Raw genomic sequence first — 57,671 nt, 5'->3', positions numbered from 1 at the left:
TGCTGAGAAGCTTTGGACATCGCTTCATACAGAAGACTATATTAACGCACTTGGCGCATTAACAGGAAACCAAGCGATGCAACAAGTGAAAGCTGGGTTAAAAGCGATTTACTTAAGTGGTTGGCAAGTAGCAGCTGATGCAAACCTTTCTGGACATATGTATCCAGACCAAAGTTTATATCCAGCGAACAGCGTACCTGCTGTAGTGAAACGAATTAATCAAACACTTCAACGTGCGGATCAAATTCAGCATATGGAAGGAAGCGATGATACAGACTATTTCGTACCGATTGTAGCAGATGCAGAAGCTGGATTTGGTGGACAATTAAACGTATTCGAACTGATGAAAGGTATGATTGAAGCAGGTGCATCAGGTGTGCATTTTGAAGATCAATTATCTTCAGAGAAAAAATGTGGCCATTTAGGCGGAAAAGTACTACTACCAACGCAAACAGCAGTACGCAATTTAATTTCTGCACGCCTTGCAGCAGATGTAATGGGAGTGCCGACAATTATCGTTGCAAGAACAGATGCAGATGCAGCTGATTTAATTACGAGCGATATCGATCCTGTTGATAAAGCATTTATTACAGGAGAAAGAACACCAGAAGGATTTTACCGTACGAATGCAGGTCTTGATCAAGCAATTGCGCGCGGTTTAGCGTATGCACCGTATGCAGACCTCGTTTGGTGTGAAACGTCGGAACCAAATTTAGAAGATGCAAAACGATTTGCGGACGCAATTCATAAGGAGCATCCGGGAAAGCTACTTGCTTACAACTGCTCTCCATCATTTAACTGGAAACAAAAACTAGATGAAAAAACAATTGCGAGCTTCCAAAAGGAAATCGCATCTTACGGTTATAAGTTCCAATTCGTAACGCTTGCTGGATTCCATTCATTAAATTACGGTATGTTTGAACTAGCACGTGGCTATAAAGAGCGCGGCATGGCAGCATACTCTGAACTACAACAAGCAGAATTCGCAGCTGAAAAACATGGCTACTCTGCAACACGTCATCAACGCGAAGTAGGAACAGGTTACTTTGATGAAGTTGCACAAGTAATTACAGGCGGAACTTCATCAACGACAGCGTTAAAAGGATCTACAGAAGAAGCACAGTTTACGAAATAAAAGGAAGGGCACCTTTTTGAAGGGTGCCCCTTGTTATTTTGTAATTGATGCGAGAGTAAAGGAAATTATACTAACTTACCGACACGAAATGACAATATCGTCATATGTTTATCAGATCCAATCCCCTCTATGCTCGCGAATAAACTTTATATCTTTTTCATAATGCTCTAGATGTCCTTCATCAATCATTCTTTGGAAGTTAATATCGCCCTCTTGAGCTTTTCTTTTCATATATGTACATAACCCTTCTAAACGAAGCAACACCATTCCTAAGTAATCTTCACCCATATTTTTACCATAGGATTGAACAAACAACTTCACTTTTTCTTTAATACGATCTGCATGTTGCGATGATTCATAATGAATGGCTTCACCAGATTCTGTATAATACACTCTACTTAAAGGCACACAAGTATAAAGTGTATAAGCGATATCCCATAGTCTTGGACCAGGAGCAGCAACATCGAAATCAATAATCCCTACTGGTTTCTCATTATTGAAAATAATGTTATATATGGCAAAATCATTGTGACATAAAACCTCAATGTTATTTGGCGTGTGATTCATCGGTTTCCAATCATCTAATAACGGAAAATCACTTACAGCATCATGGTAAAGGCGGAGCATCTTTGCGATTTCTTTTAATACATCATTAGATCGCATATATTCTTTTAAAGGATAATTGCCAGCTTCTCCTTCAATAAAGGATAAAATCTCTCTATCTTTTTCATCTACACCTAAAAACTTTGGAGCATAATGAAATCCTTTGTTTTCTAAGTGTTGTAATAGCTTATGGATCTTTGCGCTATCTGGCTTTAATTCTCGACGAACAGTATTTTCAGAACGATATACGTTCGAAACGTTTCCGCCTGTTAGCTTTTCTTCGTTATCGTAGTTTGACATGTGAAAATTCCCCCTATAATTAAAAAATCCAATTCCAAATAGTGAATAGACCAACAATGGCAGAAAAGAGAAGGCAAGCAAGGAATGCTAGACAGCCAAAAGGAACTAGCTTATCTTGCCATGTTTCTTTATACTCATAAATTAACTCCTCTGCTACTTTCTTCTGCACTGAAGATAAAGGTTGATCTTTATACAAACCTTTTAAATGGTTAGAATCGCCTTTAAACTTTAAAGCACGTGCAATATGATGAGGATTATTTCCCATTGATTTTTCAAATAATAAACATGATTCATGCATAATGTCTGTTTTATGTTTCTCTAGATACCAGTAACGTCCAGCCATTTCTGGATATTGTAATGTATAATAAATATCTCCGAGTTGTTTTCGAAGATGTAATTCATTTGGGTATGTAAAGATGAGGCCATGCAATCTATCTCTTGCTTTTCCAAGATTATTATTTTCAATATCCTCTTCGATTCTTTTTAATGTTTTTCTAGGAATTTTGTTGTTCATAAATTCCTCCTTATTTGGAATAGAGATAATTATATTTTATAAGAAATACTAAAAATTAGAAATTCCATTTTAGAAAAAGATTGTACATTTTATTTTAATGTGCTATGATGATGTCAGTTGAATAGTTAAATTAAGCAATCCATATGTTATCAAGTGCTGAAAACGAACGAGAAAAAGTATGTGAGAACTAGTTTATGTTTCGTATTTGATAATGTGTGGATTCTTTTTTTAGACAGGAAGACTAAAAAAATTAAATTTGTATTTTCTTAGGAGGAAATAATCATGGCAGTAACAGGACAAGTAAAATGGTTTAACAACGAAAAAGGCTTCGGTTTCATCGAAGTTCCAGGCGAAAACGACGTATTCGTACACTTCTCTGCAATCGAAACTGAAGGTTTCAAATCTCTAGAAGAAGGCCAAAAAGTTAGCTTCGAAATCGAAGAAGGTAACCGTGGACCTCAAGCTAAAAACGTAATCAAACTATAATTTTATAGTTGATGATGGAAAAAAGGATGGCTTATGCCATCCTTTTTTTGTTGTCTAGATATATGAGTGATAAGGACAAGGGGAAGGAAGAGGGGACGGGAGTAGGTATGATTGAAAAATATACAAGTGAAGTTGTACTTGATATATACGATTGAAGAGATAAAAGCATACGCGAAAATATATGAATATGAAGAAGAATAAAAGGCTTTCCAAAAAGGAAAGCCTTTTATTCTTCTTTCGCCACTTTTTTCTTCTCACGTTTTTTGCATTCGGGACATTTTGATTTACGAAACGGTTTGGCAAAGAATAGCAGAATAAAAAATAAACCGAATATAATACTAGCTGAGTTTTTCACGATAATGACGCTACTATTTTTCATTTGAATCGATGGTTGAATCTCTTTTTCTTCCATAGTGGCCCTCCGTATATTGGATTTACATTTTAATTATAGCAAAGTTAATTGTTGTAATGATGTGAAATGAAGAAGTGATTTCAAATATTTATAGTAGTATAAATGCTTTTTTGTGCATAATATTATCTTTTTATTATTATATACTTATTTTTTAATTTAAAGAATGTTTGATAAATGATAAAATAATGTAAAATAGTGGAATGTACAGACCATTTCCTTTTCATAGGTGCTAAAATTATACATGCAGCTGCTAATATAAATGGAAAAAGGAGATAATAGAGTATGGAAAGTAAAGTGGAACGCTATGTTGAAAATTATGTTGTAACGAAAAATACGATGGCATTACTTCCTATTATTCTCAGTGAAAAGAAAATTGTTACGCGAGTCGTTGAAATGAATGATTCTTTTTTCGTATTTCAAAAACCTCTAGATATTATAGAAAGAAGTTGCCGAAAGCATGGCTCGAGTTTCTTAGGCAGAAAAGAAGGAACGAAAGAGTTAACTAATATCACACATAAAGCACCAATTGCGATTAGTCCTACAGATCAACTTTATTTTTTCCCTACCTATTCTTACTCTAGAAAAGAGTGCGCGTGGTTGTCTCATTTTTATATTGAAAGTAATAAAGAATTAAAAGATGGAAATCTTATTATTAGATTTATAAATGGCTTTGCTGTGAAATTAGAAATATCAAAAACTAGTTTTGAAAATCAACAAAATCGTACAGCGAAATTACGTACTGAATATGAAGATCGTAGGAAAAAACAAGGGAGCCCTTGTTTTAAAGAGATTGATAAAAAAGAGGAATCAACATTAAGACCCGCTTATGAGAGAGTGTATTTTGTTAAGGAAGGCGAAGTGTGAAAGGATGGGGGAATCCCCATTCTTTTTTTTATTTATCAGTCTTTGTCGATAAGGCGATATATTAGAAAAAACGAGTTGTAATTGATATGTTTAGAAAATCAACAGTGTAATTTCATGTGCCGATAAAAATATCGGAAAACCATCTAAATAACAAAACGAACGACACGTCCTGTCGAATATTGATAGATTATCATAGCTAAATAATGAAGGAATTCTTATGAAAGATATGGAAACTTTAATAAATACATCTCCATATGTCGTATCTACCATTTCCTCTTTCATATAAGCGATGATACAGTAGGGATAGTATTTAGAGTAAAGGGGTAAAGTGTAGAATGGATTTTCAGACAATCAAAGAGTATTTTTCACCAGAAAATATGGATCATATTGTTGAGAGTTATAAAGCGTTTGGACCACTTCTTGGTATTGGTTTACCGATGATAGAGGCGTTGATTCCAGCATTACCGCTTATCGTATTTGTACTGGCGAATGCTGTTGCATTTGGCTTTTGGCTCGGTTTTCTTTATTCATGGCTTGGATCAGTAATGGGTGCCTTACTTGTCTTTTTCATCATCCGCCATTTTGGCCGCAGTCGTTTCTTTTCGTTTGTAAATAAGCATGAGAGAGTACGAAAAGCAATGGGGTGGATTGAAAGGAAAGGATTCGCACCGATTTTTGTTATATTTTGTTTTCCGTTTACACCGTCAGCGCTAATAAATGTTGTCGCTGGTTTATCCCGAATTAGTGTAAAACAGTTTGGGCTAGCGTTAGCATTCGGAAAGCTTGTGATGATTTTTATTTTAACGTATATCGGTCATGATTTAATGTCATTTATTCATAATCCGGTGAAATCAGTCATTGTAGCGATTGGTATTTTTATTTTATGGTATGTCGGTAAGAAAATTGAAGTAAAGTTAGAATTACAGTAAGAATAGTCTTCTTTATAAGTGTAGGCTTCATTATTAAAGGATAAGGGGAGAAGCAGATGAAGAAAACTTTGAAAAAAGAAGGCATAGAGTGGATACGAACAATTTTAATTGGTGTATTATTAGCTGTATTTTTTCGAACGTTTTTCTTTTCAACGTATGTTGTAGAGGGGAAGTCAATGATGCCGACCTTGCAAGATGGCAATATGCTCGTTGTAAATAAGGTGAGTTATCAAGTTGGGGACTTGAACAGATTTGACGTTGTGGTGTTTCATGCGAATAAAAAAGAGGACTATGTAAAGCGAATTATCGGTTTACCTGGAGATCATATTGAATATAGGCATGATAAATTATATATAAACGGACAATTTATTGATGAGCCGTATTTAGAGAAGTATAAGAAAGAGATAAATGGAAGGCAACTAACAGGCGATTTTAAATTAGAAGAGTTAACGAAAGAAAAGCTGGTGCCACCCGGGTTTATTTTTGTAGTAGGTGATAACCGGCTCGGGAGCTGGGATAGTAGACACTTTGGCTTTGTAAAAGCTGATACAGTCGTCGGGAAAGTTGATTTGCGATATTGGCCAATTCAAGAGGTGCAAACGAATTTTTCAAAAGGTTGATATAATGAAGTAGAAGTATAGAAAAGACAAACAACTCAGTTTGTCTTTTTTCGTGTACTATAATACAATTATAGTAGCAAACTAACGTTCGTTATGTAAGTGAAAGGTGGGGTTACATGTCACTTCGATTTGTGATTGGTAGAGCGGGAAGTGGAAAAAGTACACTTTGTTTACGCGAAGTGCAAGAAGAGTTAAAACAGCGCCCGAGAGGGAAAACAATATTATATCTTGTGCCAGAACAGATGACATTCCAGACGCAGCAGGCGTTAATTGGAAGTGAGGATGTAAGAGGTTCTATTCGGGCACAAGTTTTTAGTTTTTCAAGATTAGCGTGGAAGGTGCTGCAAGAAGTTGGCGGAGCGAGTCGTCTTCATATTGATGAAGCTGGTGTACATATGTTACTCCGTAAAATTGTAGAGTCTCGTAAAGATGGATTATCGGTGTTCCAAAAAGCAGCGGAGCAAAACGGTTTCTTTGAACATCTTGGCAGTATGATTGCAGAGTTTAAACGTTACAATGTAACGCCATCTAACGTATATGAAATGTGGCAACAATTAGATGCGCATAGTAGCAGTGCCGAACAAAAGTTACTAGCGAATAAAGTGTATGATTTACAGTTACTATATGATGATTTTGAGCGTGCTTTAATTGGAAAATACTTAGATTCAGAAGACTACCTGCAATTGCTAGTGGAAAAGCTTCCGCAGTCTGAATATGTAAATGGTGCGGAAATTTATATAGATGGATTTCATTCATTCTCCCCGCAAGAGTTAGAGATTTTAAGGCAGCTTATGATTTGTGGAGCGAGAGTTACGATCACGTTAACGATAGATGAAAAAACGTTAGCGCAGCCAGTAAATGAACTCGATTTATTTTATGAAACGACGTTAACGTATGAAAAAATAAAACAAGTAGCGCGTGAAGAGAAAATAGAAATTGAAAAAACAATTCCACTTATAGAACAGCCGCGTTTTCATTCTCCGGCATTAGCGCATTTAGAAGCTCATTATGAAGCGCGTCCGAATGAGAAATTTAACGGTGAAGCGAGTGTAACGATTAGTACAGCTGCGAATTTACGAGCGGAGGTAGAAGGTGTTGCTCGTGAAATTCGTAAACTTGTCGCGGATGAAAAATATCGTTACCGAGATATTGCAGTGCTTCTTCGTAATGGGGAAAGTTATTACGATGTGATGCGAACGTTATTTACAGATTATAATATCCCGCACTTCATCGATGAAAAACGCCCGATGTCACACCACCCATTAGTAGAATGTATTCGTTCTGCACTCGAGATTATTAGTGGGAATTGGCGTTATGATGCGGTGTTCCGTTGCGTGAAAACAGAGCTTTTATATCCATTAGACGTAAGAAAAGAAGCGATGCGTGAAGAAATGGATGAATTTGAAAATTACTGTTTAGCGTACGGTGTACAAGGAAAGAGATGGACTGCTGAAGATCCATGGATGTATCGCCGTTATCGTTCTCTTGATGATACGAACGGGATGATTACAGACAGTGAACGTGAAATGGAAGAGAAAATAAATAGGCTACGTGACGTTGTAAGAACACCTGTTATTCGCATGCAAAAAAGGTTAAAGCGTGCAGGGACAGTTATGCAAATGTGTGAAGCAGTTTACTTGTTTTTAGAAGAACTGGATGTTCCGAAGAAACTAGAAGAATTACGTATACGTGCAGAAGAAAGTGGAGATTTCTTATTTGCGACAGATCATGAACAAGTATGGGAAGAAGTAATGAGCCTTCTTGATACATTTGTAGAGATGCTTGGGGAAGAGAAAATGTCTCTTTCTATGTTTACTGACGTTATGTCGACAGGTCTTGAGGCACTTCAATTTGCTAACATTCCGCCGTCATTAGACCAAGTGTTAATTGCTAATATTGATCACTCCAGGTTATCTGACGTGAAAGCAACGTTTATTATAGGTGTAAATGAGGGTGTCATTCCAGCAGCACCTATGGACGAAGGGATGCTTTCTGATGAGGAAAGAGAAGTTCTTGGTGCGGCAGGGATTGAATTAGCGCCAACGACAAGACAAACTTTGTTAGAAGAACAGTTCGTTATGTATCAAATGGTAACGAGAGCGTCTGAGAAGTTATACATTTCATGCCCGCTTGCAGATGAAGAAGGAAAGACGTTACTTGCGTCTAGCTTTATTAAGAAAATAAAAAGAATGTTCCCTAATGTGAAAGATTCATTTATTACGAATGACGTAAACGATTTATCACGTTCAGAACAAATTTCATATGTAGCAACGCCAGAAGTAACGTTATCTTACGTTATGCAGCAACTACAAACGTGGAAGCGATACGGATTTGAAGGGAATTTAGACTTTTGGTGGGACGTATATAATTTCTACGTAACTTCAGATGAATGGAAACAAAAAAGTAGCCGCGTCTTATCAAGTTTATTCTATCGAAATCGTGCGCAGAAACTAAGTACAGCAGTAAGTAGAGATTTATACGGAGATACAATTAAAGGAAGCGTCTCTCGTATGGAACTATTTAACCGTTGTGCATATGCTCATTTTGCGCAGCACGGTTTATCGCTTAGAGAGCGTGATATTTTCAAGCTTGATGCGCCAGACATAGGCGAATTATTCCATGCGGCATTAAAGAAAATTGCGGACAAGTTATTGCGTGAAAACCGCACTTGGGCGGATTTATCCATAAAAGAGTGTGAACATCTTTCTGTTTTAGTAATAGAAGAAATCGCACCGTTATTACAACGACAAATTTTATTAAGTTCAAACCGTCATTTCTATTTAAAACAAAAACTACAACAAATCATTTTCCGTACGTCAATCATTCTTCGTGAACATGCGAAGTCAAGCGGATTCGTACCAGTTGATTTAGAAGTGCCGTTCGGTATGGGTGGTACAGGATCGCTTCCGCCGATGGAATTCTCGTTACCAAATGGTGTGAAGATGGAAGTTGTCGGCCGTATTGACCGTGTTGATAAGGCAGAAGATGAAAACGGGACGTTCTTACGTATTATTGATTATAAATCAAGTTCAAAAGCGTTAGATTTAACGGAAGTGTATTACGGATTAGCACTTCAAATGTTAACGTATTTAGACGTTGTTACTTCAAATGCACAGACGTGGATGAAAAAAGGCCACGCAGCATCACCAGCTGGTGTACTGTACTTCCATATTCATAACCCAATTGTTGAGATGAAAGGTGACGCATCTGAAGCTGAGATTGAAAAGGAAATATTAAAGAAATTTAAAATGAAAGGACTCGTACTAGGAGATGCTGACGTTGTTCGTTTAATGGATAACAAACTTTCAACAGGAAGTTCAGATATTATTTCTGCTGGCCTGAAAAAAGACGGTAGCTTTAGTGCGCGTTCAAGTATTGCAAGCGAGCAAGAGTTTAACGTACTACAGAAATATGTACACCATACGTTTGAAAATATCGGAAAAGACATTACAGAAGGTGTTATTGATATTGCTCCTTATAAAATGGGAAATAAAGCAGCATGTACGTTCTGTAACTTTAAATCTGTTTGTCAGTTTGATGAGTCACTTGAAGATAATCGGTTCCGATCGTTAAAAGATATGAAAGATAGTGAAGCGATGGAGAAAATAAGAGAGGAGGTTGGCGGAGAATGATAGAAAATTGGCCTAAAAAACCAGAAGGTAGTCAATGGACGGATGACCAGTGGAAAGCTGTTGTAGCGAACGGACGTGATATTTTAGTTGCGGCTGCAGCTGGGTCAGGTAAAACAGCAGTATTAGTTGAACGTATTATCAAGAAGATTATTAATGAAGAAAATCCAGTCGATGTCGACCGCCTGCTCGTTGTAACCTTTACGAATGCAGCAGCGCAAGAGATGAAAAACCGAATTGGGGAAGCGTTAGAAAAGGTATTAATTGATGAACCAGGATCTCAGCACGTAAGAAAGCAGCTGAGCCTATTAAATAAAGCTTCCATTTCAACAATTCATTCATTTTGTTTACAAGTCATTAGAGGATATTACTACATGCTTGATGTTGATCCTCGTTTCCGTATCGCGAATCAAACAGAAAATGAATTGTTAAAAGAAGAAGTGCTAGATGACATATTAGAAGAAGAGTACGGAATCGAAGATAATACAATCTTCTTTGAACTTGTTGATCGTTATACGAGTGACCGTAGTGATGATGACTTACAACGTATGATTTTAGCGCTTCATACAGAGTCAAGAGCGCATCCAAATCCGGGAAAATGGCTTGATAAATTAGTAGAAGCATATGACGTAGAAGGAAAGACTATTGAAGATTTAGTATATGCTTCTTACTTATTAGAAGATGTGAAATTCCAGCTTGAAACAGCGGAACAGCATATTCGTAAGGCAACTGAACTCGCAATGCTTCCTGACGGTCCTGCTCCTCGCGTTGAAACCCTGCAAGCAGATGTAGCTTTACTTGGAACGCTATCATCAGCTGCTCGTGAGTCGTGGACAAGATTGTATGAAGCGATGCAAAACGTATCGTGGCAAACATTAAAGCGTATTAAGAAAAGTGATTACAATGAAGATGTTGTAAAACAAGTAGACTCTCTTCGTAATAAAGCGAAAGATGAAGTAAAGAAATTACAAGAAGAGTTATTTAGCCGCAAACCTGAAAGTTTCTTACGAGATTTTCAAGATATGCACCCTGTATTAGAAAAGCTTGTTCAACTTGTAAAAGTATTTACAGAGCGTTTCCAAGCGATGAAGCGAGATAAAGGAATGGTCGATTTCACAGATTTAGAGCATTTCTGTTTACAAATTTTAAGTGAACAAAGTGAAAATGGTGAAATGAATCCTTCAGCAGTAGCGCTTCAATATCGTAATAAATTTGCTGAAGTGTTAGTCGATGAATATCAAGATACGAACTTTGTACAGGAATCCATTATTAAATTCGTAACGAAAGATTCTGAGAGTGAAGGAAACTTGTTCATGGTTGGTGATGTAAAGCAGTCGATTTATCGTTTCCGACTAGCCGAACCAGGACTATTCCTAGGAAAGTATAAACGCTTCACACAAGAAGGGTCGGGCGGCGGAATGAAGATTGGCTTAGCGAAAAACTTCCGTAGTCGTCATGAAGTACTAGCAGGTACGAACTTTATTTTCAAACAAATTATGGGCGAAGAAGTTGGGGAGATTGACTACGATGCTGATGCTGAATTAAAGCTAGGTGCTAGCTATCCAGAAGGTGAAGATGTAGCGGCAGAGCTATTATGTATTCAGCAAACGGAAGAAGAAGTAATGGATGGAGAAGAAGGTGCAGAAGTCGAAAAAGCACAGCTAGAAGCTCGTCTTATGGCGCAGCGTATTAAAGCGATGGTTGATTCAGGTTATGAAGTGTATGATCGTAAAAATGATAGTATGCGCCCTGTACAATACCGTGATTTCGTTATTTTACTCCGCTCGATGCCGTGGGCGCCGCAAATTATGGAAGAGTTAAAATTGCAAGGAATTCCAGTATATGCTGACCTTGCGACTGGTTATTTTGAAGCGACAGAAGTAAATATTATGATGAACGTATTCCGCGTTATTGATAATCCGATGCAAGATATTCCGCTTGCAGCTGTACTTCGTTCACCGATTGTGGGACTAAATGATGAAGACCTTGCGACGCTTCGTGCTCATGGGAAGAAAGGGTCATTTTATGAAGTAATGAGCTCGTTCTTAAAAGGAGCACCGCTTGAAGAAGAGCAAGAACTTCATGATAAATTAGAGTGGTTTTATAATTTACTGCAAGGGTGGCGTGAATTTGCACGTCAACAATCACTTTCTGATTTAATTTGGAAAGTGTACGGTGAGACAGGTTATTACGACTTCGTTGGCGGTTTACCAGCAGGAAAGCAAAGACAGGCAAACTTACGCGTACTATATGACCGTGCAAGACAATATGAAGCAACATCATTTAGAGGGTTATTCCGCTTCTTGCGTTTTATTGAACGTATTTTAGAACGCGGTGATGATATGGGTACGGCGAGAGCCCTCGGTGAACAAGAAGACGTTGTTCGCATTATGACGATTCATAAAAGTAAAGGGCTAGAGTTCCCGGTCGTATTTGTAGCTGGACTCGGTCGTCGTTTTAATACACAAGACTTAATGAAGCGTTTCTTACTGCATAAAGATTTCGGTTTCGGTTCACAATTTATCGATCCGCGTAAACGAATTAAATATACGACATTATCGCAACTTGCAATTAAACGCAAAATGAAAATGGAATTAATCGCGGAAGAAATGCGTGTATTATATGTAGCGTTAACGCGTGCGAAAGAGAAGTTAATTTTAATCGGAACAGTTAAGGATGCAAATAAGGAAATGGAAAAATGGCTTGATGCGAGGGAACATAATGAATGGTTATTACCAGATCACATACGTGCCGGAGCGTCTTGTTATTTAGACTGGATTGCACCTTCATTATATAGACATCGTGATAGTGAAATGCTTCTTGAATTAGGACAAGGAAGTATTCCAAGTGAAATTTACGGGTATGACACTAGCTGGAAAGTAGAAGTTGTGGACGGTAATACGCTACTTGCACCAGAGCCAGTTCAAGAAGAGAAACAAGAATTGTTAGAAGCGCTTCGTGAGAAAAAGGCTGTTCCATTAGAAAGTGAACGGAAAGAAGAAGTGTATAACAGATTAATGTGGAAGTACGGATATGAGGATGCGACATCTCATCGTGCGAAGCAGTCTGTTACAGAAATAAAGAGAAATTATCAATCTGAAGAAGGTAGCGATAACGCCTTTATTAAAAAACTACGTGCACCAATTAAAACACGCCCGCGCTTTATGGAGAAAAAAGGGTTAACGTACGCAGAGCGTGGAACAGCAGTCCATGCCGTTATGCAGCATGTTGATTTGAAGAAGCCGATTACGGTTGAAGTTCTTCAAGAGCAAATTGCTGGAATGGTAAATAAGGAATTATTAACATTCGAGCAGGCGGAAGAAATAGCGATTGAAAAAGTAATTTCATTCTTTGACAGTGACTTAGGTAAAAGGGTATTAGCGGCAAAAAGTGTAGAGCGCGAAGTACCATTTACGATGATGCTTGCAGCAAAAGAAGCATATCAAGATTGGCAAGGGAAGAGTGAAGAAACGATTCTTGTCCAAGGGGTTATCGACTGCATGATTGAAGAGGAAGATGGCATTACGTTAATCGACTTCAAAACAGATACGATTGAAGGGAAATTCCCAGGCGGATTCGAACAAGCAAAACCAATTTTAGAAGATCGATATAAAGTGCAACTTTCGTTATATGCAAAAGCACTGGAGAAAAGCTTACAACATCCTGTGAAAGAGAAATGTTTATACTTCTTTGATGGGAATCACGTTGTAAATATTGAAGGATAGACAACAGAAAGGGGCTATAAAAAAATGACAACGTTAAGAACTTGTGAACAGGGACACGAGTACTATAAAAGTAGCGATTGTCCAACTTGCCCAACCTGTGAGAAAGAGAGAAAACCAAAAGAAGGTTTTCTCTCTCTTCTTTCAGCGCCAGCAAGAAGGGCATTAGAACACCGTGGAATTCAAACTGTAGAAGAACTCTCAAAATATAGTGAAAAAGAAATTTTAAAACTGCATGGTATGGGACCTGCGTCTTTGCCGAAGCTTAGACATGCTTTGGAGGAGAGCGGATTATCATTTAAATAAAATGAAATAGTGCCTCTTCACTACTTACTTGTTTATACTACTATTTGTGAACAGTAAAGCTCTTGATTATTAAAATTTCATTTTAATAATTTGAATTAGATAAAAGAAAAAAGTAGGAGAATATCTCCTACTTTTTTTACGCTGTTCCAATCTGATCTTGATCCGCCACATCAGAATCAAACGTATTTGTTGCACTAACACCGCTAAAAGTATTCACAACAAACCCAACATTGGAAGCTCCAGATCCGTTATAGGCTTTCGTGTTTTCTTTCGGAGACACGTTATAAAAATCTCCTAAGTTGAAAGAGCCGTTACTGTTTTGAACGACGAGATTTCCTACAACCGAAGGCATACCATCCACCTACTTTACTAAGCTTTTTAATTACTATATGAATTATTGTGCGGAAGGTTCATCCGTAATATATTGGCGGATTTGCATAATACGAGAGTTATTAAAAACATAATCAACATTTCCAATTTGAAAGCAACCAGAATTTAAAAGTGTCCGCAATTCAACATTATTAACTTCAATAAAAGGGCATTCATTTACAATGTTTAATTTTACATCTGTCGTTCGTTTTGGAATTGTAATGTGTTCATCTGTAAAGATTTCAAAAGCATCAAAGCGACCTTCTCCCCTTATATAACAAGGAATTTCACGGTGGACGGCAAGAGCTCTACTTTTTAATTCCATTTGGTTTGCATCTCCAACTTGAAATACGGCAGTAATCCCTAAAGAAATAATAGAAACATTTTGGACAATGGACACATGATGCAACATAATTTCTCAGTCTCCTTATTAACCTGGAGTAGGAGGGACATCTGTTACTAATGGTACAAATGGTCCCTCTGTAACAGTTTCGAATGGTGTATCGAGAATAGAAGATAGAATGAGGAGATTGGCATCTCCAATTAAAAAGAGTGCGGACGACGATACACCGTTCATTTTAATCTGTCCGACTTTTAACTCACGGTTTACAACGTTAAGGTTCATACATACTTACTCCTTTCGGAAATTTCCCGGTATGTGCTGAATAAAGGAGAGAAAGGCTTTGTCAATATCTTGTTTCATTGCCTGAATAATGATATCTCGTAAATAATCTGGATCTGTTGAAATACCTTCATATGATTGAACTTGTGATAAATAATAAGGGAGTCGATGCTCCATCTGTTTTTTTATGTCATCCACCATCATTTGTCGATACATTTCATCAAGCGGTGTTCTCTCTTCTTGTTCAAAATGTAGAATACGATTATATGCTTCTTCATCTAAGTATCGATGCATTTCTTGGAGGATACCTTGATAAAAGTCTGGATTTGTTTCGGTTTCAGGATTTACCTTCAATGTTTCTGTATCCACTTGAAAATCTTCAATTTGTTGTCCTTTTGCTGAAAATGGATTTAAGCCAATATTTAAAGTACCATTTAAATTTTCGACTTTTAATTGATCGAATTTGTATTCCACTTTTCCTACAGAAGAGGAGGGGCGATTTTTTAATTCGTTAAGCTCTTCTTGGAGTTGGCGTACTTGATCTTCTAAATTCAGGATGGCTGCTTGTTGTGTTTGAAGAGCTTGTTGAAGTTGGTGTAAGTAAGTATATATATCTTGATTCATTTGTGAAACCTCCTTTTCAATAGGGAGGGTAAAAATATTCCTGCTATATATTTATGACAAGGATGTCTTAAGAAGAACTAGTTGATGGTTTGATAGAAATAATTTGTCCTTTTGCCTGTAATGGGCGAAGTGGCTCCGTAAATCCGCCCGTATTTGAAAATTTAGATAGGGCTTTAATACTTCCAGCAGTACCAATTTGGAATACAGAAGAGGTTGTGATGCTATCAATTTTAATACTGTTGATGATGATACTTTGGTTTACATACAAATTCAATGCAATCGCCTCCTTTAAGTTGAGCCAATTATCGCTTGATCGATTACATCTGAATCGTTGACAGTCGTTGCACTTTGATAATTGTAGACAGAAACGTTATCTCCAACGTTGAAAGAGCCGGCCCCGGCGAAAGCGCGTGAGTAACTAATAGGCCTAATCGCAAATACATCTCCGATATGAAAAATACCACTTGATCCAATATTGACGATGCGGATATGTCCGACCATAGCTGGCATACAAAACACCTTTCGTTTTTAAAATTTTCTTTTCTACTATTGTATGGGCGTTTCTAATAAAATGTGTGTTTTTTTTGAAATAAAAGAAACACACGCGTTATTGCGTGTGTGTGTTGAACGTTTGAGTAGGGTGGAAATTCGTATGTACATGACAAATTACATTTAAGAGCCTGTCCAGTTCTTGGCTACAATCCACTGTTCTTTGAGAAGTCATTCCGTAGCGTTCAGCAAAATAGATCATTTTTTCACGTTTTTTTTCAATAGCTTGCTCAAACATTGAAATCGGCTCCATCTCTAAATGAAATTTTTAGTATATATGTAGTACATATTATACAAAAAAATCATAAAAAAGAAATGCCTTCGCTAAAAAAAGTAAAATTTCTACATTTTATGCTAAATAATGAATAAGTAACGAATAAGGTGCGAGAAGAATATTGTAAAAATTAGCGTGCATGAGAAGGTTTTTTTCTTGCGGATGCGAATACAATTAAAGGGCATGAGTTTTAGGATGGAGAGTGGAAATATTGCGTTTTGTAACGGCGAAGAAAGAAGAAAAGGTATTTGTAGGTATTGTGGATGAAGAAGAAGAAAAGGTATTACACTTAAGAGAAGCGCAAAGACAAAAAGGGGAAAAGGTTACAATCCCTATTACAATGTTAGAGTGTATTGAAAGAGGGACTGAATGCTTTGAGAAAGTATGTGAAATTGTAAATTGGGCAAAAGAGAACGGGGAAGCGACGTATTATCCGTTAACAGAGGTGAAAATATTAGCGCCGATTCCAAGGCCAAGAAAGAATATTTTGTGCGTTGGAAAAAACTATCGTGAGCATGCGGTAGAAATGGGCGGAGTAGAGTCTATTCCAGAAAATATAATGATCTTTACGAAAGCACCAACAACAGTTATTGGCATAAATGAGCAAATTAATGGTCATCCTCACGCAACGGACGAACTAGATTACGAAGGAGAACTAGCTATCATTATTGGTAAGCGAGGGAAGCAAATTAAAAAAGAAAAAGCGCTTGAGCATGTTTTTGGTTATACGATTATAAATGATGTAACAGCTCGAGACATTCAAAGAAAACATAAACAGTTTTTCCTTGGGAAAAGCTTCGATACATTTTGCCCGATGGGACCGTATTTAATTCATAAATCGGTGGTTAATGCGCCGAATGAATTACACATTGAAACGGTAGTAAATGGAGAAGTAAGGCAAACTTCCAACACAAATAAAATGATTTTTTCGATAGAAGAAATTATTTCAACGATAAGCAAAGGAATGACTTTAGAACCAGGCGATATTATCGCAACAGGAACCCCGGCTGGTGTCGGAAAAGGTTTTACACCACCGAAGTTTTTACATGCTGGTGATGAAGTGGTCATTACAGTAGAAGGAATTGGTACTTTGCGAAATGTAGTGAAATAAAGAAAAGAGCTATCTTGTATAAAGATAGCTCTTTTCTATGGTCTCGGATTATAGAGGTAATCGATAACGGCAAAAGTGTAAAGACCAATGAATGCAAGTGTACAAATGCCAAATAATATAACCGCGAGTGCGCTTTTTTCTCGTCCGAAACCAATGATAGTAAGAATAACAGCAGTCCAAAATGATGCTTTCAGTAGTGTGAATGTAGTAGGAGTTGAGTAATGAAGCCATGTTGTGGAAAGTAGGAAGCTAAAGAATGTAACTAAAATAAAAGATGTAGCTAAATAGTTAATCTGTTTACCATATCTTAATAGCATATCGCACCTCCTTTATAATTCAAAAATACAGAAAATTACAATTTCATCTTAATATAAATGAATATAAAAAGAAAGAGGTTGTCCCAACATGTTGGACAACCTCTCTATTATTACGATAATACAGCTTTAATTTTTTGGAATGCCCACTCTAAATCTTCTTCAGAGATTACTAGAGGTGGTGCGATACGAATTACGTTTTCGTGTGTTTCTTTACATAGTAGCCCAGCTGCTTTTAGTTGTTCACAGTAAGGACGAGCTGGCTCGTTTAATTCGATACCGATGAATAAACCTTTACCGCGAACTTCAGTGATCATTGGGTTATCAATTTCTTTTAATTGCCCAACTAATTTTTCTCCTAATTGAAGAGAACGCTCTGTTAATTTTTCTTCTTCTAACACTTCAAGGGCTGCGATAGACACAGCACATGCAAGTGGGTTACCACCGAATGTAGAACCGTGAGAACCTGGCTCAAATACACCTAAAATGTCGCGGTTTGCTGCAACGCAAGAAATCGGGAACACACCGCCACCAAGTGCTTTACCAAGTATGTACATGTCAGGAGTTACATCGTCCCAGTCACAAGCGAATACTTTACCAGTACGGCCTAAGCCTGTTTGAATTTCATCTGCTACGAATAAAACGTTTTCTTTTTTACATACTTCAAGAGCTTCTTTTAAGTAACCAGCTGGTGGGATGTTAATTCCTGCTTCACCTTGAATTGGCTCTAAAATGAATGCTGCTGTGTTTGGTGTAATTGCGGCTTTTAATGCTTCTAAATCACCGTAAGGAATTACAACGATGCCAGGAAGCATTGGACCAAATCCACGCTTGTACTCTTCATTTGAAGACATAGAAACAGAACCCATTGTACGTCCGTGGAAGTTATCTTCACAAACGATGATTTCAGCACGGTTTGCTTCTACTTTCTTCACATCATAAGCCCAGCGACGAACTGTTTTAATTGCAGTTTCAACAGCTTCAGCACCTGTGTTCATTGGAAGTACCATTTCTTTATTAGTTAGTTTCGCAACTTTTTCGTACCAAGGACCTAATTGATCGCTATGGAAAGCACGAGAAGTTAACGTAACACGATTAGCTTGGTCAATTAAAGCGTTAATAATTTTCGGGTGACGATGACCTTGGTTTACTGCAGAATATGCACTTAATAAGTCCATATAGCGGTTTCCTTCAGGATCTTCTACCCAAACACCTTCTGCTTTAGAAATAACGATTGGAAGTGGGTGATAGTTATTTGCTCCATATGTGTCTGTAAGTTCGATAATATCCTTAGTTTGAATCATGATTGTTCCCCCTTTTGTTATTACAAGAAGTTTGTAAATACTCTAAATATTATAGCATTTAAATGTAAAAAAGCGAAACATTTCCTGAAAATAAATGAACATGTTATCATATAGAGTGAAAAAGTGTGAAAAGAGGAGGTAAGGGATACGATGGTACATATGCATATTACAGCATGGGCGTTAGGTTTAATTTTATTCTTCGTTGCGTATTCACTTTATTCAGCAGGAAGAAAAGGGAAAGGTGTACATATGGGGCTTCGCCTAATGTATATCATTATTATTGTGACAGGCTTCATGTTGTACATGAGTATTGTGAAGACAGCAACAGGTAGCATGCACATGTGGTATGGCTTAAAAATGTTAGCTGGTATTTTAGTTATCGGTGGAATGGAAATGGTTCTTGTGAAAATGAGCAAAAACAAACCAACAGGGGCGGTTTGGGGCTTATTTATTGTTGCGCTAGTAGCAGTATTTTACCTTGGGCTGAAATTACCGATTGGCTGGAAAGTATTCTAATAAAAAATAAAGCCACCTTATAATCTCAAAGACTTGGGAGCTAAGGTGGTTTTTACTTTTTATGTCGCATCGATATGTAACTCTTCTCCATTTACTTTCGTAAAACGGAACATGTTTTTATTGGATGTAGTGTGACGGACGAAATGATGCTGTAGTGTACAGATCATCTCTTCGTTATCAAACAAAAGAATATTTACTCCTTCGCGTGACTCCTCTTTCGGCAAGAAGGATAAATAATTATGACAATACATGCAATCATATAAAGAGTAGTGAAGTGATTGCAATGATTCGGTTAATAATGTGAACACAGAGTCAGGTAATTCCTCGAGCCATTCATTATAGCTAAGAAGTAATTTTTTTCGAATACGTATCATTTCCCCGTTTTGCAGGTGGTGCTGTTCGTTAGCGATTTGTAATATATCTTGTTCATAGAAACGAGCTGGTAGCCAGTTGTTGTTATATAAAATCTCAAAACCATCTTCGGCAATATCTTCTAATAAAAATGCTTCATCATTTTCATCATCAAAGAATACCCATTCATTGTTTATATATTCTACATTACCGACTGTATGAGCGCGGGGCTGGTTATATAAAATATGGTTACGTTGTATCATACATGATTTCTCCTTTATGAAAAATAGTTATTCCTGTTATAGACAGTTCGTGCATTCTTTATAACTAGACACATCTAGACATAGGTGGGCATACAATAAAACACGTTTTACTGAGTGAGAATGCTATTCCATATGTGGATAGTAGGTTATTGTCAAGTTTTCCATTTTTTGATCCGCACTCTTAGGGTGGGGATTACTGCACGTTCAAGAAAAGAAATAAGATGGAAGGATGATTTATATGTGCGGGATTACAGGGTGGGTGGATTATAAACGCTCATTAGAAGGAGAAAGAGATGTCGTTACGAAGATGGCTGAGACGTTAGCGAAACGTGGTCCGGATGATAATAAAGTTTGGATTAAAGGCAATGTCGCATTTGGGCATAAACGTTTAATCGTTGTGGATCCTGAGGGTGGTAAACAACCGATGACTTGTTTAAAAGATGAAACGAATTACGCCATTTGCTATAACGGTGAACTTTATAACACAGAAGACATTCGAAAGGAATTATTAAGAAGAGGATATACGTTCAAAGGTCATTCTGATACAGAAGTATTATTAGCTTCTTATATTGAATGGAAAGAAGAATGTGTCGATCATTTAAACGGTATATATGCGTTTGCTGTATGGGATGAACAGAAAGAACAAGTATTTATTGCGCGAGATCGACTAGGTGTAAAACCGCTATTTTATAAATATGATAGTGGGCGATTACTATTTGGTTCAGAGTTAAAAGCGATACTGGCTCATCCAGATGTGAAGGCGGAAGTAACGTTAGAAGGATTATCCGAAATATTCGGTCTTGGACCATCGAGGACACCTGGTCATGGTATTTATGCTGGTATAAAAGAATTACGTCCAGGTCATGCGATGACATTTTCAAAGAACGGTTTATGTATATGGAGATATTGGAATGTAGAAAGCAAAAAACATGAAGATTCCTTTGAAGAAACAGTAGAGAAAACACGCTTTTTATTACAAGATGCGATTACAAGGCAGCTTGTTTCTGATGTACCACTATGTACTTTTTTATCAGGTGGTGTAGATTCGAGCGCTATTACAGCTATTGCAGCGAAAGAATACGAGAAATCAGGAAAAGGGCAATTACACACGTATTCTGTTGATTACGAAGATAATGACAAATACTTTAAAGCGAATGCGTTCCAGCCAAATTCAGATGCTCCGTTTATTAATTTAATGACTGAGACATTTCAAACAACCCATCATCGCTGCGTCATTTCGAATGAAAAATTAGCAGAGTATTTAACTGAAGCAGTACTAGTTCGTGATTTGCCTGGTATGGCAGATATCGATTCGTCATTATTATGGTTTTGTCGTGAAATTAAACAAGATTTTGTCGTCGGTTTATCTGGGGAATGTGCAGATGAAATATTTGGTGGATACCCGTGGTTTTATAGAGAAGATGATTTACAATCGAGTGCCTTTCCGTGGATGCGCTCTACAGAAGCGCGTGAACAACTGCTAAAGAAAGGATGGAGAAATAAATTAAATTTACAACAATATGTACAAAGGCGCTATGAAGAGTCGATTCAAGAAGTTCCTATTTTAGAGGGAGAAAGTCCGCTAGAAGCAAAAAGACGCCAATTATTTTATTTAAATATGGTATGGTTTATGACAACATTATTAGACAGAAAAGACCGCATGAGTATGGGGGCAAGTTTAGAAGTACGTGTTCCATTTGCAGATCATCGCCTTGTCGAATATGCGTGGAATATTCCTTGGGAAATGAAAATGTATAAAAACCGCGAAAAAGGTCTATTACGTAAGGCGTTAGAAGATGTACTTCCACATGACATCTTATATAGAAAGAAGAGTCCTTATCCGAAAACGCACAATCCACACTATACAAAAGCAGTAACAGTATGGCTTCAAAATCTATTAACGGATAAAGGTTCAATTTTACACGAATTGTTTGATAAAGAGCAGTTGAACAGATTAATTCAGTCTGGTGGCAGTGCATTTCAAACACCATGGTTTGGTCAATTGATGACTGGGCCACAGCTTTTAGCTCATTTAGCACAAATTCACGTTTGGTTTAAAGAATATGGGGTAAATATTAAGGAATAAGGGAAAAGCGGCTTACAATTATGTAAGTCGCTTTTTATTAAATAAATTGTCATATAAAATTCAAAATCACCTTATAAATAATACTTAATTAGAATTATTATTTTGACGTACTTATTATTGCTTGTTATAATTGGAAACAAACGTTCTGAAAAGGATTCTCATTTATAAAATTGAGGTGTTATATAGATGACAAAGAAAAAAATAGGTTTACTCGTAATGGCGTATGGAACACCAGAATCATTAGACGATGTAGAGGCATATTATACACATATCCGTCACGGGCGTAAGCCGTCAGAAGAAGCGCTTGAAGATTTAATTGGGCGCTATAAAGCGATTGGTGGAATTTCGCCGCTTGCAAAAATTACGAAAGAGCAGGCGCATAAATTAACAGATTCAATGAATAACATATTTACAGAGTATGAATTTACTTGTTACTTAGGTTTAAAACATACTGCGCCATTTATAGAAGATGCTGTAGAGGAAATGAAGCGAGATGGAATTGAGCAGGCAATTAGTATTGTGTTAGCGCCGCATTATTCGACTTTTAGCATTAAAGCGTATAATGAGCGCGCAATTTGCCTATCAAAAGAAATAAAAGGTCCTGTTATAGAACCGATTGAGCATTGGTACGACGAACCAAAATTTATTTCTTATTGGGCAGATCAAATAAAAGAGACGTTTACTAATATTATAAATAAAGAGAAAGCCGTCGTAATTTTTTCGGCGCATAGTTTGCCAGAAAAAATTATTGCAGCAGGAGACCCATATGTAGAGCAACTAAAGCATACTGCAGATTTAATTGCAGAAGCTGCAAATATTCAAAACTATACAATTGGTTGGCAAAGTGCTGGGAATACTCCAGATCCATGGATTGGTCCAGATGTGCAAGGTTTAACGAAAGATTTATATGAAGAGCATGGGTATGAATCTTTCATATATTGTCCAGTTGGTTTTGTGGCGGAGCATTTAGAAGTTTTATATGACAACGATTATGAGTGTAAAGTTGTAACTGATGAATTAAATGCCAAATATTTTAGACCAAGTATGCCGAATGCACAATCTGCATTTATCGACTGTTTGGCTGAAATTGTTTCAAAAAAAGTGAAGGAAATAGTTGACAAAGGTTTAGTTTTGAATAATAATTAGTTTATAATAATTTTAAATAAATAATAATTACTATGAAAGAAAGAGGAGGATCCCCCTAGATGAATCCAAATAATCGCTTAACAACAAACCAAGGTGCTCCAGTTGGAGATAACCAAAATTCTCGTACAGCTGGTCGTCGTGGACCAGTATTATTAGAAGACTATCATTTAGTAGAAAAACTTGCGCACTTTGATCGTGAACGTATTCCGGAGCGTGTTGTGCATGCACGTGGTGCAGGTGCTCACGGTGTATTCGTAACGAAAAATAGTATGAAGCAATATACGAAAGCGGCATTTTTACAAAATGAAGGAACTGAAACGCCTGTATTTGTTCGTTTTTCAACGGTTATTCATGGTCAAGGTTCTCCTGAAACAGCACGTGACCCACGTGGGTTCGCTGTTAAATTTTATACAGAAGAAGGAAACTACGATATCGTAGGTAATCATTTACCGGTTTTCTTCATTCGTGATGCAATTAAATTCCCTGATATGGTTCATTCTTTAAAACCAGCACCGGATACAAATATTCAAACGCCAGATCGTTATTGGGATTTCATGACGTTAACTCCAGAATCTACACATATGATGACATGGGTATTTTCTGATTACGGTACACCAGCAAGCTATCGTGAAATGGAAGGTTTCGGCGTCCATTCATTTAAATGGATTAATGAAGAAGGTAAAATTGTTTACATTAAATACCACTGGAAACCACAACAAAGTGTACGTAACTTAAGCGCAAAAGAAGTGCAAGAAGTACAAGGAAAAGACTTCAACCATGCAACTCGTGACTTGTTCGATGCAATTGAAAAAGGAAATTATCCGAAGTGGGATTTACACGTACAAGTGATGCAACTAGAAGAAACGGATTCTTTAGATTTCGATCCATTAGACCCAACGAAAGTATGGCCAGAAGATCGCTTCCCATTAATGGAAGTAGGGACGATGACGTTAAATCGTAACCCGAAAAACTTCTTCGCAGAAGTAGAGCAAGTGGCGTTCTCTCCAAGTGCAACTGTAAATGGTATTGAACCATCTGAAGATAAATTATTACAAGGTCGTTTATTCTCTTATCCAGATACACAGCGTTACCGTCTGGGGGCAAATTATTTACAAATTCCAGTAAACTGCCCGTACGCAGCTGTTAACAACCAACAACGTGATGGCGCGATGCAAATGAATCAAAATCCATCTACAATTAACTACGAACCGAGCCGTCATACTGAAAATCCAGTTGAAGACAAGGCTTACCGCGATTCAACTATGAAAGTAGAAGGTTATGTATCTCGTGAAAAAATCGAGAAACCAAATGACTTTAAACAAGCAGGTGAGCGTTACCGTTCATTCTCTAAAGAAGAGCAAGATAACTTAATTGCAAACTTAACAAATGACTTAAAAGACGTAAATGAACGCACGAAATTACTAGCTGTTTGTAACTTCTTCCGTGCAGATCAAGAATACGGTATGCGTTTAGCGCAGGCATTAAATGTTGATATTACGCAATATGTAGGAAATGCTCCGAAATAAATAGGAAAAGACGACCGGGTTTCGGTCGTCTTTTTTGTATAAAGTTATGTGGGGTATTTTGCTTGTAAATTATGTCGGAATTTGTTTGTAAATCGATATGTTGTGTCGAACCGTTGATATATTGAAAGAAACAATCGATATATTTGAAAAATCGTTGATATATCCAAAAAACCGTTGATATATTTACATTTATACTAGGTGGGGTATGTTGCCCGTTGCGCAAAAAAGAGATGCAATCTATTACTAATAGATTGCATCTCTTTTTTAGTTTACTCGTTCTGCATGTTCATAAGCCTTCTCGCCATGCATCGAAATATCAAGTCCCATGTGTTCCTGGTGCTCATCTACCCGAACAGGGAGGAAGAAGTTAATCGCTTTAATAATGGCATACGTCATTATTATTGTGAATGCATATGTTGCTCCAATTGCTACCAGTTGTTTAAACAGTAAAGCGGCATTTCCGTAAAATAATCCGTTTGCACCATCTCCGTTTATGGTAGTGGTTGCAAATAGTCCTGTTGCAATACCGCCCCAAGTTCCTCCGATGCCGTGGCATCCAAAGGCATCAAGTGTATCATCATACCCGAATTTTGTTTTTAAGAAGAAAACGGCGCCAAAGCATAATATACCACCAATTGCTCCGATAAGAAGGGCGGAGAAAGGTGTAACGAACCCGCAAGCTGGTGTAATAGCGACTAGACCAGAAACAACTCCGCAAGCAGCTCCCATCGCGGTCGGTTTTGATTGGAAGAACCATTCAGAAAGCATCCAAGTTAGAGCGGAGGCAGCAGCGGCTATATTTGTATTAATAAATGCAGTTAAAGCTACGTCGTTTAAGGATAATGCGCTGCCGACGTTAAAACCGAACCAGCCAAACCATAATAAGCCTGCGCCTAACATTGTAAATGGCAAATGGTGAGGAGAAGAACCATTTATGTTTTTTCGTTTTCCAAGGAAAATAGCTAATACAAGACCAGCAACTCCGGAAGTGATGTGAACGACGTTTCCGCCAGCGAAGTCTAGTGCCCCAAGTTCCCTTAGCCACCCGCCGACGCCCCATACCCAATGAGCGACAGGATTGTAAACGATCGTTGTCCATAGAAGGATAAAAATAAGAAAGGCAGAAAATCGCATTCTTTCAGCGAATGCACCTGAAATTAAAGCTGGAGTTAAAATGGCGAACATGAGTTGAAACATCATGAATAAATTGTGAGGAATAGTAGATGAGTAGTCTGGATTTGGTGCGTAGGTAACTCCGTTTAGCCCGAACCAATCAAGTGTACCGATAATCCCGTGCCAATCTGGTCCGAATGATAAAGAATAGCCGATAACAATCCATTGAATCGAAACGATAGCCATTGCGCTATAACTATGCATCGTTGTACTGAGTACATTTTTGCTGCGAACCATACCTCCATAAAAAAGTGCCAATCCTGGTGTCATCAACATGACCATTACTGTCGTCATAAACATAAAAACCGTATCTCCCATATTCATGATTTCCCCTCCTATAATGTTAGAAAAAATAACATCATCTTGTTATGTTTCATATCATATTCGAAATTAAATTAAAAATCAACTAAAAATTCAGAAAATTATATACATGATGTTAGAAAACCTGACATGTATTATTTTGTGAGGATTGAAATCGACATATGCGTTTCATTCGGAAAATTGGTATAATATTCTTACAATTAAAAAACTTGGGGGATGCGTGTGGGAAAAATACGGACTAGGAAACTATTCATTTGTTTTTGCTTAGCTGTTATTTTGTTTGTACCAATACATACTTTTGCAGACGAAAAAAGAGAGTGGCGAGACGAAGTTATCTATTCCATTATGATTGATCGCTTCAATAATGGAGAACCGAAAAATGACAAACAGTTAGAAGTTGGCAATTTGGAAGGGTATCAGGGTGGAGATATAAGAGGGATTATAAAAAGACTGGATTACATAAAAGAAATGGGTTTTACTACCGTTATGCTTTCGCCACTTTTTGAAAGTGGAAAGTACGATGGATTAGACGTGCGCAATTTTCAAAAGGTAAATGAACATTTCGGAACAGAAAATGATGTGAAAGAACTTATCCAAAAAGCGCACGCAAAAGGAATGAAAGTTGTACTTCAATTTCCACTTGGGGGAAACGAACAGCAAGTCATCGACGCGTTGAAATGGTGGGTCGAAGAAGTTGATTTAGATGGCAGTTATGTGATACATAGTGAAAAAAAATCGGATGCTTTTTGGGATGGCGTACAAAAAGACATGCAAGCAATAAAGAAAGATTTTCGTATTATGACAGAGGAAGATAGTGAGTATAACGAAAAAATAGTAGAATCGTTTTCCAAAGTGGATGTATCGGTGAAACCTTTATATGATGTGAGTAAAAAAGACGGGGAATCCATTATATTTTTAGATAATCAAGATACAAAAAGATATGCTCGTATTGCAAAAGAGCATATGAATTATCCGCCATCTCGTTTGAAACTAGCTCTCACATATTTATTAACATCACCGGGTATTCCGAATTTTTATTACGGAACTGAAATTGCATTAGATGGAGGAAGTGTACCCGATAATAGACGATTAATGGATTTTAAGTCAGACGAAAAATTTATGCAGCACATAACAAAACTAGGTGAACTTAGACAGGCGAGACCGTCTTTACGACGCGGTACGTTTGAGCTACTGTATGATAAGAGCGGGATGAGTATACTAAAACGAAAATATAAAGATGAAGTAACTTTAGTAGCAATTAATAATACGAAAGAAACACAAAAAGTCTCCTTACCTGCAAGTGCGATTGGTGAAAAACAAGAGTTAAGAGGATTGTTAGAAGATGAAATTATAAGAGAAGAAAACGGAAAGCTTTATCTCGTTTTAAAGCGTGAAGAATCAAATGTGTATAAAGTTAACGGAGAAACAGGTGTGAATTGGTTATTTATCTCCTTAATCGTTGGGGTGAATGTATTATTTATTGCGTTTTTAATTACAGTTAAAAGGAAACGTAGATGAGATGAGAAGTTACGCACTCTATGTTCATGTCTTCTTATTGTATTTGTAAGTTTGTTCGGGGGGGACAGGTTAGGGAGAAAGTTTCTTCCTAACCTGTTTTTGTGTCAATACGGATAGAGAAAGACCTTTGAAACAAACAATAATTGCAACTATATTAATTTTACATTACATTAAAAGTTAGAGAATACTCTTATACTAATACAGTGCTAAATAGTAGGTGGGAAAATGGAATTTTACGATTTGGGTATTACTATTAAAGAGCTTAGAATTAAAAAAAATATATCACAATCCGAATTATGTCATGGAATATGTTCACAAAGTCAAATTAGCAAAATAGAAAAAGGTGTGATTTATCCATCTAGTATATTGTTATATCAATTATCAGAAAGACTTGGTATTGACCCAAATAATATATTTGCACTAACTCAAAATAAAAAATTAAAATATGTAGAAAATGTAAAATGTGTAATAAAAGATTGCTTAAAACAAAAACAATATAAAGAACTTTATGAAATAGTGAAAAAAGAGAAAGATGAAAAAAATTTCCAGGCAAAAGAAGATAAACAATTTCTACTATGGCATGAAGCAATTGCTGTATTTGAGGTGAACAGATCCATAAAAACTGCTTTAAAGCTTTTAAATAGTGCATTAAAACTAACTTTAACCAATGTTGATTTTTTATCAGAAAGAGAAATAGATATTATGCAGACAATGTCTATATTTTATGCGGAAAATAAAGAATATGATAAAAGTATTACTATATTAGGAAGATGTTTAACTAATTTTAATAAGTTAGATTTTCCGAGAGATAAAGCGATTAAATTAAAAATTATTTTTAATTTAGCGAAATGTTTAGGTATGACCTATCAATATGAAGAGGCGGTAAAATACATTGATAAAGGCATCAAATTAGCTATTAATCTAAATACTTTATACTTATTAGGTGAACTGTACTATTTAAAAGGATGTAATTTATTAAGATTTAAACAACAGAATGAAGAAGATATTGCAAATAACATGGAAAAAGCATTATTTATATTTGAACTAACAGAAAAAGAAAATCTGATAAAAGTGGTTAAAGAAAAATATTTTGAAAACCAAACTGAAAAAAGTCATTCATAATACATTTGAAAATCACTTGAAATATAATAAAACCTACAGGGGAAATCCCTGTAGGTTTTACACTAATAAACTTGCTTCTAAAATATTAGTGTTTAATATAAATTTTTGAATAAGAGTTTACTTAGTGTACTTTTTATTTTGAAGTCTGCATCTTTATTAACAATTTATGCTTCTTTTTAATTCCATCCAAATATTATTAAAAATGAGATGGTTCAAGTCGGAGGAAGGCACTTTGAGGTGTCTTTTTTTTATGACCTTTATCATTAACTATTTAATGTTTTTTAAATGATTACATGACATATTTTTTTTGTACCAAGCTTTGTTGATACAGTTAGACTTATCCGTTAGTGTATTCGTATTATTAGAACATCCTACAGTATTTAGGGAGAATGTGGCCAATAAAAACCATAATATTAATTTCTTCAAATAACCACTTCTAACTCTTTTTTAATTAACATTTTTTAAAATACTTATTAATTTTACATTACATTAAAGGTTGGGAAATATTCTTATACTCATAAATTGTTACGTTTTGGCGAGGAGAGGAATTATGAGTTATAGCAATTTTTAAGATGACTTTGGCCTAGGATGTAATTACTAAGAAAAGTAATTCAAATCGAAGGAGAAACGTCTTAAGGTGTCTTTTCCTTATTTTCAATTTACTTAGCAATTTTTACCGCGTATACCCTTTTTCTATGGTTTGTTCTTGTAATATTGTCTCTACAAGGCTAAAAAGAAAACTCCTCTAATTAAGAGGAGTTTTCTTTTTAGCGGTAGTTAATGAACTGTACGTCGATTGGTAAATCAGCGCTACGAACAGCTGCGATTACGGCTTGTAAGTCATCACGGCTTTTCGCTGTAACACGTACTTGATCGTCTTGTACTTGTGTTTTTACTTTTAATTTCATTTCTTTAATGATGTTGTTAATTTTTTTAGCGTTATCTTTATCGATACCTTGTTGAAGTGTTGCGCGTTGGCGAACAGTGTTGCCAGTTGCAGCTTCAACTTTTCCGTAATCTAAGTTCTTAATTGGAACGTTACGTTTTACAAGTTTAGAAATTAAAACGTCTTTTACTTGGTCTAATTTGAACTCGTCGTCAGAAGTTAAAACTAGTACTTCTTTTTCTAATTTAATATCACTTTTACTTCCTTTAAAGTCATATCGGTTTTGGATTTCTTTTAATGCGATATTAATTGCGTTTGTTACTTCAGGTAATTCTACTTTCGAAACGATGTCAAAAGAACTATCTTTTGCCATAGTTAGCACCTCCAAATAAATTTCTAATCTTGTTATGTACTGTACATACTAAAGTATAGCTGAAAACGAGTCTAGACTTAAGTGTTTTCATACTTATATTCATGTAACCTCACTTTATTATAGTGAATTTTGGGCAGTTGGACAAATACAGGAAAAATCATGTTATAATTAACTTTTGTTTGGAATGATAAAAAAGATAATTTTATATATATAGAAGGGAATTAAAAAATATGTATTTGCAAATAGGATCGATTGAACAGGTAACTGTTTTACGCGAAACGGAAATTGGATATATGGTTGGGAATGAAGAAGAAGAAATTTTCCTACATAAAAACGAAGTAGCTGGAGAAATTGAAGAAGGCGATACGATTGATGTATTCTTATACCTTGATCACCAAAATCGTATTTCAGCAACAATGAAGGAGCCAATTATTACAACGTATGATTGGAACTGGGTAAAGGTTGTAGAAGTCATTCCTAGTTTAGGTGTGTTTGTTGATATTGGTGTATCAAAAGATATACTAATTCCAGCTGATGAGTTCCCGATTTATATGCCAGTATGGCCAGAAGTAGGCGACGAATTATATTGTACGTTAAAATTAACGAATCGTGATCGTTTAATTGCTCTTCCGGCAAGAGACAGTGATATGCAAGAAATTATCGTAGATGCAACGCCATCTATGCGTAATAAAAACGTAAATGGACGTGTATATCGTTCGCTTCAAGTTGGTTCATTCGTACTAACTGATGAGCATTTCCGTGCTTTCTTACACCATACAGAAAGAAAAGAACAAGTCCGCATTGGGGAGCGTGTAACGGGCCGTATTATTGACGTGAAAGATGATGGTACAATTAACATTTCACTTCTTCCTCGTAAAGAAGAAGGAATGGAAGACGATGCGGCAGTAATTTATGCATATATGGAAGAACGAGGCGGAGCAATGCCGTTTTGGGATAAGAGCCATCCAGAAGATATTAAAGAACGCTTTAACATGAGTAAAGCTGCATTTAAGCGCGCACTTGGTAAGTTGATGAAAGAAGAAAAAGTTTACCAAGAAGAAGGTTGGACTTACTTTAAGAAATAAAGTAAATGAAAAAAGAACTATTCTTTCTCTGAATTTTTAAGAGAAGGGATAGTTCTTTTTATTTTTAATAATGTATTCGCTCTATAAGGTAAACATTGAAAGAAGTAGGCAGGATGGAAGCTAAAGTTATAGAAGAGGTATGTTATAAAATTTTAAAAATATATGGTTAATTATTATATAGTTTTTTAAGTAAGATTTTGATTGTAGTATTTCTTATGTGATTCATTAAAAAGGATAAAAGAATATAAGAATATAAGAGATTTATCGCAGTGTTTGTACTGTTTATCCCGCTATTCACCGGGCAGTAAGATCCTCACTGATTAAAGTTTCACTTTATGTATAAAATCTTGATAGCTTTTACACTATGTTTTGAATTTTTACAACGCTGACAGTATTAAAAATATAAAATAATTAGGATGATTATATGCATATTTGGACACTAACAAATTGGCGGAAATATTATAATTTAGAAGAGAAGAGTCATCGCATGGGACTACGATTAAAATTCGATAAAGATGTTGATCCTGAAGTGAGAAGAGCTATTAAAGAGTTTTGCAAATGGATACGCCGAGAATATTTTTTCCCGATTAGAGTACCTATTTATGTGAAATCTTCATATAAAATAAAGGCGATGGATGGTGAGTTGGTCTATGGTACTTTCTTTGAACCATTTAATCGGAATGATGAGCCGTATATTCGTATTTCGACAGGAGATTATTGTGATGAGCTAGAGAAAAGAGGAAAAGATGATGCTTTGGGAGGATATTTGTTTACTATTGCGCATGAACTAACGCATTATTTCCAATGGATTAATGATATAAAACTAACGAGAATTGGATATGAGAGGCAGGCTACTACTTATTCAGGGTATATTATTGATGAATATAAAGAAACTAGAGAGCATCCGTGAAATAGAAACTTTATAGGTAATTGGAAGTATGATAATAAGCAATGTGCTTGAATGAATGCCCTAATATTTAGAGGTTATCTGGAAGTAGATATCTGAATTATCAAACGAAAGTGAGTGTGAGTAATACGCTTTGATAAAGAGGTGAGCATATGAAATTTTATAATGCCGTATATCTTATAATTTCTTATGATAGAGAACTTATCAATAAAAGTTGTATGATTGCGGGGATCACAAAAAAATTAACAATATGTAAATAAGTTTGGCCTACATTTCAGGATTATTGATTTTTTTCCTTGGTGTAATAACATGAAACTGGAAATGTTTTAATAGTTTCTGATGCATTTTGTATACTTTTAGTTACAAGTGATCGAGAGAGAATAGATGAGATATTGAAAGAGAGGTACGAAAATGCAAGGTAATGTACTGGAACAATTAATAAAGAGTCTCTCAGTATTATCCCTTGAAAAAGAACGCGAAATAGCAGCAGTTGATTTACATGATATATATGAGAGTGCTGAAAGGTTTGAAAAAACGCTTGAAAATATTATGAATTCGAAACATTCTAAAGAAGACTTAATAGATGCGTTAATTGAAGTGGAGATAGAATTAGATCACATCAATTGGCATTATAAAAGCTTGAAGAAACAGTTGAAAATATTGATGAAAGATTAAAAAGCACAACCTTATGTAAAAAGATAAGGTTGTGCTTTTTTTAATTTCCTTGCGGTGAAACAAGAGTAAATGTATCTTTCAAATCACTATCATTTATTTTAATATTTGCCTTTTTTAATTCATCTTGTAACAATTTTTGGCTGAATGTAGGATCAGCAGTACGTTCTTCCTCTAAGTTTTTGCGAATAGAGTTTTTTACCTCATCGTAAGGTTTTAGATCTTTTTTATCAGTTAATTTAATAACGTGATAACCGTTTGATGATTTTACGGGATTGCTAATTTGTCCAACATTTAGTTTGTAGGCAGCGCTTTCGAATTCAGGAGCCATTGTACCTGAATTGAAGTATCCAAGGTCTCCACCTTTATCTTTTGATAGTAGATCTTGTGATTCTTGTTTTGCTAATTCTTCAAATGAAGCACCAGCATCTAGTTTACTCTTTATTTCTTTCGCTTCATTTTCGTCACTTACTAAAATGTGACTCGCTTTAATTTCTGGCTTATAGTGGTCTTTTACGTCTTTTTCTGTAATGCTTTTCTTAATCGCTTCATTCATAGCAAGTTTGAACTTAATTTGATTTTTGAAATCCTCTTCATCTTTTAAACGATTGTTTTCTAATACTTTTTTGAATTGATCTCCATATTGTTTTTTTACTTTTTCTACTTCTTTATTTACCTCTTCATCAGGTACTTTATATTTTTTTGTGATGACGTCTTGTGCCATCATTTCGTATAGCATGTCTTTTCCGTAACGATCTTTCAATTGTTTTTCGAAGTCGTCCTTCGTAACAGTCGAGTCTGTTGCTGTGGCGACTGTAGCTGATCCGTTTTTTTGTCCGCAAGCAGATAGCATCAATATACTTATTAGTGCAGTAATAATGAAAATATGTTTCCCTCTCATGCCAACACCTCATCCGAATATGTTATCGCTATTGTAGAATATAGAAGTGAACATGAAGTGAATTTTTAATGTTTTTTTCCTTTAAAATGTAAAAAAGTACATCAACATAATTGTTGATGTACGATGGAATCAAAGGTGATCGGTCTTTTTAGAGTATGCACGTTTACCTTGCTGAATATTTTTTTGCTCTTGCTCATTTTTTTGTGTGCGTTTTGCATTATTATCGCGTGCTTTTTTGTCGTTATCACTCGTATGTGGCATATGTATCAACTCCATTTCTAAACGTTGTACGTTTATCATTTCCTTTTTCGTAAAGACTATGTATAGCGGTGCATTTATGAAGGGTAAAGGTGGATTCGAAATGGATTTGAAGTTGAATTATACTGAACTTATAAAGAAGTTAATCGTTGTAATCATCGCAGGTTTATTAAACGCGATTGGGATGAATTTATTTTTAACGCCAGCGAAAGTGTATGCGAGTGGCTTTGCTGGATTGTCTCAATTATTATCACAAATATTAGGTGATTTTTTATCGATTCACATATCTACAGGAGTATTGTTTAGCTTATTTAATATTCCTGTCGTTATTTTAGCGTGGAAAAAGGTTGGAAAGGCCTTCACCTTTTTTAGTTTTCTTTGTGTTATATTTATGACTTTGTTTCTAGAAATCATCCCTGTTAGAGCGGTTTCGAATGATATCATATTAAATGCGATTTTTGGCGGGATTATTTCGGCAATTGGAGTAGGGATTGCTTTAAAGTGGGGTGCTTCTACAGGTGGATTAGATATTATCGCCATGATTTTATCGAAAATAAAAGATAAGCCTGTCGGTACATACTTTTTCTTTTTTAATGCAATTATCATTATCGCTGCTGGCTATGTATATGGATGGGAAAAAGCGTTATATACGTTAGTGACTTTATATGTATCAACGAGAATTATTGATGCGATTCATACTCGTCATGTAAAGATTACAGCATTAATTGTTACGAAGAATGGGGCGGACGTAAGAAAGGCGATTCACTCGCGATTAGTAAGAGGGATTACAACGATACCAGCAACAGGTGCTTATACGAATGAAAATAAAGAAATGTTAATGATGGTTATTACTCGTTATGAGTTATACGAATTAGAGAGGATTATTAAACAAGTGGACCCAAGTGCATTTACAAATATACTGCAAACAGTTGGGGTGTTCGGATTGTTTCGGAAAGATTAAAGAGGACCAAAGTTGGTCCTCTTTTTTAATGTACATTCGTAATGTTTTGCAATTGCTCTTGCATTTCACGGAGCTGAACTTTTTCAACAATTGAAGAGTTTGCGTAAGCGGATTGCAAAGCATTTTTTGCTCTATACACGAGATCTTGTTGCTCAGTACCGCTTGAACAAGATACGGCATTTTCAACAGCATCTCTAGCTTGTTGGAATAGTAAGTTCCCCATTTAAACCCCTCCAAAAGAAGAGTTACTTCTTGCCTTTTCTGCCTCAGCTAATGTACCTCTGTACGGGAATCTTGCATCATGCTTCATAACAGCATCGGCTCCTTGTTGGATAAAACGTTTTGATTTGTTCTTTTTACCCATTTGAAAAACCCCCTTTATTTAGCTGAAAACAATCGACGCGATGTCTCATGCGTCTACTTATAGTATGGACATTTGGCAGGAAACTATAAGTAGGGAATTTTTAGATTACAACCCAAGAACCTCTTCTAAATATAAAGCAATACCATCTTCTTCGTTCGTTAACGTCGTATGGTTTGCGAGTGATTTTAATTCAGGTATGGCATTTCCCATTGCGATGCCGTGACCAGCAAATTCAATCATTTCAAAATCATTATCCTCATCACCGAAAGCGATAATTCGCTCTTGTGGAATGTTGTAATGACTAGAAATTTTTTGTAATCCAACCGCTTTATTTAATCCGCTTTTCACAATCTCAATAATCGGCCAAGGTGCGCCCCATTTTCTATGGTCGATTACTTCCGCGTGCATATCCGTTAAATGTTGACGAATTGCAGTGGAATGCTCGTCATGTGCATCAATTAATAAGCAGGTTGGATGATCGTTTAAAATATTTAATAAGTCTCCTGTAAAAATCTTAGGAGATCCGAATTCGAAAATATGTTTTTTATCTTCATCAATTTCACGAACATACACATCGTCCATAACTTCAGCGTATATATTTTTCACGCCGAAATCAAAGCAAGCTCGTACAATTTCTTGCGCTGTTGCTAGCTCAAGAGGGGAGTGATGTATACCCCAGTTTGAATCAAGAGGATGGTGTACGTACGCACCGTTAAAGTTTACGATAGGTGTATTCAGACCGAGTTCTTTATAGTAATCATAACTAGCGCGGAATGGACGTCCTGTTGAAATAACGACAACGTGTCCTTGTTCCTTTGCTTTTGCAATTGTATGTTTCGTTCGAGTGGAAATTATTTTGTTGTCTGTTAATAAAGTGCCGTCTAAGTCTAATGCGATTAAATGTTGTTTGTTCATAATTTCACCTCTTATAATAATTTTTTTATTTCTATCTGTATTTCCGTCTTTAATATGCAGAAATAAGAGGTTAGACTTGGTGAAATGACCATAGATGAAAATTTCACTATATATCCATCTTACGTCTCAAAGTGCTGCGGTGTCTACTATTTCTCGTTGGAAATTAAGAAAAGTCAACATCTTTTTAGAAAGTTCAAACAATGTTTCTTTCATTATGTACAAATTGTGAAAAGGGTTACATTGCCCGTGTGATGAGACTTATAATAAACATGTAATCTTCTCGTATATGTTTGACTCTCCTTTGAAACTAGCCTAGAGTAGGTTGGTTTCTTTTTTTTTCTACAAGTAGGAAAGAAATCCCTGCTTACGCTTGTGTCATTCATATATATGTACAAGAACGAGATGTAGTACTGTTTCCTAAACATGACAGAAAAGCTTTCTTTTAAAATGGATATACTAATGAGGCAAAGACGTCATGGAAGGAGAATGAAAATGGGACAAAATCGCAGGTTTCGTTCTGGACAAAAAGCGCCAAATGATGGGGTTTATGTAGAAATTGGTGAAACGGGAAGTATGGTGAAAAATCCGCAAATGGTACAATTAACTGCCGGTGAAAAGTTTCCAGATAATACGAATCATAACCGTCAGTGGACATATAAAAGAAAACCGTAACAGAAGCCGCAATCTTTATTGCGGCTTTTTTGTCATGACATATTATAATTTCATTTACCGTACTGTTTTGAGCAGCGTAATGAATGTTCCTGTTTTCTTTTTCCAATAATAAGTTTGAAAATACATAGGCAAAATTATTGTATAAAAAAGTCAGTTGGCGTATAATCAAATCAAAGGTCAAAGAAAGTCAAACTTTTGGAGGGCTGTAAAGATGGACTTAAATCAAATGACAACAAAAACACAAGAGGCGATTATGAGTGCCCAATCTTTAGCGGTATCTCATCATCACCAAGAGGTGGATACTGTTCATCTATTACTTGCATTATTAGAAGAGCAAGATGGATTAGCGGTACGTATATTTCGAAAAATGAATGTTGATATAGAAGCGTTAAAGCAAGGCGCTGAAAGCTTAATTAAAAAGAAACCTTCTGTAACGGGAAGCGGTGCAGAAGTTGGAAAATTGTATGTAACGAGCGCTCTGCAACAACTGCTTGTAAGAGCAGGGAAAGAAGCAGAAAAACTGCAGGATGATTACATTTCAGTAGAACATGTATTGCTTGCTTTTTCTGAAGAAAAAGGCGATATAAATCAATTATTTACAACATTGCATATTACGAAAGATAACTTATTACAGTCTTTAATGACAGTTCGGGGGAATCAAAGAGTGACTAGTCAAAATCCAGAAGCAACTTATGAAGCGTTAGAAAAATATGGCCGTGATTTAGTGGCAGAAGTGAGAGCCGGGAAAATTGATCCTGTAATCGGCCGTGATAGTGAAATTCGACGTGTAATCCGTATTCTTTCACGTAAAACGAAAAACAATCCTGTTTTAATTGGGGAGCCAGGTGTTGGTAAAACAGCAATCGTTGAAGGGCTAGCACAGCGTATTGTGAAAAAGGATGTACCTGAAGGATTGAAAGATAGAACGATTTTTGCGTTAGATATGAGTGCGCTCGTAGCTGGTGCGAAATTCCGTGGTGAGTTCGAAGAGCGTCTGCAAGCTGTATTAAATGAAATTAAAAAGAGTGAAGGACGCATCTTATTATTCATTGATGAACTTCATACAATTGTTGGTGCTGGTAAAACAGAAGGTGCAATGGATGCAGGGAATATGTTAAAACCGATGCTTGCGCGCGGTGAACTGCATTGTATCGGAGCGACAACATTAGATGAATATCGTAAATATATTGAAAAAGATCCAGCACTAGAAAGACGTTTTCAACAAGTATTAGCAGAAGAACCAACTGTTGAAGATACGATTTCCATATTACGTGGATTAAAAGAGCGTTTTGAAATTTATCATGGTGTAAATATTCATGACCGAGCGATTGTAGCAGCGTCAGTTTTATCAGATCGATATATTTCAGATCGCTTCTTACCGGATAAAGCAATTGACCTTGTTGACGAAGCATGCGCAACAATTCGTACAGAAATTGATTCTATGCCGACAGAATTAGATGAAGTAACGCGTCGTATTATGCAGTTAGAAATTGAGGAAGCAGCTCTTGGAAAAGAAACGGATCGTGGTAGCCAAGAGCGCCTAAAAACATTGCAACGTGAATTATCGGATTTAAAAGAAGTTGCAAGTGGTATGAGAGCGAAATGGGAGAAAGAAAAAGAAGACATTCACAAAGTTCGTGACTTACGTGAACATTTAGAACGTTTGCGCCGTGAATTAGAAGAAGCAGAAGGTAATTACGATTTAAATAAAGCAGCCGAACTTCGTCACGGGAAAATTCCTGCAATCGAAAAAGAATTAAAAGAAGCGGAAGAAATGGGCGCGCATAATAAACAAGAAAATCGTTTATTACGTGAGGAAGTAAGTGAAGAAGAAATTGCAGATATTGTTTCACGCTGGACTGGTATTCCTGTTGCTAAACTTGTTGAAGGAGAACGCGAGAAATTACTACGCTTAGAGCAAATCTTATCAGAGCGTGTCATCGGACAAGAGGAAGCAGTAAGCTTAGTATCAGACGCGGTTCTTCGTGCTCGCGCTGGTATTAAAGACCCGAATCGTCCAATTGGTTCCTTCATTTTCTTAGGCCCTACGGGTGTTGGTAAAACAGAACTTGCAAAAACGTTAGCGCAGTCTTTATTCGATAGTGAAGAGCAAATGATTCGTATTGACATGTCTGAGTATATGGAGAAACACGCAGTGTCACGCTTAATTGGTGCACCTCCTGGATATGTAGGATATGAAGAAGGCGGTCAATTAACAGAAGCGGTAAGACGTAAACCATATTCCGTTATTTTATTAGATGAAATTGAAAAAGCACATCCAGAAGTATTCAATATTTTATTACAAATGTTAGATGATGGACGCATTACAGATTCGCAAGGTCGTACAGTGGACTTTAAAAACACAGTTATTATTATGACTTCAAATATTGGATCTGCTCATTTACTAGACGGATTAGAAGAAGATGGTTCGATTAAAGAGGAATCAAGAGACCTTGTAATGGGGCAATTAAGAGGACATTTCCGCCCTGAATTTTTAAACCGTGTTGATGAAATTATTTTATTCAAACCTCTTACAACGAATGAAATTAAAGGCATTGTTGATAAAATTGTAAAAGAATTACAAGGTCGTCTAGCTGACCGTCACATTACAGTAGAATTAACAGATGCAGCAAAAGAATTTGTTGTAGAAGCTGGTTTCGACCCAATGTACGGAGCTCGTCCGTTAAAACGATACGTACAACGTCAAGTGGAAACGAAATTAGCAAGAGAATTAATTGCAGGAACAATTACTGACAATTGTCACGTAGTTGTTGATGTAGAAAATAACGAATTAGTCGTTCATGTGAAATAAAAATAAAAAGAGTTCGGATAAAATCCGGACTCTTTTTTTAGTGTTGTTCTACTGGCTCGTTTGGAATTGCAGCTGAAATTGCTAGTACTAATACAGCAAGAACAACTGAGAAAATAGACGCTTGGTTAAAGTCGTATGTACCGCCAGTCATAGAGCCGATTACATAGCTCATCATATGTACAAGTAAGAACGACCAAATTAATGCCCAAATGAAACGCATATTTTACACCTCTATTCGTTCAATCTGTCCTTATTGTAACACAATTGAAAAAAGAATATAGAAAAATATTTGTAGATTTTTCAACGCAAATTTGCATTCCGTTCATACATTATAAAAGAGTGGTTTTATATGTTTAGAAAATAAGGCGGGGGAAAAATGAGTATTACGGAACGTTTTTTTTACTTAGAAAAAGAACCATGTGTTATTTATTTACCGGAGAAGCCAAATGGATTTTCTGTTATGCTCCTCGGTGATTATAACTACTTTATTGAGAATGGTACAAGTTTATGGACGCAACATGCGGGTAAATCTTATTTCTTACATGGTCTTATTGAGCAAGGCTACACGGTCTTTTCCTCTAATTTATACGGAAGACATTGGGGAAACGATCAATCTGTTCGTCTGGCAAAACGTTTATATGATGTTGTTTTGAGAAAAGAGACGTTAAATGCGAAAATGCACATTATGGCAGATGGTATGGGAGCGCTTGTGGCACTTGAAATGATGAACAAATATCCTGAATGTATTCGTTCTGTTGTTATGTTAAATCCGTGTTTAGATTTACCAGAATATGTGAGTTTTGAGAAAGAGCATAAGTTTTTTTACAAAAGATTAGTGAAGGAATTAAGTTTGGCGTATGATTCCAAAGAAGAAGAATTAGAATTAAAAATAAATAAGAAATCATTTACGCTTCTTCCATCTTGTGTACCTGTTAAAATTTTTGTATCAACACAAGAAAAAAGAGGAAGAAAACAACAGTTGCGTAAATATGAGAAAATGAGGCAATTAAATCAATGTGATACTTCTGTCTTGTTCCATCTGCAAGATGTGAAATATAAAATGGTTAGGCAAACGACCGATTTCTTTAAAAAATATGAAGAAGAATTGTGAAGCTCCCATATACATAAATGAGGAGCTATTTGCTTCAGAGGGAAAGGGTTGGTGGTATGGAACGCGTGCTGATAATAGGTGCACTTACGTTTGTAGGTTATCACCTTGTGAATAAAATGATCGCAGAAGAAGTAGAAGTGTATGGTCTTGATTTTGATGAATTCGATAGTATGACCAAAATTAATGAAGAGAAGTTATTGTTAATTGGGCGAAATGCGTTATTTACGTATTATTCGATAAGAGATGAAGATGGATGGAGATCGGTAGAGGAAGAGAGATTCGATACGGTCTACTTTTGCTTATATGAGCCAAATCAGCAATGTGGATTTCGGAATGAAAGAGTCATATTACAATATTTAAAGCGAATTATAAGAATGTGTGAAGAACAAAAAGTGAAGTTAAATTTAATTTCTTCTATTGAAGTAAGTAGTACAGGTGAATCCGAAAATAAGCGCCTATTTTTGAAAGTAGAAGAAGGATTGAAAAAAGGGAATTTAAAATATAGTGTATTTCGAGTTCCTACATTATATGGACCGTGGCAACCATCCTTTATGATGTATCATCAGCTCATTTTATCAGAATTAGACGAGAAAGAGTGTCGTTGTACGAGTGAGGAAAAAGGAAGTGATTTGCTTTACATTGAAGATGTATGTGAATACTTATGGGAAAATGGAACGAACGGGGCGCATCTTGGTATATACAATTTACTTAGTGGTAAACAGTCATTATGGGAAAAAGGTATGAATCTTTTACGCGCGGATGATAAAGTAAATAAAAATAATAATGAAATAAGAGATGAGGCTATTGAAGTCATTTCGATAAAAAGAAATACTCCGTTAGAATACGGTTTAAATAAGCAACTGGCACACATGAAAAAATATAAAGAGTTATACGAAGAGTAGCACGCGTGTTACACTATTGTATGTGAAAGTTTTAATGGAGAGGAAGAGTATAATATGAACGAAAAAAGCATGCAGTTTTTACAAATCGCAATGAAGCATTTACCAGAAGCGAAGGCAATTTTAGATGATAACGGAATTGCACTTGATATGGAGAAGGCACAGCCGGTGTTAGAATTGTTAATGAAAGTTATGAACGAAGCTTATGAGCTTGGGAAAGCAGATAAAGAATAAAATCCTTCTTTTTTGATGGAGGAGAGGCTCGAATCGTGAGTAGAAGCGGTTCGGGCCTTTTTATTTGGAATGAAACACGAAAAGGTATGATTCTGTTTCTTTTAATGAAAAATAAAGTGGATAATGCGTTAGCTTTATGTTTTATGCGAAATATATTCTAGACAAAAATACATTTATGTTTTAAAATTAGTACCAAGTCATAATAATTGATATAAAACGGAGGGCTGCGATGTGAACGTGGGCATTTTAGGGATCGGAAGATATGTGCCAGAAAAAGTAGTCACAAATCACGATTTAGAGAAAATAATGGAAACATCCGATGAATGGATTCGTACGAGAACGGGAATTGCAGAAAGACGCATTGCCGATGATACAATAGATACTTCATATATGGCCGTAGAGGCTTCTAAAAAAGCACTTGAAGATGCAGGAATTAACGGAGAGGATATCGATCTGATTTTAGTAGCGACAGTAACACCAGATCGTGCTTTTCCAGCAGTTGCTTGTGTAATTCAAGAAGCAATAGGAGCGAAACATGCAGCTGCAATGGATTTAAGTGCAGCATGTGCTGGCTTTATGTACGGAATGATTACAGCGCAGCAATTTATTCAAACAGGAACTTATAAAAATGTATTAGTAGTTGGTAGTGATAAACTATCTAAAATTGTAGACTGGAACGATCGAAATACAGCAGTACTATTTGGAGACGGAGCCGGTGCTATCGTAATGGGAGCTGTTTCAGAAGGTAAAGGCGTTCTATCTTTTGAATTAGGAGCAGACGGAAGTGGCGGCAAGCACCTTTATCAAGACGAGTATGTTATGATGAATGGCAGAGAAGTGTTTAAATTTGCCGTTCGTCAACTTGGTGATTCTTGTCTTCGCGTTTTAGATAAAGCTGGTCTTACGAAAGAAGATGTAGATTTCTTAGTACCGCATCAAGCAAACATTCGTATTATGGAATCTGCAAGAGAGAGGTTAAATTTACCACAAGAAAAAATGAGTATGACAATTGAGAAGTTCGGTAATACATCAGCTTCTTCAATTCCGATTGCAATGGTAGAGGAATTGCAAAACGGACGTATTCAAGACGGTGATTTAATTATACTTGTTGGTTTTGGCGGCGGATTAACATGGGGAGCAGTCGCTCTTCGTTGGGGTAAATAAGGATTGAGAGAAAAAAGGAGTGTATTTTGTATGGAAAAAAAGAGGGTCGTAATTACAGGACTAGGAGCTGTTACACCGGTCGGAACAGATGTTGAAACAGCATGGGAAAACATTAAAAAGGGTGTATCTGGAATCGGGCGACTTACAAGAATTGATCCAGAACTATTTCCAGCAAAAGTAGCAGCGGAAATTAACGACTTTGAAGTCGAGAAATATATTGATAAAAAAGAAGCGCGCCGTATGGACCGCTTTACACAATATGCAGTAGCAGCAGCGAAAATGGCAGTTGCAGATGCAAAGCTTGAAATTACAGAAGAAAACGGACCTCGAATTGGTGTATGGATTGGATCTGGTATTGGCGGTATGGAAACATACGAAGAACAATTTAAGATTTTTACTGAGAAAGGCCCGCGCCGCGTGAGCCCATTCTTCGTGCCAATGATGATTCCAGATATGGCAGCAGGTCAAGTATCAATCGCAACAGGAGCAAAAGGAATTAACACTTGTTCTGTAACGGCTTGTGCATCTGGTGCAAACTCAATTGGTGATGCATTTAAAGCAATTCAGCGTGGTGATGCTGATGCAATGATTACAGGCGGAGCAGAAGCACCGCTAACAAGTATGGCATTCGCAGGATTTAGCTCAGCGAAAGCATTAACATTTAATGAAGACCCAGCAACGGCTTGCCGTCCATTTGATAAAAACCGTAGCGGTTTCGTAATGGGTGAAGGTTCAGGGATTCTAATTCTTGAAGAATTAGAGCACGCATTAGCACGCGGTGCTCACATTTACGCGGAAATTGCTGGTTATGGTGCAACTGGAGATGCGTTCCATATTACAATGCCTGCTCCTGGTGGTGAAGGCGGAGTGCGTGCAATGCGTCAAGCTTTAGCTGATGCAGGCCTACAGCCAGAAGATATTGATTACATTAATGCGCATGGTACAAGTACGGATGCGAATGAAAAATATGAAACGATGGCAATTAAAGAAACTTTCGGTGAGCACGCGTATAAAGTAGCAATTAGCTCAACGAAATCAATGACAGGTCACTTATTAGGAGCAGCTGGTGCTGTTGAAGCGATTTTCTCTATTAAATCAATTACAGACGGAGTAATTCCTCCAACAATTAACTATGAGACACCAGATCCAGAATGTGACTTAGATTACGTACCGAATCAAGCGAGACATCAAGAAGTAAATGCAGTATTAAGTAACTCATTAGGATTCGGTGGTCATAACGCAGTGTTAGTATTTAAATCGTATAAATAATAGATGAAATAAGGAGTTTTTCCGCAATATATTGCGAAAAAACTCCTTATTTATTTTTACGTCTTTTTCTCCTGTAGCATATACATAAGAAAAAAGGAGGGATAAAGATGGGGGTTATTGAAACAGCTGAGTGGCTACATTTATATTATGGACGGCCAGAAAAACTTTGTGAGAAATTTACGAAGTATATTCCGTTGCCAAAAGAAAGGTTGTATCGCTTTTTAATTTCAAAAGGGATGTATCGTCCGGTCATGCGTGGGGAAAAGGAAATTAAAGAATTAGAGGAAAAGGAAATTTGGAAAGAGTTGAGCCTGGAGTATGATAAATTGAAAAATTGGTTGAAGGGTCCGGATGTCCCTGTCTTTATTTTATTATCAGATTCCTATAATCGAACTGTGCAAGAAGAGTATAACGGTAGGGCTGGATTATCTATGCGTCATGTTATTTTCTTATTCGTATGTGGACGGAATTCGGTAGAAGAATTAAAAGTGTTATTGGCGCATGAATATCATCACATATGTAGGTTACATCAAATTGAGACGAAAGAAACAGAATATACATTACTTGATACGATGATTATGGAAGGGCTAGCTGAGCAAGCAGTGACGGAAAGATATTCAGAAAAAAACAATGCACCGTGGACGGCGTATCTTTCAAAAGAAGAGGCTATTTATTATTGGAAAAATGTTGTACATGAAAGAATAAGTATAAAACGAGGAACAAGGGAACATGACATCTTATTAAATGGATTTCACTCTTATCCGAAGATGCTTGGCTATGCGCTTGGATTTCATATTGTCAAAGATTGTGTAACTTTGGAAGGAGAAGATACACTTTCTTTATTATCTATAGATGCAAAAGAAATATTGAATAAAGCAAATACATTTCATATATAAAAAAACAGGAGCTTGATTTCCTGTTTTTTTTAGTATTAATAGAAGAAAAAATAATAATTAGAATATATTTCCTCAAGTGGAATAAAGTTAAGCAAAAATGAACATAATGATTGGTACAAACAGTAGTGAAGTGAGGGGTAGTGAATGTTATATCTACATGATGTATGGGTAAATTGGTTTGAAGGTGAAGAGAATGGGTATAACGTTTGTCATTTTTACGAATGGCGGAAAGATGATACGATTGAGCTATTAGATCAAGTGCCATTATTAAAAGTAGATGCCACATTATATCATTACATCGAGAACGAATTGTTAGAGCTTCCGCAAAAAATGCTGGAAGACGTACATCATAAGGCTTATATTCGTAAAAATCATGAACGTTTGCAGCAAGAGTATTGCTTTGTTGTTACAGATGGAAAAGGAATTATTGCGATTGACACAATTGGTTACAATGTACCAATTCGCAAAAGCAGACTTATACCACGCCAAGAGCAGATGGTATATGAGATGGTAGAAAACGTACAAGCAGAAAAGTATGAGTTCCAAGTAGAAGAAACAGAAAAAGAACACCACATTTTATCACCATCGCCTTTCATTATGAATGGCTTGACTCGTAAAGAACGACAGCTAAAACAATTATTATTTATGGCGTTAGATCAATTACATACAACGAAAAATACAGCAGAGATTCGCTATTGGTACACAGAGTGGGATCCATCAGCATATGGAACGGTTCAACATATGGAGTTCGAGGATATTTGGGCTAGACTGTATGATGAAGCGAAAGCTGGCTGGTCTGAGAAACATGAACAATTATGCGAGCGTCTCGTAAAAGGACAGCCATTTTTTGAAAAGTTATGGGAAATGGAAAATGAGCAAAAGGTAAATTAAAAAACCGCCAATTGGCGGTTTTTTAATTTTGTAGTAATCCAGCTCCAGCAGCGAGCTCTTCGTGTCTAAGAACCTTCCGCATAAGAAGACAAAAAGCGTCTTCTATGTGAAAGAACCTTAGCCAGTCAGAGCTGAACGAGCCGCTTTCGCTTATATGAAATCCGGCTCCTAGCCCTTCGCGTCTAAGAACCTTCCCCACGAGAAGGTAAAAAGCACCTTCTGTGGGAAAGAACCCTAAGCAGTCGCCTCCGCTTTATATGTTACCTACGTTTTCTGCTTAGTCCCATTGCGTTTTCTACTTTGCGTAGTTGTTTGAATGCAACGCGGTTTGCTTTTTCTGCACCTTTGTCTAGAATTTCGTCTAGTTCTGGTGAGTTGATTAGTTCGTTATATTTGTCTTGGATTGGACGAATTGCTTCTACGACTACTTGCGCTAGGTCGCCTTTGAAGTCACCGTATCCTTTTCCTTCGTACATTGTTTCAATTTCTTCAACTGTTTTTCCAGAGAATGAAGAGTAGATTGTTAATAAGTTAGAGATACCAGGTTTGTTTTCTTTATCAAATTTCACAATACCTTCAGAGTCAGTAACAGCACTCTTAATTTTCTTTTCAATTGTTTTTGGCTCATCAAGCATACTAATCATTGATTTTGGATTCGGATCAGATTTGCTCATTTTTTTCGTAGGTTCTGTTAATGACATAACGCGAGCTCCTACTTTTGGAATACGAATTTCAGGCATTGTAAAGATTTCACGGTAACGTTTGTTGAAACGCTCTGCTAGGTCACGTGTTAATTCGATATGTTGCTTTTGATCATCACCAACCGGCACGATTTCAGTATTGTAAAGTAAAATATCAGCAGCCATTAATGGTGGATACGTAAGTAATCCAGCTGGAACTGAATCTCTACCAGAAGCTTTATCTTTATATTGCGTCATACGCTCTAATTCTCCAACGTAAGCAACAGATTGCATGATCCAACCTAGTTGAGCGTGTGCTGGTACTTCTGATTGTACAAATAAAGTAGCTTTTTCAGGGTCAATGCCACATGCCACATAAAGTGCAGCAAGACTGCGGATGTTTTTACGAAGTTGTACGGGATCTTGAGGTACTGTAATCGCATGTTGGTTTACAATACAGAAATAACAGTCGTGTTCATTTTGAAGCTCTGTAAACTGCTTCATTGCTCCTAAATAGTTTCCAAGTGTAATCGTTCCACTTGGCTGAATACCAGAAAAGATAACTGACATAAGTAATTCCTCCTAAAATTGAATGCGTGATGGGGGAAGAGAAGGCAAACAAAAAAGCCCATTCATCCCAAAAACTATAGGGACGAATGGACCGCGGTACCACCCTAATTATTTCACTACTGTGAAATCTCTCTAATCCATAATAACGTTTGGATATAACGCCAAAGCCTACTACTTTCGGTTCGGTTTGGTGCTCAAAAGCCCATTCCATACTGTACAATTACTTGTTCACACCGACCACAAGCTCTCTGAAATTGCCTCAATATGTACTCTTCTTTATCATCGCATACATATAAATTTATTTATTGTTACTTGAGCTCTTTTAATATGAAAGAACTAAAGTTTTATAACAAAATGTTTTGCTGATTATTATATCATATGGGATAGTGTTTGCAAACTACATCAAAATAGTAAAGCTAATAAGGGTCGAGAACAACCCAAGAACGATACCTGTAATACAAATTGGATATGTCCATTTGAATGAATATGTTTTATAAATACGTTCTTTCTTATCTGTAGGTTCCTCGACTTCTTCAATTAAAGAGTCAATCTTTTTATTCGTACCAAATACTCTTTGGAATGCGTAAATGGTTACATTGAAAAAACCATTTTGAAATATGTATAAAAAACCGCCGATAAGAATAAAAAACAGTGCAATATAAAACAAGATGTTGACAAAATTCAACAAAAATTGCGATGAAATGAGGAATGCGCCAATACTAGAAGCGATTATCGCTATGAAAATTAGTATACAAGTATGAAAAAAAACTTTATTCAAAATGTTCCCCTCCGTCAAAATATTACTAGAATTATTATACTATAAAAGCTATAATATGTACTAGAATTAATTTTTTGAAAATTATACGCAATTAAAGGTCTGATTTCAAGATGATGGTATCAATGTTAACGTATCCCTTTACAAAAAAATAAAAATATAAACATTTTATTAAAAATTTTAACAAAAAAACAAAAAACTATATTCACAATTGTTATATTATATGTATAATGAAAATTGTAGAAACTTGGAGATTATTCTTTCAATTCTACTTTTTAACAAGTGAGGGTACAGGAAGTGCAATTAGGGGAGGCAACACAACATGAAGAAAAAGATACCGTTATTACTTGCATCGACTTTAACTGCAAGTATGTTGCTGGGTGCGTGTAGCTACCAAAAAGATGACGCAAAAGCAAAAGGGAAAGAAAACACTACGAGTAGTAGTAACGGAAAGCAGGTTCTTAATTTAACAGAGTTATCTGAAATTCCGTCAATGGATGCATCGCTAGCATCTGACTCTGCATCTTCTACAGCATTAAATAATACGATGGAAGGTTTATATCGTATCGGCAAAGATCAAAAGAGAGTGCCTGGAATTGCAGAAGATGTTCAAAAGCTAGATGACGGAAAGAAATACATATTTAAATTAAGAAAAGATGCAAAATGGTCGAATGGGGAGCCTGTAACAGCAAAAGACTTTGTGTATTCATGGAAAAGAGCAGTAAATCCAGATACAAAAGCGACGTATTCGTACATTATGTTTGATATTAAAAATGCAGAGAAAATTCATAAAAAAGAATTACCTGCTGACCAATTAGGTGTAAAAGCGATTGATGATTATACATTAGAAGTGGAATTAGACAATCCCGTTCCTTACTTTGTTGATTTAACAGTTTATCCGGTATTTTACCCACTAAATGAAAACTTTGTAAAAGCACAAGGTGATAAGTTTGGGTTAGAGGCAAATACAACATTATATAATGGGCCATTTGTTATGAGTGATTGGAAACATGAGCAAAGCTTCCAGTTTAAGAAGAACCCATCATATTGGGATAATAAAACGGTTAAAATCGAAGAGATTAACTTTAATATTGTAAAAAATACGTCAACTGATGTAAATTTATATGAGACAAACTCGATTGATCGTGCGGCTCTAACTTCAGAATTTGTTGATAAGTTTAGACAAAGCTCAGAATTCCACACAAGAAAAGAAGCAGGGGTTGCTTACCTAAGATTTAATCAAAGTAATCAATACTTAAGTAATAAAAACTTAAGAAAAGCAATTTCAATGTCCTTTGATCGTGATAACATTGCGAAAGTTATTTTAAATAATGGTGCGATTGGAGCTTATGGATTTGTTGGAAAAGATTTCGCTGAAGGTCCGAATAAAAAAGATTTCCGAGCTGAAAATGGAAAGCTAGTTGAAACGAATCCAAAAGAAGCGAAAAAGCTTTGGGAAACAGCGAAGAAAGAGCTTGGCACTGATAAAATCGAACTAGAATTCTTAAACTTTGATAATGAAGATGCAAAAAAGGTTGGTGAATTCTTAAAAGGTGAGATGGAAAAAAACTTACCTGGTTTATCAATTAAAATTAAACAGCAGCCATTTGCACAAAAAAATAAATTAGAAGATTCTCAGCAATATGATATTGCGTTTGGTATTTGGGGTCCAGATTTCCCAGATCCAATCTCATATTTAGATATGTTTGTTACAAATGGTTCTCAAAATAAAACAGGGTATTCTAATCAGAAATATGATGAGTTAATTCTAAAAGCTAAAACAGATACAAAAGATTTACAAGCACGCTGGAACAACCTTTTAGAAGTAGAGAAGATGTTAATTAAAGAGGATGCAGTTATCACTCCAATCTTCCAAAAAGGTTCAGCATATATAGTAAAAGATGCTGTAAAAGATATTATACCAATCAACTATGGTGGTAGATTAACTTACAAATGGGCATCTGTTGAACAAAAATAATCTTTTTTTCCATCGTTTACAGGGGTATATGCCTATGATGGGCATATGCTCTTATTTTAAAAAAATAAAAGTAAGAATATTTTAAACTATCTTATTGCTTTTGAGAAAAACGGGGAGGTGCTTGACTATGGGACGTTATGTATTAAAACGTTTCGTGTACATGGCTTTGACATTATTTTTAATTACTACACTGACTTTCTTTTTGATGAAATTACTTCCGGGTTCTCCGCTTAAAAACCAGGAGAAGCTATCACCGGCACAAAAAGAAATCATTCTTGAAAAATACGGATTGAATGATCCGGTACCAGTTCAATACGCACGTTACTTAGGTAACTTAGCAAAAGGTGATTTAGGGGTATCATTCCAATATGATAACCGTCCAGTAACAGATATGATTGTGGATCGTATTGGACCATCAGCACAGCTTGGTTTACAAGCGATTATATTAGGAACATTTATCGGTTTAATTTTAGGAATCGTTGCGGCACTTCGTAACAATACGTGGGTCGATTATGGAGCGACAATTATTTCCGTACTCGGGATGTCGGTACCATCATTCGTATTCGCCGCTTTACTACAATATTTCGTAGGGGTAAAACTTGGTTGGTTCCCAGTAGCGTTCTGGAAAGGACCAGAGTTTACAGTAATGCCTACAATTGCTTTATCGATGGCAGTTATCGCAACAATCGCACGTTTCTCTCGTGCAGAATTAATTGAAGTTATGCAAGCCGATTACATTTTAACAGCGAAAGCTAAAGGAATTAGCCAAGGCGTTATCATTGTCAAACACGCACTTCGTAACGCATTAATTCCAGTAGTAACAATTTTAGGACCAATGGTTGCGGCATTAATTACAGGAACACTTGTTATCGAGCAAATTTATGCTGTACCAGGACTTGGGGAACAATTCGTTAAATCTATTACAGTGAATGACTATACAGTTATTATGGGAACTACGATTTTCTATAGTGCGATCTTCATTTTAGTTATTTTCATTGTCGATATTTTATACGGAATTATTGATCCTCGTATTCGTTTAGCGGGAGGGAAAAAATGATGAAAGATGTACAAAAATTATCTCCAGATTTATTTCAACAAGCCAATCAAAATAATGTTGATAATGAAGTCATTGCCCGTCCAAGCTTAACGTTTTGGCAAGATGTAAGAAGACGTTTGTTCCAACATAAAGGTGCGATGCTTGGTTTCGTATTATTAAGCCTTATTATATTACTAGCGATTTTTGGGCCGATGGTAAGTAAACACTCGTATAAAGAGCAAGATTTAGGTCGTGCGAAAATGCCACCAAAAATTCCAGTTATTGAAAATGTTCATTGGTTACCATTTGACGGTACAGATCAATATGGTGTTGACCAATATGAAAAACGTGATATTAAAGAGTACTTCTGGTTTGGTACAGATGATCTTGGTCGTGATTTATGGACAAGAACATGGGAAGGTACACGCGTATCATTATATATCGCTCTTTTAGCAGCAGCAATTGACTTAGTAATTGGGGTTGCATACGGAGGTATTTCAGCGTTTTATGGCGGCAGAGTAGATAATATTATGCAACGTATTATGGAGATTATTAACGGTATTCCATACTTAATCATCGTTATCTTAATGGTAATCATTATGGGATCTGGTATATGGTCAATTACACTCGCAATGGCAATTACAGGTTGGATAGGGATGTCGCGTATCGTTCGTGGACAAATCCTGAAATTAAAAAACCAAGAATATGTATTAGCATCTCGTACATTAGGTGCAACAAATACACAATTAATTGTGAAACATTTAATTCCAAACGTAATGGGACCTATTATCGTAATGACAATGTTTACAATTCCATCAGCGGTGTTTGGTGAAGCGTTCTTAAGTTTCATCGGTTTAGGAATTCAGCCACCATTTGCGTCACTAGGTTCTCTTGTAAATGATGGTTATAAATCTATTCAAACGTATCCGCATATGATGTTCATCCCTGCGGTTGTCATCAGTATATTAATTTTAGCGTTTAACTTAATGGCAGACGGATTACGCGACGCGTTAGATCCAAAAATGCGTAAGTAAAAGAGGGGAGAGGCAAAGATGAAAACATTGTTAGAGGTAAAAGATTTACAAGTCTCCTTTGATACACATGCAGGTGAAGTACAAGCTGTACGCGGCGTTACTTTTGATTTGAAAAAAGGAGAGACATTGGCGATTGTAGGAGAATCTGGTTCAGGGAAATCAGTTACTTCTAAAGCGTTAATGGGATTAATTCCGAATCCTCCTGGACGCATTAAAAATGGTGAGATCGTATTTGAAGGTCGTGACTTAACGAAATTAACAGAAAAAGAAATGCAGCAAGTACGTGGTAAAGATATCGCGATGATTTTCCAAGATCCAATGACATCATTAAACCCAACGATGACAATTGGAAATCAAATTATGGAAGGCCTTATTAAACACCAAGGGATGAGTAAAGCAGACGCACGTAAAGTTGCTTTAGAATTAATCGACCTTGTAGGTATTCCAAATCCAGAAGCTCGTTTAAAACAATATCCTCACCAATTCTCAGGTGGTATGAGACAGCGTGTAGTTATTGCGATGGCGTTAGCTTGTAACCCGAAATTATTAATTGCCGATGAGCCGACAACAGCGCTAGACGTTACGATTCAGGCACAAATTTTAGAACTTATGAAAGACATTCAGCAAAAAACAGAAGCGGCAATTATTTTCATTACGCATGACTTAGGTGTAGTAGCAAACGTTGCTGACCGAGTGGCAGTTATGTACGCTGGTAAAGTTGTTGAAATTGGAACTGTAGATGAAATTTTCTATAATCCGAAACATCCATATACTTGGGGCTTAATCGCATCTATGCCAAGTTTAGATGGCTCAGAGGAAGAGTTATATGCAATTCCTGGAACGCCTCCGGATTTATTAAAGCCGCCAAAGGGTGATGCTTTTGCACCACGTAACCCACAGGCACTAAAAATTGATTTTGAAATGGACCCACCTTTATTTAAAGTAAGTGATACACACTATGCGGCAACTTGGTTACTTCACGAGCAAGCTCCAGAAGTAAAACCGCCGGCAGTTGTTGAAAAACGTATTCTTCAAATGAAAGCAGGTGAACAACATGACTAAACAACGTGAGAAATTAATTGAAGTAAAAAATGTAAAGCAGCACTTCGACGTGAGTGGTGGTGTTGTCAAAGCGGTTAATGATATTTCATTTGATATTTACCGCGGAGAAACATTTGGTCTTGTAGGAGAATCAGGTTGTGGTAAATCAACAACTGGAAGAACGATTATTCGTTTATATGATGCAACTGCTGGTGAAGTATTGTTCGATGGTGAAAACGTACATGGTAAGAAATCACGCGCAGAATTGAAGAAATTCAACCGTAAAATGCAAATGATTTTCCAAGATCCATACGCATCATTAAATCCTCGTATGACAGTAGGGGATATTATCGCAGAAGGTATTGATATTCACGGATTAGCGAAAAGTAAAAAAGAGCGCATGGATCGTGTCCATGAATTATTAAACACAGTTGGTTTAAATAAAGAGCACGCAAACCGTTTCCCGCACGAATTCTCAGGTGGACAACGTCAGCGTATCGGTATCGCTCGAGCGCTTGCTGTAGAACCAGAATTTATCATTGCCGATGAGCCGATCTCAGCACTTGACGTATCGATTCAGGCGCAAGTTGTAAACTTACTGAAAAAGCTACAAAAAGAAAAAGGTCTAACATACTTATTCATTGCCCATGATTTATCGATGGTAAAATACATTAGTGACCGCATCGGCGTAATGTACCGTGGGCAAATTGTAGAACTTACAACAAGTGAAGAGTTATATGCGAATCCAGTTCATCCATATACGAAATCACTATTATCAGCAATTCCGCTACCAGATCCAGATTATGAGCGTAATCGTAAACGTATCGTATACGATCCATCGCAGCATGATTACGGTAGCGAAGTGCCAACAATGCGTGAAATTCGCCCAGGACATTTCGTACTATGTTCTGAAGCGGAGTATAAGAAATATAAAGAGATTTATCAATAATAAAAAAAGCCATTCTTCCATTAAGGAAGGATGGCTTTTTTCTACTATATAAATGAGTTGTCGGTAAGTCGATATAAATTGCATTTATTAATAACTACATCATGATCAAACAAGTGCTACTGTGCCTGAACAGAACCAATCTCGTCTTGCTCTTCTGGTTTCACAAGTGCGTAACGTTCCCACGCCCTGCTTTTCCAGCGGAAGAACATAATAATGGCACGCGTCCATTCGTCGATGGCGATCGCTAGCCAAATACCAACGAGCCCCATATCTAAATGAAAGGCGAAAAAGTAACCTAGTGGTAAACTCATTAACACCATAGAGAATGCACCGATTAAAACAGGATATTTTGCATCACCAGCTGCACGAAGCGAATTAATGATGACGATGTTCATCGTACGTCCCGTTTCAAGTAATACACTTAGTAAAAGAACACTTGCGCCTAACCCGATAATGTGCGGATTATCTGTAAACAGTCCCATTAATTGTGTACGGAATGTAATAACGAGAGCGACCATACATAAAGTTACACCAATCGCCCATTTTACACTTTTCCACAAGCGTTCGTATGCTTCATCCTTTTCCCCACCACCAACAAGGCGGCCAATAATAATGGCTGTTCCCATACCAATCGCAATTGCAAATAAATAAGTGAACATGGAAATGTTAGTAGCGTATTGTCTAGCAGCTAATGATTCCGTTCCTAAGTACGTTGCGTAATAAAGGAAGACGATTTGACAAGCTTGATACATCACTTGTTCAAATGCAGATGGAATGCCGATTTTTAAAATTTTCCCAATGTATTCTTTGGATAAAGTGAAGTAATATTGTAATTTCACACGATATTCCATAACGCGGTATAGTAACCAGAAGAAAACAATAAGTGCGATCAATCGACTGATAGCGGAAGAAATTGCAGCCCCTTGTACACCGAGCTCTGGGAAACCAAATTTCCCGAAAATGAGTGCGTAGTTTCCAGCGATATGAATAATATTCATTCCGAGTGAAATAAACATCGCTTGCTTTGTAAAACCGTGTACACGGATAATTGCGGCTAATGAGTTAATGATAGCTTGCAGGAAGATAGCCCCTCCGACGATAGATAAGTAGTTTTGCGCATACGTTAGTACATCGCCTTGTAAGTTCATTGCGAGCATCATATGTTTCGAAAATAAAAGAAAACCAGCGCTTATAACGAGCCCAACTATTAAATTTAATGTGACGGCTAATGCTGATATTTTAGATGCTTCCATAAAGCGTCTGGAACCGAGGTATTGAGATACAACGATAGCAGCGCCGTTCCCGATGACTTCTAATACCAAAATCGCAATATGAAGGTATTGATTCGCTGCACCAACCCCAGATACAGCATCGTCTGATAATGCACTTAACATGAACGTATCAGCGATCCCCATCAACATAAAAAGAAAAACTTCTAGAAAAATAGGCCATGTTAATAAGAATAAACTTAATTTCTCTGTCGGCCCATTTTTTGCCTGAATTGCTGTCATGTCCGTCCCCTCTTTACCGATATCTATTTTTAGCAAAATGTATCGTAACATACTTTCTTATCCTTTGCACTCATTTTAGCCTACATATTTTTAATATGAAGGGACTGCTACTTTATGTTAAAAAGGGTGGGATAATTATACATAAAGTATTATGAAATATAAAATTTGTTTTTCTCTGATAATTTAGAAAAATATAAAAATAATTATTTCCGGCACTTTAGTAAGGGGAATCAGCAATATAAAACGTTTACAAAGATATATTTTTTAACAGAAAACTTTAATGAAATAGAAATATAAATATACAAAAAATATATTTGTGTGTATAATATGAATTATTAGAACATATATATATTTCTTTCTGTTTGAAAATGAAAGGGCTAACATTTTTTTGGAGGGTGGAAGTATGAAAAAAAAGATACCAGTTTTTGTAGCATCAACAGTAGCGATGAGCATGATGTTAGGGGCATGTAGCTATCAAAAAGATGAACCGCAAGCAAACGCAAAAGGGGATAGCGGGAAAAGCGGTGCGAAGCAAGTTATTAACTTAATTGAAACACAAGAAATTCCAACGATGGACACAGCATTATCAGCTGACGCAGTTTCTTCAAGAGTAATGAACAATACGATGGAAGGCTTATACAGTTTAGGAAAAGATGATAAGCTAGTTCCAGGTGTAGCGAAGGAATTTAAAAAGTCAGAAGACGGTAAAAAGTATACGTTTAAGTTACGTGAAGACGCGAAATGGTCAAACGGTGAGCCTGTGACAGCGAAAGATTTCGTATACGCATGGCAAAGAGCGATTAATCCAGATACAGCTGCGAAATCAGCTTATATTATGTACGATATAAAAAATGCAGAGAAAATTAATAAAAAAGAGATGAGTCCTGATCAACTAGGTGTAAAAGCAATTGATGATTACACATTAGAAGTTGAATTAGACAATTCCATTCCATATCTTGTAGATTTAATGGTATATCCAATCTTCTATCCTGTGAATGAGAAGTTTGTTAAAGAGCAAGGTGCAAAGTTTGGTTTAGAAGCAAATACAACACTTTATAACGGACCATTTACATTAAGCGATTGGCAGCATGAACGTAGCTTTAAAATGACAAAGAACTCATCATATTGGGACAATAAAGAAGTGAAGATTGAAGAAGTAAACTTTAATATTGTAAAAGATACATCTACGCCAATTAACTTATATGAAACAAATGCAATTGATCGAGCGTCGTTATTAGCGGAGTTTATCGATAAATATAAAGGAAAACCAGATTTCCAAACAGTAGAAGATACATCTGTATTCTTCTTACGTTTAAATCAAAAAGATCCAGCTTTAGCAAATAAAAATATTCGTAAAGCAATTTCACTTGCTTTTGATCGTAAGCCGTTCGTTGATACATTATTAAACAACGGTTCTAAGGCCGCGACAGGATTAATTCCTGATAACTTCATTAAAGGACCAGATAAAAAAGATTTCCGTGCTGTAAATGGGGATATTGTAAAACCAAACGTGAAAGAAGCGAAGAAATATTGGGAAGCTGGTAAAAAAGAACTTGGTAAAAATGAAATCGAATTAGAATTATTAAATGAAGATGTAGAGTTATCAAAGAAAACTGGTGAATATTTAAAAGGTGAATTAGAAAAGAATTTACCAGGTTTAACAGTGAAAATTAAACAACAACCATTCGCGCAAAAACTAAAATTAGAAGATGCGGGCGATTATGTCATGTCATTCTCTGGATGGAGTGCGGACTTCCCAGATCCGATTACATATCTTGATATGTTTGTAACAGATGGGTCACAAAATAAGATGAAGTACTCTAATCCGAAATACGATGAAATCATTATGAAGGCGAAAAAAGATGGAAGCGATGTAAATGCTCGTTGGAAGAACTTATTAGAAGCAGAAAAAATGTTACTTGATGACGCTGCGATTGTTCCAGTATATCAACGTGGTAGAGCATACTTACAAAGAGAAACAATTAAAGATATGTACAACCATAAATATGGCGGAGATTTAAGCTTTAAGTGGGCATCCGTAGGAAAATAAAAAAAAGCAGGCTAATGAACTGCACCCCAATTGTTAGACACAGTCTAACAATTGGAGGTGCAGTTTTT

Annotated in this window: 58 protein-coding genes and 1 other annotated feature (1 of these 59 running past the window's edge); of the genes, 34 read left to right on the top strand and 24 right to left on the bottom strand. The window is 36.3% G+C overall.

Features of this window, described 5'->3' with window-relative positions:
* Positions 1 to 1,135, top strand: the 3' portion of a protein-coding gene (gene aceA, locus ACODS7_RS12485; protein ID WP_000787346.1) for an isocitrate lyase. Its footprint begins 143 nt before the window's first position; 1,135 of the gene's 1,278 nt are visible here — the last part of the coding sequence; the start codon falls outside the window, past its left edge; it ends in the stop codon at positions 1,133 to 1,135.
* Positions 1,136 to 1,246: 111 nt separating this feature from the next.
* On the opposite strand, the gene ACODS7_RS12480 is transcribed toward aceA, so the two are convergent.
* Positions 1,247 to 2,038, bottom strand: coding sequence for a phosphotransferase (locus ACODS7_RS12480; protein WP_029442115.1), 792 nt, complete (start codon positions 2,036 to 2,038; stop codon positions 1,247 to 1,249).
* Positions 2,039 to 2,057: 19 nt separating this feature from the next.
* A complete protein-coding gene (locus ACODS7_RS12475; protein ID WP_043936617.1) occupies positions 2,058 to 2,552 on the bottom strand; it encodes a DUF6584 family protein in 495 nt (164 codons plus the stop codon).
* A gap of 282 nt (positions 2,553 to 2,834) precedes the next feature.
* Between ACODS7_RS12475 and cspA the strand changes: the two genes are divergently transcribed.
* The gene (cspA, locus tag ACODS7_RS12470) at positions 2,835 to 3,038 is read left to right on the top strand and encodes an RNA chaperone/antiterminator CspA (RefSeq protein WP_000301522.1); all 204 of its coding nucleotides are present in this window, start codon (positions 2,835 to 2,837) and stop codon (positions 3,036 to 3,038) included.
* A 226-nt stretch (positions 3,039 to 3,264) separates the two neighbouring features.
* Here cspA and ACODS7_RS12465 read toward each other — a convergent pair whose 3' ends face one another.
* Positions 3,265 to 3,450, bottom strand: a complete 186-nt coding sequence (locus ACODS7_RS12465; RefSeq protein ID WP_016082506.1) for a hypothetical protein — start codon at positions 3,448 to 3,450, stop codon at positions 3,265 to 3,267.
* 282 nt (positions 3,451 to 3,732) lie between these two features.
* On the opposite strand from ACODS7_RS12465, the gene ACODS7_RS12460 reads away from it, so the two are divergent.
* From ACODS7_RS12460 to ACODS7_RS12435, 6 genes are all read left to right on the top strand, one after another.
* Positions 3,733 to 4,314, top strand: coding sequence for a competence protein ComK (locus tag ACODS7_RS12460; protein ID WP_043936618.1), 582 nt, complete (start codon positions 3,733 to 3,735; stop codon positions 4,312 to 4,314).
* Between the two features lie 335 nt (positions 4,315 to 4,649).
* Entirely contained in the window at positions 4,650 to 5,243 is a 594-nt protein-coding gene (locus tag ACODS7_RS12455; RefSeq protein WP_043936619.1) for a TVP38/TMEM64 family protein, read from the top strand.
* A 56-nt stretch (positions 5,244 to 5,299) separates the two neighbouring features.
* Positions 5,300 to 5,863: a signal peptidase I gene (gene lepB, locus ACODS7_RS12450; RefSeq protein ID WP_016082503.1), complete on the top strand. Its 564-nt coding sequence runs from the start codon at positions 5,300 to 5,302 to the stop codon at positions 5,861 to 5,863.
* Positions 5,864 to 5,979: 116 nt separating this feature from the next.
* Positions 5,980 to 9,495 (top strand): helicase-exonuclease AddAB subunit AddB, encoded by a 3,516-nt coding sequence (gene addB, locus ACODS7_RS12445; protein ID WP_243168396.1) that lies wholly within the window; start codon positions 5,980 to 5,982, stop codon positions 9,493 to 9,495.
* Positions 9,492 to 13,217 (top strand): helicase-exonuclease AddAB subunit AddA, encoded by a 3,726-nt coding sequence (addA, locus tag ACODS7_RS12440; protein WP_243168397.1) that lies wholly within the window; start codon positions 9,492 to 9,494, stop codon positions 13,215 to 13,217. Before addB ends, addA begins: the two co-directional genes overlap by 4 nt.
* Positions 13,218 to 13,241: 24 nt before the next feature.
* Entirely contained in the window at positions 13,242 to 13,520 is a 279-nt protein-coding gene (locus tag ACODS7_RS12435; RefSeq protein ID WP_016082500.1) for an RNA polymerase alpha subunit C-terminal domain-containing protein, read from the top strand.
* 136 nt (positions 13,521 to 13,656) lie between these two features.
* Here ACODS7_RS12435 and gerPF read toward each other — a convergent pair whose 3' ends face one another.
* The 7 genes from gerPF to ACODS7_RS12400 form a co-directional block, all read right to left on the bottom strand.
* Positions 13,657 to 13,872, bottom strand: a complete 216-nt coding sequence (gene gerPF / locus ACODS7_RS12430; protein ID WP_001141570.1) for a spore germination protein GerPF — start codon at positions 13,870 to 13,872, stop codon at positions 13,657 to 13,659.
* A gap of 42 nt (positions 13,873 to 13,914) precedes the next feature.
* Positions 13,915 to 14,301, bottom strand: a complete 387-nt coding sequence (locus ACODS7_RS12425) for a spore germination protein GerPE (RefSeq protein ID WP_016082499.1) — start codon at positions 14,299 to 14,301, stop codon at positions 13,915 to 13,917.
* 18 nt (positions 14,302 to 14,319) lie between these two features.
* Positions 14,320 to 14,514 (bottom strand): spore germination protein GerPD, encoded by a 195-nt coding sequence (gene gerPD, locus ACODS7_RS12420; protein WP_001052807.1) that lies wholly within the window; start codon positions 14,512 to 14,514, stop codon positions 14,320 to 14,322.
* Between the two features lie 6 nt (positions 14,515 to 14,520).
* Positions 14,521 to 15,135 (bottom strand): spore germination protein GerPC, encoded by a 615-nt coding sequence (gene gerPC / locus ACODS7_RS12415; protein ID WP_001070761.1) that lies wholly within the window; start codon positions 15,133 to 15,135, stop codon positions 14,521 to 14,523.
* A gap of 67 nt (positions 15,136 to 15,202) precedes the next feature.
* On the bottom strand, positions 15,203 to 15,409 hold the full coding sequence (gene gerPB / locus ACODS7_RS12410; protein ID WP_001055456.1) for a spore germination protein GerPB: 207 nt from the start codon (positions 15,407 to 15,409) through the stop codon (positions 15,203 to 15,205).
* Positions 15,410 to 15,423: 14 nt separating this feature from the next.
* Complete coding sequence (gene gerPA / locus ACODS7_RS12405; protein ID WP_001111187.1) at positions 15,424 to 15,645, bottom strand: spore germination protein GerPA; 222 nt, start codon at positions 15,643 to 15,645, stop codon at positions 15,424 to 15,426.
* A gap of 97 nt (positions 15,646 to 15,742) precedes the next feature.
* Entirely contained in the window at positions 15,743 to 15,922 is a 180-nt protein-coding gene (locus tag ACODS7_RS12400; protein WP_048565003.1) for an aspartyl-phosphate phosphatase Spo0E family protein, read from the bottom strand.
* 247 nt (positions 15,923 to 16,169) lie between these two features.
* Between ACODS7_RS12400 and ACODS7_RS12395 the strand changes: the two genes are divergently transcribed.
* Positions 16,170 to 17,069, top strand: coding sequence for a fumarylacetoacetate hydrolase family protein (locus ACODS7_RS12395; protein WP_243168398.1), 900 nt, complete (start codon positions 16,170 to 16,172; stop codon positions 17,067 to 17,069).
* Positions 17,070 to 17,104: 35 nt separating this feature from the next.
* Here the strand turns inward: ACODS7_RS12395 and ACODS7_RS12390 are convergent, their stop codons facing one another.
* Together ACODS7_RS12390 and rocD are read right to left on the bottom strand one after the other, a co-directional pair.
* Positions 17,105 to 17,386: a hypothetical protein gene (locus tag ACODS7_RS12390; protein ID WP_029442122.1), complete on the bottom strand. Its 282-nt coding sequence runs from the start codon at positions 17,384 to 17,386 to the stop codon at positions 17,105 to 17,107.
* Between the two features lie 110 nt (positions 17,387 to 17,496).
* The gene (gene rocD / locus ACODS7_RS12385) at positions 17,497 to 18,687 is read right to left on the bottom strand and encodes an ornithine aminotransferase (RefSeq protein WP_000616660.1); all 1,191 of its coding nucleotides are present in this window, start codon (positions 18,685 to 18,687) and stop codon (positions 17,497 to 17,499) included.
* Positions 18,688 to 18,837: 150 nt separating this feature from the next.
* Between rocD and ACODS7_RS12380 the strand changes: the two genes are divergently transcribed.
* On the top strand, positions 18,838 to 19,203 hold the full coding sequence (locus ACODS7_RS12380; RefSeq protein ID WP_000233494.1) for a YisL family protein: 366 nt from the start codon (positions 18,838 to 18,840) through the stop codon (positions 19,201 to 19,203).
* Positions 19,204 to 19,262: 59 nt separating this feature from the next.
* On the opposite strand, the gene ACODS7_RS12375 is transcribed toward ACODS7_RS12380, so the two are convergent.
* Complete coding sequence (locus tag ACODS7_RS12375) at positions 19,263 to 19,817, bottom strand: DUF2777 domain-containing protein (RefSeq protein WP_000616066.1); 555 nt, start codon at positions 19,815 to 19,817, stop codon at positions 19,263 to 19,265.
* Positions 19,818 to 20,055: 238 nt separating this feature from the next.
* On the opposite strand from ACODS7_RS12375, the gene asnB reads away from it, so the two are divergent.
* From asnB to katB, 3 genes are all read left to right on the top strand, one after another.
* Positions 20,056 to 21,903 carry an asparagine synthase (glutamine-hydrolyzing) gene (asnB, locus tag ACODS7_RS12370; RefSeq protein ID WP_098629149.1) on the top strand — a complete coding sequence of 616 codons (1,848 nt, stop codon included), beginning with the start codon at positions 20,056 to 20,058 and terminating at the stop codon, positions 21,901 to 21,903.
* A gap of 186 nt (positions 21,904 to 22,089) precedes the next feature.
* Positions 22,090 to 23,049, top strand: coding sequence for a ferrochelatase (gene hemH / locus ACODS7_RS12365; RefSeq protein WP_098629148.1), 960 nt, complete (start codon positions 22,090 to 22,092; stop codon positions 23,047 to 23,049).
* A 59-nt stretch (positions 23,050 to 23,108) separates the two neighbouring features.
* Positions 23,109 to 24,575: a catalase KatB gene (gene katB / locus ACODS7_RS12360; protein ID WP_098629147.1), complete on the top strand. Its 1,467-nt coding sequence runs from the start codon at positions 23,109 to 23,111 to the stop codon at positions 24,573 to 24,575.
* Between the two features lie 264 nt (positions 24,576 to 24,839).
* Here the strand turns inward: katB and ACODS7_RS12355 are convergent, their stop codons facing one another.
* Positions 24,840 to 26,072, bottom strand: coding sequence for an ammonium transporter (locus tag ACODS7_RS12355; RefSeq protein WP_243168399.1), 1,233 nt, complete (start codon positions 26,070 to 26,072; stop codon positions 24,840 to 24,842).
* Between the two features lie 219 nt (positions 26,073 to 26,291).
* Here ACODS7_RS12355 and ACODS7_RS12350 point away from each other — a divergent pair, with 219 nt between their 5' ends.
* Entirely contained in the window at positions 26,292 to 27,587 is a 1,296-nt protein-coding gene (locus ACODS7_RS12350) for an alpha-amylase family glycosyl hydrolase (protein ID WP_243168400.1), read from the top strand.
* A gap of 225 nt (positions 27,588 to 27,812) precedes the next feature.
* A complete protein-coding gene (locus ACODS7_RS12345; RefSeq protein WP_243168401.1) occupies positions 27,813 to 28,709 on the top strand; it encodes a helix-turn-helix domain-containing protein in 897 nt (298 codons plus the stop codon).
* Positions 28,710 to 29,476: 767 nt separating this feature from the next.
* On the opposite strand, the gene ACODS7_RS12340 is transcribed toward ACODS7_RS12345, so the two are convergent.
* The gene (locus ACODS7_RS12340) at positions 29,477 to 29,968 is read right to left on the bottom strand and encodes a YajQ family cyclic di-GMP-binding protein (protein ID WP_001040146.1); all 492 of its coding nucleotides are present in this window, start codon (positions 29,966 to 29,968) and stop codon (positions 29,477 to 29,479) included.
* Between the two features lie 230 nt (positions 29,969 to 30,198).
* Here ACODS7_RS12340 and ACODS7_RS12335 point away from each other — a divergent pair, with 230 nt between their 5' ends.
* The 3 genes from ACODS7_RS12335 to ACODS7_RS12325 all read left to right on the top strand — a co-directional run bounded on the left by ACODS7_RS12335 (position 30,199) and on the right by ACODS7_RS12325 (position 32,635).
* Positions 30,199 to 31,053 (top strand): CvfB family protein, encoded by an 855-nt coding sequence (locus ACODS7_RS12335; RefSeq protein ID WP_000281261.1) that lies wholly within the window; start codon positions 30,199 to 30,201, stop codon positions 31,051 to 31,053.
* A gap of 424 nt (positions 31,054 to 31,477) precedes the next feature.
* Entirely contained in the window at positions 31,478 to 31,963 is a 486-nt protein-coding gene (locus tag ACODS7_RS12330) for a hypothetical protein (RefSeq protein ID WP_029442129.1), read from the top strand.
* 408 nt (positions 31,964 to 32,371) lie between these two features.
* Complete coding sequence (locus ACODS7_RS12325; RefSeq protein WP_029442130.1) at positions 32,372 to 32,635, top strand: hypothetical protein; 264 nt, start codon at positions 32,372 to 32,374, stop codon at positions 32,633 to 32,635.
* A 40-nt stretch (positions 32,636 to 32,675) separates the two neighbouring features.
* Here the strand turns inward: ACODS7_RS12325 and prsA are convergent, their stop codons facing one another.
* Positions 32,676 to 33,533 (bottom strand): peptidylprolyl isomerase PrsA, encoded by an 858-nt coding sequence (gene prsA, locus ACODS7_RS12320; RefSeq protein ID WP_029442131.1) that lies wholly within the window; start codon positions 33,531 to 33,533, stop codon positions 32,676 to 32,678.
* 129 nt (positions 33,534 to 33,662) lie between these two features.
* Positions 33,663 to 33,794 (bottom strand): DUF3941 domain-containing protein, encoded by a 132-nt coding sequence (locus ACODS7_RS12315; RefSeq protein WP_001120851.1) that lies wholly within the window; start codon positions 33,792 to 33,794, stop codon positions 33,663 to 33,665.
* Between the two features lie 100 nt (positions 33,795 to 33,894).
* Here ACODS7_RS12315 and ACODS7_RS12310 point away from each other — a divergent pair, with 100 nt between their 5' ends.
* Positions 33,895 to 34,752: a YitT family protein gene (locus ACODS7_RS12310; protein WP_016082482.1), complete on the top strand. Its 858-nt coding sequence runs from the start codon at positions 33,895 to 33,897 to the stop codon at positions 34,750 to 34,752.
* Between the two features lie 25 nt (positions 34,753 to 34,777).
* Here ACODS7_RS12310 and ACODS7_RS12305 read toward each other — a convergent pair whose 3' ends face one another.
* The 3 genes from ACODS7_RS12305 to ACODS7_RS12295 all read right to left on the bottom strand — a co-directional run bounded on the left by ACODS7_RS12305 (position 34,778) and on the right by ACODS7_RS12295 (position 36,031).
* Entirely contained in the window at positions 34,778 to 34,975 is a 198-nt protein-coding gene (locus ACODS7_RS12305; RefSeq protein WP_098629679.1) for a DUF3813 domain-containing protein, read from the bottom strand.
* Positions 34,976 to 35,116: a hypothetical protein gene (locus ACODS7_RS12300; protein ID WP_000516816.1), complete on the bottom strand. Its 141-nt coding sequence runs from the start codon at positions 35,114 to 35,116 to the stop codon at positions 34,976 to 34,978.
* A gap of 105 nt (positions 35,117 to 35,221) precedes the next feature.
* Positions 35,222 to 36,031: a Cof-type HAD-IIB family hydrolase gene (locus tag ACODS7_RS12295; protein ID WP_001041241.1), complete on the bottom strand. Its 810-nt coding sequence runs from the start codon at positions 36,029 to 36,031 to the stop codon at positions 35,222 to 35,224.
* Between the two features lie 492 nt (positions 36,032 to 36,523).
* Here ACODS7_RS12295 and ACODS7_RS12290 point away from each other — a divergent pair, with 492 nt between their 5' ends.
* Complete coding sequence (locus ACODS7_RS12290; protein WP_016082481.1) at positions 36,524 to 36,703, top strand: YjzC family protein; 180 nt, start codon at positions 36,524 to 36,526, stop codon at positions 36,701 to 36,703.
* A gap of 211 nt (positions 36,704 to 36,914) precedes the next feature.
* Positions 36,915 to 39,515, top strand: a complete 2,601-nt coding sequence (clpB, locus tag ACODS7_RS12285) for an ATP-dependent chaperone ClpB (protein ID WP_029442134.1) — start codon at positions 36,915 to 36,917, stop codon at positions 39,513 to 39,515.
* Between the two features lie 37 nt (positions 39,516 to 39,552).
* On the opposite strand, the gene ACODS7_RS12280 is transcribed toward clpB, so the two are convergent.
* Complete coding sequence (locus tag ACODS7_RS12280) at positions 39,553 to 39,735, bottom strand: YjzD family protein (protein WP_001211116.1); 183 nt, start codon at positions 39,733 to 39,735, stop codon at positions 39,553 to 39,555.
* Between the two features lie 156 nt (positions 39,736 to 39,891).
* On the opposite strand from ACODS7_RS12280, the gene ACODS7_RS12275 reads away from it, so the two are divergent.
* From ACODS7_RS12275 to ACODS7_RS12245, 7 genes are all read left to right on the top strand, one after another.
* Complete coding sequence (locus ACODS7_RS12275) at positions 39,892 to 40,626, top strand: lipase family protein (RefSeq protein ID WP_016082478.1); 735 nt, start codon at positions 39,892 to 39,894, stop codon at positions 40,624 to 40,626.
* Between the two features lie 29 nt (positions 40,627 to 40,655).
* On the top strand, positions 40,656 to 41,528 hold the full coding sequence (locus ACODS7_RS12270; protein WP_016082477.1) for an NAD-dependent epimerase/dehydratase family protein: 873 nt from the start codon (positions 40,656 to 40,658) through the stop codon (positions 41,526 to 41,528).
* 54 nt (positions 41,529 to 41,582) lie between these two features.
* A complete protein-coding gene (locus ACODS7_RS12265; protein WP_001986215.1) occupies positions 41,583 to 41,759 on the top strand; it encodes a ComZ family protein in 177 nt (58 codons plus the stop codon).
* A gap of 231 nt (positions 41,760 to 41,990) precedes the next feature.
* Complete coding sequence (gene fabH / locus ACODS7_RS12260; RefSeq protein ID WP_016082476.1) at positions 41,991 to 42,923, top strand: beta-ketoacyl-ACP synthase III; 933 nt, start codon at positions 41,991 to 41,993, stop codon at positions 42,921 to 42,923.
* Between the two features lie 30 nt (positions 42,924 to 42,953).
* Complete coding sequence (fabF, locus tag ACODS7_RS12255; protein ID WP_000412656.1) at positions 42,954 to 44,192, top strand: beta-ketoacyl-ACP synthase II; 1,239 nt, start codon at positions 42,954 to 42,956, stop codon at positions 44,190 to 44,192.
* A gap of 107 nt (positions 44,193 to 44,299) precedes the next feature.
* On the top strand, positions 44,300 to 45,088 hold the full coding sequence (locus ACODS7_RS12250) for a DUF2268 domain-containing putative Zn-dependent protease (RefSeq protein WP_016082475.1): 789 nt from the start codon (positions 44,300 to 44,302) through the stop codon (positions 45,086 to 45,088).
* A 144-nt stretch (positions 45,089 to 45,232) separates the two neighbouring features.
* Positions 45,233 to 45,979 carry a YjbA family protein gene (locus tag ACODS7_RS12245; protein WP_000966129.1) on the top strand — a complete coding sequence of 249 codons (747 nt, stop codon included), beginning with the start codon at positions 45,233 to 45,235 and terminating at the stop codon, positions 45,977 to 45,979.
* Between the two features lie 260 nt (positions 45,980 to 46,239).
* On the opposite strand, the gene trpS is transcribed toward ACODS7_RS12245, so the two are convergent.
* A complete protein-coding gene (gene trpS / locus ACODS7_RS12240; protein ID WP_029442135.1) occupies positions 46,240 to 47,229 on the bottom strand; it encodes a tryptophan--tRNA ligase in 990 nt (329 codons plus the stop codon).
* Between the two features lie 75 nt (positions 47,230 to 47,304).
* Positions 47,305 to 47,521: a binding site (T-box leader), on the bottom strand.
* A gap of 105 nt (positions 47,522 to 47,626) precedes the next feature.
* Entirely contained in the window at positions 47,627 to 48,007 is a 381-nt protein-coding gene (locus ACODS7_RS12235; protein WP_001044985.1) for a DUF3899 domain-containing protein, read from the bottom strand.
* A gap of 319 nt (positions 48,008 to 48,326) precedes the next feature.
* Here ACODS7_RS12235 and ACODS7_RS12230 point away from each other — a divergent pair, with 319 nt between their 5' ends.
* The 5 genes from ACODS7_RS12230 to ACODS7_RS12210 all read left to right on the top strand — a co-directional run bounded on the left by ACODS7_RS12230 (position 48,327) and on the right by ACODS7_RS12210 (position 54,042).
* A complete protein-coding gene (locus ACODS7_RS12230) occupies positions 48,327 to 49,982 on the top strand; it encodes a peptide ABC transporter substrate-binding protein (protein ID WP_000727213.1) in 1,656 nt (551 codons plus the stop codon).
* Positions 49,983 to 50,109: 127 nt separating this feature from the next.
* A complete protein-coding gene (gene opp3b, locus ACODS7_RS12225; RefSeq protein WP_000534166.1) occupies positions 50,110 to 51,039 on the top strand; it encodes an oligopeptide ABC transporter permease in 930 nt (309 codons plus the stop codon).
* A complete protein-coding gene (opp3C, locus tag ACODS7_RS12220; protein ID WP_016082472.1) occupies positions 51,036 to 52,052 on the top strand; it encodes an oligopeptide ABC transporter permease in 1,017 nt (338 codons plus the stop codon). The genes opp3b and opp3C overlap by 4 nt, the downstream gene beginning before the upstream one ends.
* Positions 52,053 to 52,070: 18 nt before the next feature.
* Positions 52,071 to 53,114, top strand: coding sequence for an ABC transporter ATP-binding protein (locus ACODS7_RS12215; RefSeq protein ID WP_000854346.1), 1,044 nt, complete (start codon positions 52,071 to 52,073; stop codon positions 53,112 to 53,114).
* Positions 53,107 to 54,042 (top strand): ABC transporter ATP-binding protein, encoded by a 936-nt coding sequence (locus ACODS7_RS12210; RefSeq protein ID WP_016082471.1) that lies wholly within the window; start codon positions 53,107 to 53,109, stop codon positions 54,040 to 54,042. The genes ACODS7_RS12215 and ACODS7_RS12210 overlap by 8 nt, the downstream gene beginning before the upstream one ends.
* 116 nt (positions 54,043 to 54,158) lie before the next feature.
* Here ACODS7_RS12210 and ACODS7_RS12205 read toward each other — a convergent pair whose 3' ends face one another.
* A complete protein-coding gene (locus ACODS7_RS12205; RefSeq protein WP_029442137.1) occupies positions 54,159 to 55,604 on the bottom strand; it encodes an MATE family efflux transporter in 1,446 nt (481 codons plus the stop codon).
* A gap of 352 nt (positions 55,605 to 55,956) precedes the next feature.
* Here ACODS7_RS12205 and ACODS7_RS12200 point away from each other — a divergent pair, with 352 nt between their 5' ends.
* Positions 55,957 to 57,603 (top strand): peptide ABC transporter substrate-binding protein, encoded by a 1,647-nt coding sequence (locus ACODS7_RS12200; RefSeq protein ID WP_029442138.1) that lies wholly within the window; start codon positions 55,957 to 55,959, stop codon positions 57,601 to 57,603.
* Positions 57,604 to 57,671 lie beyond the last annotated feature (68 nt).

The sequence above is a fragment of the Bacillus sp. FG16 genome (genome assembly GCF_057809515.1).
Note: the sequence above shows the minus strand (reverse complement) of the source record. Positions and strands in the feature narration are given on the sequence as shown.

Excerpts from the sequence above, each read along its gene's own strand:
- ACODS7_RS12480 (WP_029442115.1), bottom strand. The coding sequence starts at position 2,038 with ATGTCAAACTACGATAACGAAGAAAAGCTAACAGGCGGAAACGTTTCG.
- ACODS7_RS12475 (WP_043936617.1), bottom strand. The coding sequence starts at position 2,552 with ATGAACAACAAAATTCCTAGAAAAACATTAAAAAGAATCGAAGAGGAT.
- cspA (WP_000301522.1), top strand. The coding sequence starts at position 2,835 with ATGGCAGTAACAGGACAAGTAAAATGGTTTAACAACGAAAAAGGCTTC.
- ACODS7_RS12465 (WP_016082506.1), bottom strand. The coding sequence starts at position 3,450 with ATGGAAGAAAAAGAGATTCAACCATCGATTCAAATGAAAAATAGTAGC.
- ACODS7_RS12460 (WP_043936618.1), top strand. The coding sequence starts at position 3,733 with ATGGAAAGTAAAGTGGAACGCTATGTTGAAAATTATGTTGTAACGAAA.
- ACODS7_RS12455 (WP_043936619.1), top strand. The coding sequence starts at position 4,650 with ATGGATTTTCAGACAATCAAAGAGTATTTTTCACCAGAAAATATGGAT.
- lepB (WP_016082503.1), top strand. The coding sequence starts at position 5,300 with ATGAAGAAAACTTTGAAAAAAGAAGGCATAGAGTGGATACGAACAATT.
- addB (WP_243168396.1), top strand. The coding sequence starts at position 5,980 with ATGTCACTTCGATTTGTGATTGGTAGAGCGGGAAGTGGAAAAAGTACA.
- addA (WP_243168397.1), top strand. The coding sequence starts at position 9,492 with ATGATAGAAAATTGGCCTAAAAAACCAGAAGGTAGTCAATGGACGGAT.
- ACODS7_RS12435 (WP_016082500.1), top strand. The coding sequence starts at position 13,242 with ATGACAACGTTAAGAACTTGTGAACAGGGACACGAGTACTATAAAAGT.
- gerPF (WP_001141570.1), bottom strand. The coding sequence starts at position 13,872 with ATGCCTTCGGTTGTAGGAAATCTCGTCGTTCAAAACAGTAACGGCTCT.
- ACODS7_RS12425 (WP_016082499.1), bottom strand. The coding sequence starts at position 14,301 with ATGTTGCATCATGTGTCCATTGTCCAAAATGTTTCTATTATTTCTTTA.
- gerPD (WP_001052807.1), bottom strand. The coding sequence starts at position 14,514 with ATGAACCTTAACGTTGTAAACCGTGAGTTAAAAGTCGGACAGATTAAA.
- gerPC (WP_001070761.1), bottom strand. The coding sequence starts at position 15,135 with ATGAATCAAGATATATATACTTACTTACACCAACTTCAACAAGCTCTT.
- gerPA (WP_001111187.1), bottom strand. The coding sequence starts at position 15,645 with ATGCCAGCTATGGTCGGACATATCCGCATCGTCAATATTGGATCAAGT.
- ACODS7_RS12400 (WP_048565003.1), bottom strand. The coding sequence starts at position 15,922 with ATGTTTGAGCAAGCTATTGAAAAAAAACGTGAAAAAATGATCTATTTT.
- ACODS7_RS12390 (WP_029442122.1), bottom strand. The coding sequence starts at position 17,386 with ATGCTATTAAGATATGGTAAACAGATTAACTATTTAGCTACATCTTTT.
- rocD (WP_000616660.1), bottom strand. The coding sequence starts at position 18,687 with ATGATTCAAACTAAGGATATTATCGAACTTACAGACACATATGGAGCA.
- ACODS7_RS12380 (WP_000233494.1), top strand. The coding sequence starts at position 18,838 with ATGGTACATATGCATATTACAGCATGGGCGTTAGGTTTAATTTTATTC.
- ACODS7_RS12375 (WP_000616066.1), bottom strand. The coding sequence starts at position 19,817 with ATGATACAACGTAACCATATTTTATATAACCAGCCCCGCGCTCATACA.
- asnB (WP_098629149.1), top strand. The coding sequence starts at position 20,056 with ATGTGCGGGATTACAGGGTGGGTGGATTATAAACGCTCATTAGAAGGA.
- hemH (WP_098629148.1), top strand. The coding sequence starts at position 22,090 with ATGACAAAGAAAAAAATAGGTTTACTCGTAATGGCGTATGGAACACCA.
- katB (WP_098629147.1), top strand. The coding sequence starts at position 23,109 with ATGAATCCAAATAATCGCTTAACAACAAACCAAGGTGCTCCAGTTGGA.
- ACODS7_RS12355 (WP_243168399.1), bottom strand. The coding sequence starts at position 26,072 with ATGAATATGGGAGATACGGTTTTTATGTTTATGACGACAGTAATGGTC.
- ACODS7_RS12345 (WP_243168401.1), top strand. The coding sequence starts at position 27,813 with ATGGAATTTTACGATTTGGGTATTACTATTAAAGAGCTTAGAATTAAA.
- ACODS7_RS12340 (WP_001040146.1), bottom strand. The coding sequence starts at position 29,968 with ATGGCAAAAGATAGTTCTTTTGACATCGTTTCGAAAGTAGAATTACCT.
- ACODS7_RS12335 (WP_000281261.1), top strand. The coding sequence starts at position 30,199 with ATGTATTTGCAAATAGGATCGATTGAACAGGTAACTGTTTTACGCGAA.
- ACODS7_RS12330 (WP_029442129.1), top strand. The coding sequence starts at position 31,478 with ATGCATATTTGGACACTAACAAATTGGCGGAAATATTATAATTTAGAA.
- ACODS7_RS12325 (WP_029442130.1), top strand. The coding sequence starts at position 32,372 with ATGCAAGGTAATGTACTGGAACAATTAATAAAGAGTCTCTCAGTATTA.
- prsA (WP_029442131.1), bottom strand. The coding sequence starts at position 33,533 with ATGAGAGGGAAACATATTTTCATTATTACTGCACTAATAAGTATATTG.
- ACODS7_RS12315 (WP_001120851.1), bottom strand. The coding sequence starts at position 33,794 with ATGCCACATACGAGTGATAACGACAAAAAAGCACGCGATAATAATGCA.
- ACODS7_RS12310 (WP_016082482.1), top strand. The coding sequence starts at position 33,895 with ATGGATTTGAAGTTGAATTATACTGAACTTATAAAGAAGTTAATCGTT.
- ACODS7_RS12305 (WP_098629679.1), bottom strand. The coding sequence starts at position 34,975 with ATGGGGAACTTACTATTCCAACAAGCTAGAGATGCTGTTGAAAATGCC.
- ACODS7_RS12300 (WP_000516816.1), bottom strand. The coding sequence starts at position 35,116 with ATGGGTAAAAAGAACAAATCAAAACGTTTTATCCAACAAGGAGCCGAT.
- ACODS7_RS12295 (WP_001041241.1), bottom strand. The coding sequence starts at position 36,031 with ATGAACAAACAACATTTAATCGCATTAGACTTAGACGGCACTTTATTA.
- ACODS7_RS12290 (WP_016082481.1), top strand. The coding sequence starts at position 36,524 with ATGGGACAAAATCGCAGGTTTCGTTCTGGACAAAAAGCGCCAAATGAT.
- clpB (WP_029442134.1), top strand. The coding sequence starts at position 36,915 with ATGGACTTAAATCAAATGACAACAAAAACACAAGAGGCGATTATGAGT.
- ACODS7_RS12280 (WP_001211116.1), bottom strand. The coding sequence starts at position 39,735 with ATGCGTTTCATTTGGGCATTAATTTGGTCGTTCTTACTTGTACATATG.
- ACODS7_RS12275 (WP_016082478.1), top strand. The coding sequence starts at position 39,892 with ATGAGTATTACGGAACGTTTTTTTTACTTAGAAAAAGAACCATGTGTT.
- ACODS7_RS12265 (WP_001986215.1), top strand. The coding sequence starts at position 41,583 with ATGAACGAAAAAAGCATGCAGTTTTTACAAATCGCAATGAAGCATTTA.
- fabF (WP_000412656.1), top strand. The coding sequence starts at position 42,954 with ATGGAAAAAAAGAGGGTCGTAATTACAGGACTAGGAGCTGTTACACCG.
- ACODS7_RS12250 (WP_016082475.1), top strand. The coding sequence starts at position 44,300 with ATGGGGGTTATTGAAACAGCTGAGTGGCTACATTTATATTATGGACGG.
- ACODS7_RS12245 (WP_000966129.1), top strand. The coding sequence starts at position 45,233 with ATGTTATATCTACATGATGTATGGGTAAATTGGTTTGAAGGTGAAGAG.
- trpS (WP_029442135.1), bottom strand. The coding sequence starts at position 47,229 with ATGTCAGTTATCTTTTCTGGTATTCAGCCAAGTGGAACGATTACACTT.
- ACODS7_RS12230 (WP_000727213.1), top strand. The coding sequence starts at position 48,327 with ATGAAGAAAAAGATACCGTTATTACTTGCATCGACTTTAACTGCAAGT.
- opp3b (WP_000534166.1), top strand. The coding sequence starts at position 50,110 with ATGGGACGTTATGTATTAAAACGTTTCGTGTACATGGCTTTGACATTA.
- opp3C (WP_016082472.1), top strand. The coding sequence starts at position 51,036 with ATGATGAAAGATGTACAAAAATTATCTCCAGATTTATTTCAACAAGCC.
- ACODS7_RS12215 (WP_000854346.1), top strand. The coding sequence starts at position 52,071 with ATGAAAACATTGTTAGAGGTAAAAGATTTACAAGTCTCCTTTGATACA.
- ACODS7_RS12210 (WP_016082471.1), top strand. The coding sequence starts at position 53,107 with ATGACTAAACAACGTGAGAAATTAATTGAAGTAAAAAATGTAAAGCAG.
- ACODS7_RS12205 (WP_029442137.1), bottom strand. The coding sequence starts at position 55,604 with ATGTTACGATACATTTTGCTAAAAATAGATATCGGTAAAGAGGGGACG.
- ACODS7_RS12200 (WP_029442138.1), top strand. The coding sequence starts at position 55,957 with ATGAAAAAAAAGATACCAGTTTTTGTAGCATCAACAGTAGCGATGAGC.